47 protein-coding genes and 4 pseudogenes (1 of these 51 only partly in view) are annotated in these 56791 nt (G+C 63.4%); 18 read left to right on the top strand and 33 right to left on the bottom strand.

The features are described 5' to 3' along the window. Positions 1 to 10 precede the first annotated feature (10 nt). The 5 genes from ribBA (at position 11) to ACY8GK_RS04445 (ending at position 5316) form a co-directional block, all read left to right on the top strand. Positions 11 to 1117 (top strand): bifunctional 3,4-dihydroxy-2-butanone-4-phosphate synthase/GTP cyclohydrolase II, encoded by a 1107-nt coding sequence (gene ribBA / locus ACY8GK_RS04465; RefSeq protein ID WP_196174891.1) that lies wholly within the window; start codon positions 11 to 13, stop codon positions 1115 to 1117. Between the two features lie 275 nt (positions 1118 to 1392). After that, positions 1393 to 2418 carry an ABC transporter substrate-binding protein gene (locus ACY8GK_RS04460; protein WP_462402436.1) on the top strand — a complete coding sequence of 342 codons (1026 nt, stop codon included), beginning with the start codon at positions 1393 to 1395 and terminating at the stop codon, positions 2416 to 2418. Further along, positions 2415 to 3332, top strand: a complete 918-nt coding sequence (locus ACY8GK_RS04455) for an ABC transporter permease (protein ID WP_196174893.1) — start codon at positions 2415 to 2417, stop codon at positions 3330 to 3332. The genes ACY8GK_RS04460 and ACY8GK_RS04455 overlap by 4 nt, the downstream gene beginning before the upstream one ends. A 6-nt stretch (positions 3333 to 3338) precedes the next feature. After that, entirely contained in the window at positions 3339 to 4148 is an 810-nt protein-coding gene (locus ACY8GK_RS04450) for an ABC transporter permease (RefSeq protein ID WP_462402435.1), read from the top strand. 19 nt (positions 4149 to 4167) lie between these two features. Then, complete coding sequence (locus ACY8GK_RS04445) at positions 4168 to 5316, top strand: ABC transporter ATP-binding protein (RefSeq protein WP_196174895.1); 1149 nt, start codon at positions 4168 to 4170, stop codon at positions 5314 to 5316. A gap of 63 nt (positions 5317 to 5379) precedes the next feature. Here ACY8GK_RS04445 and ACY8GK_RS04440 read toward each other — a convergent pair whose 3' ends face one another. Beyond that, the gene (locus ACY8GK_RS04440) at positions 5380 to 5769 is read right to left on the bottom strand and encodes a hypothetical protein (RefSeq protein WP_196174896.1); all 390 of its coding nucleotides are present in this window, start codon (positions 5767 to 5769) and stop codon (positions 5380 to 5382) included. Between the two features lie 302 nt (positions 5770 to 6071). After that, a complete protein-coding gene (locus tag ACY8GK_RS04435) occupies positions 6072 to 7895 on the bottom strand; it encodes an NAD(P)/FAD-dependent oxidoreductase (protein ID WP_462402434.1) in 1824 nt (607 codons plus the stop codon). 244 nt (positions 7896 to 8139) lie between these two features. On the opposite strand from ACY8GK_RS04435, the gene ACY8GK_RS04430 reads away from it, so the two are divergent. Beyond that, on the top strand, positions 8140 to 10047 hold the full coding sequence (locus ACY8GK_RS04430) for a sigma-54-dependent Fis family transcriptional regulator (protein ID WP_462402433.1): 1908 nt from the start codon (positions 8140 to 8142) through the stop codon (positions 10045 to 10047). Positions 10048 to 10070: 23 nt separating this feature from the next. Here ACY8GK_RS04430 and ACY8GK_RS04425 read toward each other — a convergent pair whose 3' ends face one another. Both ACY8GK_RS04425 and ACY8GK_RS04420 read right to left on the bottom strand, forming a co-directional pair. Beyond that, the gene (locus ACY8GK_RS04425) at positions 10071 to 10769 is read right to left on the bottom strand and encodes a YoaK family protein (protein ID WP_196174899.1); all 699 of its coding nucleotides are present in this window, start codon (positions 10767 to 10769) and stop codon (positions 10071 to 10073) included. Positions 10770 to 10911: 142 nt separating this feature from the next. Continuing rightward, complete coding sequence (locus ACY8GK_RS04420; protein WP_462402432.1) at positions 10912 to 11823, bottom strand: LysR family transcriptional regulator; 912 nt, start codon at positions 11821 to 11823, stop codon at positions 10912 to 10914. A 94-nt stretch (positions 11824 to 11917) separates the two neighbouring features. Here ACY8GK_RS04420 and ACY8GK_RS04415 point away from each other — a divergent pair, with 94 nt between their 5' ends. Beyond that, positions 11918 to 13105 carry an MFS transporter gene (locus ACY8GK_RS04415; RefSeq protein ID WP_196174901.1) on the top strand — a complete coding sequence of 396 codons (1188 nt, stop codon included), beginning with the start codon at positions 11918 to 11920 and terminating at the stop codon, positions 13103 to 13105. A 75-nt stretch (positions 13106 to 13180) separates the two neighbouring features. On the opposite strand, the gene ACY8GK_RS04410 is transcribed toward ACY8GK_RS04415, so the two are convergent. From ACY8GK_RS04410 to ACY8GK_RS04390, 5 genes are read right to left on the bottom strand one after another with little or no spacing between them, the layout of a single operon-like run. Beyond that, positions 13181 to 14917, bottom strand: a complete 1737-nt coding sequence (locus ACY8GK_RS04410; RefSeq protein WP_196174902.1) for an ATP-binding protein — start codon at positions 14915 to 14917, stop codon at positions 13181 to 13183. Continuing rightward, positions 14917 to 16518 carry a 5-oxoprolinase subunit B/C family protein gene (locus tag ACY8GK_RS04405; RefSeq protein ID WP_462402431.1) on the bottom strand — a complete coding sequence of 534 codons (1602 nt, stop codon included), beginning with the start codon at positions 16516 to 16518 and terminating at the stop codon, positions 14917 to 14919. Before ACY8GK_RS04405 ends, ACY8GK_RS04410 begins: the two co-directional genes overlap by 1 nt. A gap of 9 nt (positions 16519 to 16527) precedes the next feature. Next, a complete protein-coding gene (locus ACY8GK_RS04400; RefSeq protein ID WP_196174904.1) occupies positions 16528 to 17325 on the bottom strand; it encodes a putative hydro-lyase in 798 nt (265 codons plus the stop codon). A 9-nt stretch (positions 17326 to 17334) separates the two neighbouring features. Further along, entirely contained in the window at positions 17335 to 18093 is a 759-nt protein-coding gene (locus ACY8GK_RS04395) for a LamB/YcsF family protein (RefSeq protein WP_462402430.1), read from the bottom strand. A 20-nt stretch (positions 18094 to 18113) separates the two neighbouring features. Beyond that, a complete protein-coding gene (locus ACY8GK_RS04390; RefSeq protein WP_196174906.1) occupies positions 18114 to 19388 on the bottom strand; it encodes an NRAMP family divalent metal transporter in 1275 nt (424 codons plus the stop codon). 209 nt (positions 19389 to 19597) lie between these two features. Here ACY8GK_RS04390 and ACY8GK_RS04385 point away from each other — a divergent pair, with 209 nt between their 5' ends. Continuing rightward, a complete protein-coding gene (locus ACY8GK_RS04385; protein ID WP_196174907.1) occupies positions 19598 to 20263 on the top strand; it encodes a GntR family transcriptional regulator in 666 nt (221 codons plus the stop codon). Between the two features lie 196 nt (positions 20264 to 20459). Here ACY8GK_RS04385 and ACY8GK_RS04380 read toward each other — a convergent pair whose 3' ends face one another. Further along, positions 20460 to 21395 carry an AEC family transporter gene (locus tag ACY8GK_RS04380; RefSeq protein WP_196174908.1) on the bottom strand — a complete coding sequence of 312 codons (936 nt, stop codon included), beginning with the start codon at positions 21393 to 21395 and terminating at the stop codon, positions 20460 to 20462. Positions 21396 to 21595: 200 nt separating this feature from the next. Beyond that, a complete protein-coding gene (locus ACY8GK_RS04375; RefSeq protein ID WP_462402429.1) occupies positions 21596 to 22582 on the bottom strand; it encodes an NAD(P)/FAD-dependent oxidoreductase in 987 nt (328 codons plus the stop codon). A gap of 369 nt (positions 22583 to 22951) precedes the next feature. Here ACY8GK_RS04375 and ACY8GK_RS04370 point away from each other — a divergent pair, with 369 nt between their 5' ends. Then, positions 22952 to 24715: an ABC transporter ATP-binding protein gene (locus ACY8GK_RS04370; RefSeq protein ID WP_462402428.1), complete on the top strand. Its 1764-nt coding sequence runs from the start codon at positions 22952 to 22954 to the stop codon at positions 24713 to 24715. A 73-nt stretch (positions 24716 to 24788) separates the two neighbouring features. Here ACY8GK_RS04370 and ACY8GK_RS04365 read toward each other — a convergent pair whose 3' ends face one another. Further along, positions 24789 to 25091 carry a hypothetical protein gene (locus tag ACY8GK_RS04365; protein ID WP_196174911.1) on the bottom strand — a complete coding sequence of 101 codons (303 nt, stop codon included), beginning with the start codon at positions 25089 to 25091 and terminating at the stop codon, positions 24789 to 24791. Between the two features lie 229 nt (positions 25092 to 25320). On the opposite strand from ACY8GK_RS04365, the gene ACY8GK_RS04360 reads away from it, so the two are divergent. Both ACY8GK_RS04360 and ACY8GK_RS04355 read left to right on the top strand, forming a co-directional pair. Continuing rightward, entirely contained in the window at positions 25321 to 27429 is a 2109-nt protein-coding gene (locus ACY8GK_RS04360; protein WP_462402427.1) for a TonB-dependent receptor, read from the top strand. A gap of 207 nt (positions 27430 to 27636) precedes the next feature. Continuing rightward, the gene (locus ACY8GK_RS04355; RefSeq protein ID WP_196174913.1) at positions 27637 to 28881 is read left to right on the top strand and encodes a DUF1835 domain-containing protein; all 1245 of its coding nucleotides are present in this window, start codon (positions 27637 to 27639) and stop codon (positions 28879 to 28881) included. Positions 28882 to 29016: 135 nt separating this feature from the next. Here ACY8GK_RS04355 and bla read toward each other — a convergent pair whose 3' ends face one another. The 3 genes from bla to ACY8GK_RS04340 all read right to left on the bottom strand — a co-directional run bounded on the left by bla (position 29017) and on the right by ACY8GK_RS04340 (position 31152). Next, positions 29017 to 29853: a class A beta-lactamase gene (bla, locus tag ACY8GK_RS04350; protein WP_462402980.1), complete on the bottom strand. Its 837-nt coding sequence runs from the start codon at positions 29851 to 29853 to the stop codon at positions 29017 to 29019. A gap of 230 nt (positions 29854 to 30083) precedes the next feature. After that, a complete protein-coding gene (locus tag ACY8GK_RS04345; protein ID WP_462402426.1) occupies positions 30084 to 30704 on the bottom strand; it encodes an FMN-dependent NADH-azoreductase in 621 nt (206 codons plus the stop codon). Further along, complete coding sequence (locus tag ACY8GK_RS04340) at positions 30697 to 31152, bottom strand: GNAT family N-acetyltransferase (protein WP_196174916.1); 456 nt, start codon at positions 31150 to 31152, stop codon at positions 30697 to 30699. Before ACY8GK_RS04340 ends, ACY8GK_RS04345 begins: the two co-directional genes overlap by 8 nt. 165 nt (positions 31153 to 31317) lie before the next feature. On the opposite strand from ACY8GK_RS04340, the gene pdxR reads away from it, so the two are divergent. After that, positions 31318 to 32724, top strand: coding sequence for a MocR-like pyridoxine biosynthesis transcription factor PdxR (gene pdxR / locus ACY8GK_RS04335; protein ID WP_196174917.1), 1407 nt, complete (start codon positions 31318 to 31320; stop codon positions 32722 to 32724). Between the two features lie 39 nt (positions 32725 to 32763). Here the strand turns inward: pdxR and ACY8GK_RS04330 are convergent, their stop codons facing one another. Together ACY8GK_RS04330 and ACY8GK_RS04325 are read right to left on the bottom strand one after the other, a co-directional pair. After that, the gene (locus ACY8GK_RS04330; protein ID WP_196174918.1) at positions 32764 to 33243 is read right to left on the bottom strand and encodes a carboxymuconolactone decarboxylase family protein; all 480 of its coding nucleotides are present in this window, start codon (positions 33241 to 33243) and stop codon (positions 32764 to 32766) included. Positions 33244 to 33445: 202 nt separating this feature from the next. Further along, positions 33446 to 34504: an aldo/keto reductase gene (locus tag ACY8GK_RS04325; protein ID WP_462402425.1), complete on the bottom strand. Its 1059-nt coding sequence runs from the start codon at positions 34502 to 34504 to the stop codon at positions 33446 to 33448. A gap of 275 nt (positions 34505 to 34779) precedes the next feature. Here ACY8GK_RS04325 and ACY8GK_RS04320 point away from each other — a divergent pair, with 275 nt between their 5' ends. From ACY8GK_RS04320 to ACY8GK_RS04310, 3 genes are all read left to right on the top strand, one after another. Further along, the gene (locus ACY8GK_RS04320; RefSeq protein ID WP_462402979.1) at positions 34780 to 36888 is read left to right on the top strand and encodes a TonB-dependent siderophore receptor; all 2109 of its coding nucleotides are present in this window, start codon (positions 34780 to 34782) and stop codon (positions 36886 to 36888) included. 546 nt (positions 36889 to 37434) lie between these two features. Then, the gene (locus ACY8GK_RS04315) at positions 37435 to 38433 is read left to right on the top strand and encodes a PfkB family carbohydrate kinase (RefSeq protein WP_462402424.1); all 999 of its coding nucleotides are present in this window, start codon (positions 37435 to 37437) and stop codon (positions 38431 to 38433) included. Beyond that, on the top strand, positions 38426 to 40789 hold the full coding sequence (locus tag ACY8GK_RS04310) for a glycosyl hydrolase family 65 protein (protein WP_462402423.1): 2364 nt from the start codon (positions 38426 to 38428) through the stop codon (positions 40787 to 40789). The genes ACY8GK_RS04315 and ACY8GK_RS04310 overlap by 8 nt, the downstream gene beginning before the upstream one ends. 26 nt (positions 40790 to 40815) lie before the next feature. On the opposite strand, the gene ACY8GK_RS04305 is transcribed toward ACY8GK_RS04310, so the two are convergent. Next, positions 40816 to 41343, bottom strand: a complete 528-nt coding sequence (locus ACY8GK_RS04305) for a glyoxalase superfamily protein (RefSeq protein WP_196174923.1) — start codon at positions 41341 to 41343, stop codon at positions 40816 to 40818. Positions 41344 to 41640: 297 nt separating this feature from the next. On the opposite strand from ACY8GK_RS04305, the gene ACY8GK_RS04300 reads away from it, so the two are divergent. Then, a complete protein-coding gene (locus ACY8GK_RS04300; protein WP_196174957.1) occupies positions 41641 to 41853 on the top strand; it encodes a hypothetical protein in 213 nt (70 codons plus the stop codon). A 162-nt stretch (positions 41854 to 42015) separates the two neighbouring features. Here ACY8GK_RS04300 and ACY8GK_RS04295 read toward each other — a convergent pair. The 4 genes and pseudogenes from ACY8GK_RS04295 to ACY8GK_RS04280 form a co-directional block, all read right to left on the bottom strand. Further along, positions 42016 to 42108 (bottom strand): annotated as a pseudogene (locus ACY8GK_RS04295) (con-10 family general stress protein); the annotation flags it as partial. Continuing rightward, positions 42109 to 42306, bottom strand: a pseudogene (locus ACY8GK_RS04290) (con-10 family general stress protein); the annotation flags it as partial. It lies immediately after the preceding pseudogene. Positions 42307 to 42315: 9 nt separating this feature from the next. Continuing rightward, positions 42316 to 42435, bottom strand: a pseudogene (locus tag ACY8GK_RS04285) (KGG domain-containing protein); the annotation flags it as partial. A 342-nt stretch (positions 42436 to 42777) separates the two neighbouring features. After that, positions 42778 to 44631 carry an ABC transporter ATP-binding protein gene (locus tag ACY8GK_RS04280; protein WP_196174925.1) on the bottom strand — a complete coding sequence of 618 codons (1854 nt, stop codon included), beginning with the start codon at positions 44629 to 44631 and terminating at the stop codon, positions 42778 to 42780. Between the two features lie 219 nt (positions 44632 to 44850). Here ACY8GK_RS04280 and ACY8GK_RS04275 point away from each other — a divergent pair, with 219 nt between their 5' ends. After that, on the top strand, positions 44851 to 45282 hold the full coding sequence (locus ACY8GK_RS04275) for a hypothetical protein (RefSeq protein WP_462402422.1): 432 nt from the start codon (positions 44851 to 44853) through the stop codon (positions 45280 to 45282). Positions 45283 to 45481: 199 nt separating this feature from the next. Here the strand turns inward: ACY8GK_RS04275 and ACY8GK_RS04270 are convergent, their stop codons facing one another. After that, positions 45482 to 47401, bottom strand: coding sequence for an acyltransferase family protein (locus ACY8GK_RS04270; protein WP_462402421.1), 1920 nt, complete (start codon positions 47399 to 47401; stop codon positions 45482 to 45484). 451 nt (positions 47402 to 47852) lie between these two features. Here ACY8GK_RS04270 and ACY8GK_RS04265 point away from each other — a divergent pair. Continuing rightward, positions 47853 to 48427 (top strand): annotated as a pseudogene (locus ACY8GK_RS04265) (transposase); the annotation flags it as partial. 291 nt (positions 48428 to 48718) lie between these two features. On the opposite strand, the gene ACY8GK_RS04260 reads toward ACY8GK_RS04265, so the two are convergent. The 10 genes from ACY8GK_RS04260 to ACY8GK_RS04215 all read right to left on the bottom strand — a co-directional run. Next, positions 48719 to 49297, bottom strand: a complete 579-nt coding sequence (locus ACY8GK_RS04260) for a TerD family protein (protein ID WP_196174929.1) — start codon at positions 49295 to 49297, stop codon at positions 48719 to 48721. 29 nt (positions 49298 to 49326) lie between these two features. Continuing rightward, entirely contained in the window at positions 49327 to 49902 is a 576-nt protein-coding gene (locus tag ACY8GK_RS04255; RefSeq protein WP_462402420.1) for a TerD family protein, read from the bottom strand. Between the two features lie 30 nt (positions 49903 to 49932). Then, positions 49933 to 50967 carry a TerC/Alx family metal homeostasis membrane protein gene (locus tag ACY8GK_RS04250; RefSeq protein ID WP_462402419.1) on the bottom strand — a complete coding sequence of 345 codons (1035 nt, stop codon included), beginning with the start codon at positions 50965 to 50967 and terminating at the stop codon, positions 49933 to 49935. Positions 50968 to 50978: 11 nt separating this feature from the next. Beyond that, entirely contained in the window at positions 50979 to 51428 is a 450-nt protein-coding gene (locus tag ACY8GK_RS04245) for a tellurite resistance TerB family protein (RefSeq protein ID WP_462402418.1), read from the bottom strand. A 40-nt stretch (positions 51429 to 51468) separates the two neighbouring features. After that, complete coding sequence (locus ACY8GK_RS04240; protein ID WP_462402417.1) at positions 51469 to 52641, bottom strand: TerD family protein; 1173 nt, start codon at positions 52639 to 52641, stop codon at positions 51469 to 51471. After that, positions 52638 to 53225 (bottom strand): TerD family protein, encoded by a 588-nt coding sequence (locus ACY8GK_RS04235; protein ID WP_462402416.1) that lies wholly within the window; start codon positions 53223 to 53225, stop codon positions 52638 to 52640. The genes ACY8GK_RS04240 and ACY8GK_RS04235 overlap by 4 nt, the downstream gene beginning before the upstream one ends. 174 nt (positions 53226 to 53399) lie before the next feature. Then, positions 53400 to 54341: an HpcH/HpaI aldolase/citrate lyase family protein gene (locus tag ACY8GK_RS04230; protein WP_462402415.1), complete on the bottom strand. Its 942-nt coding sequence runs from the start codon at positions 54339 to 54341 to the stop codon at positions 53400 to 53402. Then, positions 54341 to 55432 (bottom strand): cysteine protease StiP domain-containing protein, encoded by a 1092-nt coding sequence (locus ACY8GK_RS04225; RefSeq protein ID WP_462402414.1) that lies wholly within the window; start codon positions 55430 to 55432, stop codon positions 54341 to 54343. Before ACY8GK_RS04225 ends, ACY8GK_RS04230 begins: the two co-directional genes overlap by 1 nt. Next, positions 55425 to 56183: an HAD family hydrolase gene (locus ACY8GK_RS04220; protein ID WP_196174937.1), complete on the bottom strand. Its 759-nt coding sequence runs from the start codon at positions 56181 to 56183 to the stop codon at positions 55425 to 55427. Before ACY8GK_RS04220 ends, ACY8GK_RS04225 begins: the two co-directional genes overlap by 8 nt. Continuing rightward, positions 56173 to 56791, bottom strand: the 3' portion of a protein-coding gene (locus ACY8GK_RS04215) for a phosphoribosyltransferase domain-containing protein (protein WP_230375328.1). The gene runs 518 nt beyond the window's last position; 619 of the gene's 1137 nt are visible here — the last part of the coding sequence; its start codon lies off the right edge, out of view — the gene reads right to left on this strand; its stop codon occupies positions 56173 to 56175. Before ACY8GK_RS04215 ends, ACY8GK_RS04220 begins: the two co-directional genes overlap by 11 nt.

Genomic DNA, 56791 nt, shown 5'->3' with positions numbered 1-56791 from the left:
AGTATGTAGCATGGCTTTCCACAGCATCGAAGAAATTCTCGAAGACTATCGCCAAGGCAAGATGGTCCTGCTGGTGGATGACGAAGATCGGGAAAACGAGGGCGATCTGCTGATCGCCGCCGAATGCTGCGATGCCAGTGTCATCAACTTCATGGCTCGCCAAGCGCGCGGCCTGATCTGCCTGACCTTGACCGACGAGCATTGCCAGCGGCTCGGCCTGGAACAGATGGTGCCGAGCAACGGCAGTGCGTTCAGCACGGCCTTCACCGTCTCGATCGAAGCCGCCCATGGCGTGACCACGGGCATCTCCGCCGCCGACCGGGCGCGTACCGTCGCGGCGGCCATGGCCACGAACGCCGGGCCGCAAGACCTGGTCCAACCCGGCCACATCTTCCCCTTGCGTGCCCGTGAAGGCGGTGTACTGACCCGTGCCGGACATACCGAAGCAGGTTGCGACCTGGCCCGTCTGGCCGGCTTCACGCCTGCCTCGGTCATCGTCGAGGTGCTCAACGATGACGGCAGCATGGCGCGACGGCCGGATCTGGAAGTCTTCGCTTCGCGCCATGGCATCAAGATCGGCACCATCGCCGACCTGATCCACTACCGCCTGAGCACCGAGCACACCATCAAACGCATCGGCGAGCGTGAACTGCCCACCGTGCATGGCACTTTCCGCCTGGTCACCTACGAGGACCGGATCGAAGGCGGCGTGCACATGGCGATGGTCATGGGCGATATCCGCCGCGAACAGCCCACCCTGGTGCGCGTGCATGCCATCGATCCGCTGCGCGACCTGGTCGGCGCCGAATACGCCGGCCCGCCCAACTGGACCTTGTGGGCCGCGCTCGAACGCGTCGCCGCCGAAGGCGCGGGCGTGGTGGTGATACTGGCCAACCACGAATCCTCCCAGGCGCTGCTCGAGCGCGTACCGCAATTGACTCGACCGCCACGCCCCTACCAGCGTGGCCAGACCCGCATCTACTCGGAGGTCGGCACCGGCGCGCAGATTCTCCAGGACCTGGGCGTCGGCAAGCTGCGCCACCTTGGCCCGCCGCTCAAGTATGCAGGCTTGGCTGGCTATGAGCTGGAAGTTGTCCAGAGCATCCCGTTCGCCTGAACGGCAAGCCACAAGCGGCAGGCTGTTGGTGCAAACGTCGCGTTCGGCGCTCGAGGCTTGCCGCTTGCAGTTCCGAAAAGAGTGATGGCCGGTAGCCCCATACCACTTGCCAAAAACTTGGAATACCATAATATGATATTCCGTAGACCTTGACTTTCTCAGTCGTTCCAGCGCTCTGCGAGAACGGCCATGCAACACGTCGCAAGCTGCTCCCCGAACACATGGCGGGTGACAGAACATCCGCCTCGAATAACAAAAGCAACGAGGGTGTAACCATGCTGTTGAGCAAACGTGTAAGCGCAGTGCTGTCCGTCAGCCTGCTCACCTTGTGCTGTCAGGCCACGCTGGCCGCTGACAGTCTCAATTTCGTCAGCTGGGGTGGCACCACCCAGGACGCCCAGAAACAGGCATGGGCCGCACCCTTCTCCAAGAGCACCGGGATCAAGGTCGTGCAGGACGGGCCAACCGACTATGGCAAGCTCAAGGCCATGGTCGAAAGCGGCAACGTCCTGTGGGACGTGGTCGACGTGGAAGCCGACTTCGCCTTGCGGGCTGCCAGCGAAGGCCTGCTCGAGCCGCTGGACTTCAATACCGTCAAGCGCGATCGCATCGATCCGCGCTTCGTTTCCGACCACGGGGTCGGTTCGTTCTTCTTCTCCTTCGTGCTCGGCTACAACCAGGGCAAGCTCGGCGCCAGCAAGCCGGTGGACTGGTCGGCGCTGTTCGACACCAGGACCTATCCAGGCAAGCGCGCCCTGTACAAGTGGCCAAGCCCCGGCGTGCTCGAACTGGCCCTGCTGGCTGATGGCGTGCCGGCCGACAAGCTCTATCCGCTGGACCTGGACCGCGCCTTCAAGAAACTCGACACCATCAAGAAAGATATCGTCTGGTGGGGCGGGGGCGCTCAGTCACAGCAGTTGCTGGCCTCGGGCGAAGCTTCGCTGGGGCAGTTCTGGAACGGTCGGGTCTACGCCTTGCAACAGGATGGCGCGCCGGTCGGGGTAAGCTGGAAGCAGAACCTGGTCATGGCCGACTTCCTGGTCGTGCCCAAGGGCGCCAAGAACAAGGAGGCGGCCATGAAGTTCCTGGCCAACGCCAGCGGCGCCGAGGGCCAGGCCGAGTTCGCCAACCTCACGGCCTACGCGCCGGTCAACCTGGACAGCGTCGACAAGCTCGACTCCGACCTGGCGCCGAACCTGCCGACGGCCTACGCCGCTGACCAGGTCACCCTGGACTTTGCCTACTGGGCGAAGAACGGCCAGGCCATCGCGGCACGCTGGAACGAGTGGCTGGTCAAATGAAAGTCGCCATCAACGCCCTGCACAACGCGCAAGGTGCCGGCCCCGGCACCGGCGCACCGGAGGCGGCCGCGCGCCGCCCGTCCCTTGGCCAGCGCTGGCGCGGCAGCCGCAACCTGCTGCCGGCCCTGTTGTTCCTCGGACTGTTCTTCTTCGCCCCGCTGATCGGGCTGCTGCTGCGTGGCGTGCTGGAGCCAGTGCCGGGCCTTGGCAACTATGAGCAGCTGTTCGCCAACTCGGCCTATGCACGGGTGCTGTTCAACACCTTCTCGGTAGCCGGCGTGGTCACCCTGATCAGTGTGCTGCTGGGCTTTCCATTGGCCTGGGCGATCACCCTGGTGCCGCACGGCTGGGGTCGCTGGCTGCTGAACATCGTGCTGCTTTCGATGTGGACCAGCCTGCTGGCGCGCACCTACTCGTGGCTGGTGCTGCTGCAGGGTTCGGGGGTGATCAACAAGGCCCTGATGGCCCTTGGCATCATCGATGCCCCGCTAGAAATGGTGCACAACCTCACTGGGGTGGTGATCGGCATGAGCTACATCATGATCCCGTTCATCGTGCTGCCGTTGCAGGCGACCATGCATGCCATCGACCCGATGGTGCTGCAGGCCGGTTCGATCTGCGGGGCGAGCCCCTGGAGCAACTTCTGGAAGGTGTTCCTGCCACTGTGCCGCTCAGGGTTGTTCTCCGGCGCGCTGATGGTGTTCGTGATGTCGCTCGGCTACTACGTCACTCCGGCGCTGCTCGGCGGCGCGCAGAACATGATGTTGCCCGAATTCATCATCCAGCAGGTGCAGTCGTTCCTCAACTGGGGCCTGGCCAGCGCCGCCGCCGCGCTGCTGGTGGTGATCACCCTGGTGCTGTTCTACCTGTACCTGAAGCTGCAGCCGGAATCCCCGGTCGGCAATGCGAGGTAATCCGCCATGCTTCTGTCCCCCAATGCCATGGGGCGCCCACTGCGCACCGGCCTGTACCTGACCACTGGCGTCATCGCGGCTTTCCTGCTGCTTCCGGTGGTGTTCATCGTCCTGTTGTCGTTCGGCTCGTCCCAGTGGCTGGTGTTCCCGCCGCCAGGCTGGACCTTCAAGTGGTATGGCCAGTTCTTCTCCAACCCTGAATGGATGGACGCCGCGCTGGCCAGCCTCAAGGTCGCCGTGCTCACCACCATCGCCGCCGTGCTGCTGGGGCTGCCCACGGCGTTCGCCCTGGTGCGTGGGCGCTTTCCCGGCCGCGAGATACTCTACGGGCTGTTCACCATGCCGATGATCGTGCCGTTGGTGATCATCGCGGTGGCGGTCTATGCGCTGTTCCTCAAGCTCGGCCATACCGGCACGCTGTTCGCCTTCGTGGTCAGCCACGTGATCGTCGCACTGCCCTTCACCATCATCTCGATCATCAACTCGCTGAAGCTGTTCGACCAGTCGATCGAGGATGCCGCGGTGATCTGCGGCGCCTCGCGCCTGCAAGCGATCTTCAAGGTCACCTTCCCGGCGATTCGCCCGGGCATGATCGCCGGTGGCCTGTTCGCTTTCCTGGTCTCGTGGGACGAGGTGGTGCTGAGCGTGATGATGGCCAGTCCAGACCTGCAGACCCTGCCGGTGAAAATGTGGACGACCTTGCGCCAGGACCTCAGCCCGGTGATCGCCGTGGCCTCGACGCTGCTGATCGGCCTTTCCTTGCTTGTGATGTTCATTGCCGCCGCCTTGCGTCGGCGCACCGAAGCCAACGCCTGAGCGCGCGGAGACAACAACGATGAGTGCAGTCCTCAAAGACAACGCGCACGGCAAGACTCTGGTCAGCCTGCGCGGCCTGAACAAGCACTACGGCGACTTCACCGCCGTGGACAACCTCGATCTCGAGGTACGCGACGGCGAATTCCTGACCTTCCTCGGCTCCAGCGGTTCGGGCAAGTCCACCACCTTGTCGATGCTGGCCGGTTTCGAGACGCCAAGCAGTGGCCAGATCCTGGTGGACGGCCAGTCGCTGGTGAACGTGCCACCCCACAAGCGCGACATCGGCATGGTTTTCCAGCGCTATTCGCTATTCCCGCACCTGAACGTGCGCGACAACATCGCCTTCCCACTGGCCATCCGCAAGCTCAGTGCGGCTGAGACGACCAAGCGGGTCGACGCCATGCTCAAGCTGGTGCAGCTGGAGCAATTCGCCCATCGCAAGCCTGCGCAGATGTCCGGAGGCCAGCAGCAGCGCGTGGCGATCGCCCGGGCACTGGTCTACGAGCCTCGCATCCTGCTGATGGACGAACCGCTCGGGGCCTTGGACAAGAAATTGCGCGAAGACCTGCAGGACGAACTGCGCCACCTGCACCGGCGCCTGGGCATCACCATCGTCTACGTCACCCATGACCAGGAAGAAGCCATGCGCCTGTCCCAGCGCATCGCCATCTTCAGTCATGGCAGGATCGTCGGCCTGGGCAGTGGCTACGACCTCTACCAGAATCCGCCGAACGCCTTCGTCGCCTCGTTCCTCGGCAACTCCAACTTCCTGCGTATCGCCGCCCATGGCAACGGCTCAGGCAGCTTCGAGGGCCAGCCGCTGGCGCTGCGCCTGACGTCCGGGCTGGCCGCCGGCCAGGATGCGCTGATCATGGTCCGTCCGGAAAAAGCCCTGGCCCTGCCCCTCGAGCAGGCTGCCCGCGAGCCGTTGCCGGCCGGCTGGAACGAGGTCGGCGCCAAGGTCAGCGAAGTGCTGTTCCTCGGAGAAAGCCAGACCTGCCATGTGCTCACCGCCAACGGTACGCCGCTGACGGTCAAGGCCCTCTCGGCCGCTGGCATGTCGATGCAGCCGGGCGATCCGGTCAAGGTCCGCTGGGCGGTGGCCGATGCCTGTGTCTACACCGAATGGGCCGAGGGTGACCTGAGCAAGGCGGCCGGCGCGCACTGACTGGCGTGCCTGGCTACGCGGGACTGGCGTGACGCCCCTGGCGGCCAGTCCGGCCCTCGCCGCTCACGGTGCCTTCGGCAAGTGGCCCGGCTTCCTGGCCCATGCCTGGTTCTTGCTGTGCTTCCAGTCTCGATCGGCCGGGCTGTCAATGCTCAGGCGCCGCTGGAGGTCGCTGTAGGCACCTGCCTGGCACTGGCGGAAGCCATCGTCCCAACCGCTGGCATAACGCACGTCGCCCAGATAGGTCGTCACATCCTTGCGAAACTCTGCCAGTGCCCCGGCCGCCTGGCGCCCGCTGCCGCAGCCGTCCTGGTAGCCTCTGGCATAAAGCGGCGGGTAGCCCTCGGCCAGCATGCGCTGGGCAGTCGTCTGGCAACCGGCAAGCAGCCCCAGCGTCGAACAGACGATTGCCAATGCCCAAGCATTCTTCCGACGGGATCGAGGCTGATTCATGGTGCAGAGTTCCAGGACAGGTGCTTGCGTAAGGCCAGCATCTTGGAACCGCGGGCATCCAAGCCGCGTGAAACACAGGTGAAAAAGCCGTGGGGCGAGTGTCCCAGGGCTGCCCGGACCCAAGCCGCAGCCGTTATGGGCACGCGCTGCAGCGCGATGGGCAGCCGTCCGGGGCTGGCTGGCGAGCCTGGCGACCTCTTTGCGTCGTCGTTCAAGCGGGCCTGCCGCTGCCGACAGCACCGCCTGGTCGCCAGTCCCTGAATGCCTGCACCCCGCCCGGCCGATGCCGGGCGGTGCTGTGTTCAGCCGCTGTGATGGGTCTCGGCCAGACGGTAGACGGGCGTGGACAGCCCCTCGAAGCGTGCCTTGAGCTGCAGCGCCAGGTACAGCGAGTAATGCCGCGACTGATGCAGGTTGCCGCCGTGGAACCAGAGGTTCGGCTGCCGGGTCGGCTTCCACATGTTGCGCAGTTCGCCCTCGTAGGGGCCCGGGTCCTTGGTCGTGCCGGAGCCCAGCCCCCAGCAGCGCCCGACCTTGTCGGCGACCTTCTGGGAAATCAGCTTCGCCGCCCAGCCGTTCATCGAGCCGTAGCCGGTGGCATAGACGATCAGGTCGGCCGGCAGGCGACTGCCATCGTTGAGCACCACGGCGTCCGCCTCGATGCGCTCGACGCCGAGCCCCGGCGCGCTCCTGAGTCTGATCGTGCCGTTGGCGATCAGCTCCGAGGCACCGACATCGATGTAATAGCCTGAGCCCCGGCGCACGTACTTCATGAACAGGCCTGACTCGTCGTCACCGAAGTCGAGCATGAAACCGGCCTGCCCCAGGCGCTCGTAGAAGGCTTTGTCGCGCGCCTTGATGGCGTCGAACAGCGGCCGATGAAAGCTTGGCATGACTTTGTAGGGGATCGAGGCGAAGAGCATGTCCGCCTTGTCGGTGGTCAGGCCACGCTCGACGGCCTCCTCCGAATACAGCCCGCCGAAGACCAGCTCCATCAGGCTGTCCGAGCGCACGATATGGGTCGAGGAACGCTGCACCATGGTCACCTCGGCGCCGTTCTCGACCAGGTCCGCACAGATGTCATGCGCCGAGTTGTTGGCACCGATGACCACGGCGCGCTTGCCACGCCAGGCGTCACCGCCAGGATGGCCGCTGGAGTGATGCTGCTGACCCTTGAAGGTCTCGGCGCCTGGATACTGCGGTACGTTGGGCACGCCGGACATGCCGGTGGCCAGGATCAGCTGGGTCGGTTGCAGCATCAGGCGCTCGCCGTTGCGCTCGACCTCTACCGTCCAGCTGCCGGCCTGCTCGTCGAAACGCGCGCCGATGCATTCGGTACGCGCCCAGTAGTTGAGCTCCATGACCTTGGCATACATCTCCAGCCAGTCACCGATCTGGTCCTTGGGCGTGAAGACTGGCCAATGCTCGGGGAATGGCAGGTAGGGCATGTGGTCGTACCAGACCGGGTCGTGCAGGCACAGCGACTTGTAGCGGCCCCGCCACTGGTCGCCGGGACGCTCGGCCTTGTCGATGATCAGGGTCGGGACCCCCAGGCGCTTGAGGCGCGCGGCAAGGCCCAGGCCACCCTGCCCGCCGCCGACGATCAGGCAGTAAGGCTGGGTGGTGATACCCAGCGAGGCTTCTTCGTCACGCCGGCGTTCCAGCCAGTTGCGCTTGTCGGCATGGCCATGGCCGTGGTTGGCGCCCAACGGACGGCGGCGGCCGCTGGGTTCCTCGAAACCTTTGAGCTCGCGCATGGCGGTGAGCAGCGTCCAGCACAGGCCATCCTTGAGCCGCACGTAGCCTTTGCCACGTGCCACGTCGGTTTCCAGGCTGATCCAGCCTTCGAGCACACCGTCTTCCAGCGTCGCCTCACCTTCCACTCGCCATTGCTCGGGACGAGTCTGCTCGAGGCGGGTTTCGAGCATGTCACGGATGGCCGGCTTGCCTTCGAGGGTCACCAGGTTCCAGCTGAACAGCAGCAGGTCACGCCAGTAGCATTCTTGGGCGAAGAGTTCGAGCGTAGCGTCCAGGTCGCCTTGGGCAAGCTGCGCGGACAAGCGCTCGACCCAGGCCGTGAGCTGGGCCGTAGGGGTCTGCAGGGGTGTTTCGATCGCGACGTTCATGGGGCTTCTCCCAATTCTTGTTGTTGTGGCCCTGAGCCTTGAGCAAAGGCCGGGCCAGGTTTCCCCAAACCCCGTCGCAGAGCCATCGCGTTGCTCTACAGGATGCTTGCCGGGCGGCTGTCAGCGCTTCGATCTGTCACGCCGCTGGCCGCTTGGATGACAAAGTGTCACCCAGCACGAGACACACGGGCCCGGTCTTGATCTAGGCTAGCTGGAGTCACGATCGCAGTGGAGAACAACAACGATGACGCCTGCCTCGATCAGTACCCATGCGCGCCAGGTGCTGCAAGCCGTGCAAGGTGCGCATGCGCTGCACGGCCCGAGCGGCGATCCGGCCATCACCCGCTCCTGGCGCCGTTGCCTCGACCAGCATCACCTCGACCCGGCCAGCCGCCAGGCACCCGACGTGCTCGAACATCCACGCCTGCAGGACCATCGGGCACCTCTGGAACACATCATCAAGGTGGCCCGCTGGCAGATGAGCAGCCTGCACCAGCAGCTCGGTGGCGATGGCCAGGTGGTGCTGCTGACCGACGCCCATGGCGTGGTGATCGACAGCGTCCACAACCAGGCCGAACGCGCTACGTTCCGGCGTGCCGGGCTCTGGCTCGGCGCGATGTGGAGCGAGGAGCGCGAGGGCACCAATGGCGTCGGTACCTGCCTGGTCGAGCGCCAGCACGTGACCATTCGCCGGGAGGAGCACTTCCGTGGCCGGCACGCCGGCCTGAGTTGTTCGGCCAGCCCGATCTTCGATCCGCACGGGGAGCTGCTGGCGGTGCTCAACCTCTCTTCCAGCGGCGAAGACCACAGCCTGCACCGACGCTTCCAGGCCATGGCCCTGACCAACCTGTCGGCGAAGCTGATCGAGAACTGCTTCTTTCTCGGGCATGACACCCATCGTTACCTGCTGCGCTTGCACCCCGAGGCGCGCTTCGTCGGGCTGCTGGGCGAAGGCCTGCTGGCTTTCGACGAAGCCGCGCGCATCTGTTCGGTGAACCAGGCGGCGCTGGAGCTGCTGGGCCAGACACGCGCCCAACTGTTGGGCCAACGCTTGGCGATGCTGCTGGAAACCCCGTTGGAGCAGGTGCTTGGCCAGGCCAGCGCGCAGCCGGGCGTCTGCTGGCCGCTGCGATTGGTCGATGGGCGCCTGTTCTACGCGCAACTGCGCCTGCCCGCGCGTCCTGCGCCAAGTCCGGTGATGGCCGAACCAACGATCGTCGACCCGCATGCCTGCCTCGAGGATCCGCGCTTGCAGCGCAGCCTCAGCCAGGCAGCACGGGTATTGGAACGAGATGTCCCGGTGTTCCTGCATGGCGAGACCGGCACTGGCAAGGAAGTCTTCGCCGCCGCCTTGCACCGCGCCAGTTCGCGCGCCGGCCAGCCGTTCGTGGCGATCAACTGCGCGGCCATCCCCGAAACGCTGATCGAAAGCGAATTGTTCGGCTATCGAGGTGGCAGTTTTACCGGTGCACGCAAGGAAGGCATGGTCGGCAAGCTCGAGCAGGCCCATCGCGGCACGCTGTTGCTGGACGAAATCGGCGATATGCCGCTGGCCTTGCAGACGCGCCTGCTGCGCGTGCTCGAAGAGCGTCAGGTCGTGCCCCTGGGCGGCGCGGCGGCGCGTGCGCTGGATGTGCGGATCATCAGCGCCAGCCACCAGGACCTGCGCGAACGGGTCGCTGAAGGGCGTTTTCGCGACGACCTGTATTATCGGCTGTGCGGGTTCACCGTACAGCTTCCGCCGCTGCGCGCACGCTCGGACAAAGGCAGCCTGTTCGATCGGCTGTTATGCGAAGAGGCAGCCGGGTTGGACATCGTCCTGGAGCCAGGCGTGAAGGAGCGGCTGCTTGCCTACGCCTGGCCAGGCAATGTTCGTCAGTTGCGTACCTGCCTGCGCACCCTGACAGCGCTTGCCTGGGAAGGACGTGTCAGCCTGGAGGACGTGGCGCAAGTGCTACCCGGGCAGGACCCCATGACCAGCTCGGAAGAGGATCCTCTGGGCCGCTCCGAACGGCAGACCCTGCTTGAGTTGATCGAACAGGAGCGCTGGCATATCGGCCGCGTCGCTGCTCGGCTGGGTGTCAGTCGCAATACCTTGTATCGCAAGCTGCGCCAGCATGGCATCGCACGCCATGGGCTGGCCGAAGGCTGAGACGAGCCTTGTGCGCCAACCTGTCAGCGCAGCGTGTAGCCCAGTTGCCAGGCGCGCGGGATGAACGCGGTGGCGCTGGCCAGCAGCAGGCTGAGGGCCGCGCACACTGCCAGGGCGGCGAGGCCCAGGTGCAGTTGCAGGAGGACGCCGGCGCTGGCACCGGCCAGCATGCCTGTCCAGGGAATCAGCTGGACTCTCCAGCCGGCCCGACGGTCACCTAGCAGCCAGCGGCCTAGCCCCCGGCCAAATCGAGACAAGGCTCCGGTCACGTAGGTCAGCCCGATGGGCAAGCCGTTGACCTGCTCGACGACTGCATTGAGCATGCCCATGGCCAGCACGGCGCTCACCAGCGCTGGCGTGATCCACGGCACGGGCAGCGCCGCCATGGCGAGCAGGAGCGCTACCAGGACCAGCAGCACCGCCGCCTTGCGCCTGAAGCGCCGGGCCACCACCACGCCAAGCGCATTGCCCAGGACGAAGCTTGCGATGAGCAGCGACAGGCGCAACAAGGTGGTCAGGTCGCCTTGCCCGATCGCCACGGCGAGCCGGGTAGTGTTGCCGCTCATGAACGACACGAAGTCGCCGGCCGCTAGGAAACCGATGGCGTCGGTCATTCCAGCCAGCACGGACAAACCGGCGACCACGCCCAGACCGATGCGCCCGCGCAGGGCATGCAGCCTGACCCGCTTGGCTGTGTAGGGGGACGGAGGTGATGGCAGCATGGCAGTCCTGACGTGGCATTCTGGCCCAAAGGGGCAGGTCGCCCTGCTGGCAACCTGCCTTCACGAAGCTCGGCCCCCTATGGTAGAACATCTGGTGCCGCGCAGGGCATGACGCAAGCCCGACTAGCGCCACGCGCCTCGCTCAGGCCGGCCGCGCGCCTTGCAACCGATGATGCTCGAGCAGAAAGTCGACGAACACCCGCACCCGCGCCGGCATGGCCGGGCCGCCCACGAACACCGCATGGATCGGCTCGTGATCGCCAGGGTTAAAGTCCTCGAGCAGCGGCACCAGCCGGCCGCGGCGAATGTCGTCAGCCACCGTGAAGGTGCCGATGCGCGCGATGCCGGCACCGAGTCGGGCCAGCTGGGCGAGCGCCTCGCCGCTGCTGCATTCGATCGAGCCGGTGACTTTCACCGAGAATGCCTGCCCTTCGCGGCGAAACGGCCAGTCGGATACGGCCCGGCGGAAGTTGAAGCGCAGGCAGTTGTGCCGAGCCAGATCCTCGGGCACACGAGGCGTGCCGTGACGTTCCAGGTAGTCTGGCGCCGCGACGATCACCTGCGCGGTATCGCCCAGGCGCCGGGCAGTCAGCGGACTGTCCGGCAGGTGGCCGAAGCGCAGCGCGACATCTGCCTGGCCGGCGAGGACATCGACGATCTCGTCTCCCAACGCAAGGTCCACGAGCACCTGCGGATAGCGAGCGGTGAAGGCCGCCACCAGGGGCACTACCGTCAAGCGCCCGTGGCCGAGCGCGGCGCTGACTCGCAGGCGGCCCCTGGGCACGCCCTGGTCGGCAATGCCCTGCTCGACTTCGGCCATGTCGGCGAGGATGCGCCGCGCACCGCGCAGGTAGGCCTCGCCCTCGGCGGTCAGCGTCAGTGCCCGCGTGGTACGCAGCAACAGGCGCGCGCCCAGCCGCTGCTCGAGCCGGGCGACGATGCGGCTGACCGCCGAGGGGGTCAGGCCCAAGGCCCTGGCCGCGGCGGAGAGGCTGCCCTGTTGCATCACCTTGGCGAACACCTCCATTTCACCGACGCGCCCCCGTAACTCCATTCGTGCCTCCAACGCAAAAGTGTATGTCGTAAAGAACGGCTACCGCACATGCCAGGCGCATCGTAGCATCTGCGGCACAGATCAGGAGTTTTCCATGCGTATCAATCCACCCCTTGCAGCACTCGCCATCGGTGCCTTTGGCATTGGCGTCACCGAATTCGCCCCCATGGGCATGCTACCGGGCATTGCCGAGGATCTTGGCGTATCCATTCCGGCAGCGGGACTGCTGGTCAGCGCCTACGCCGTGGGCGTGCTGATCGGTGCCCCGCTGATGACCCTGGCCACGGTCAAGGTAGCGCGGCGCTACCTGCTGATCGGCCTGATGGCCATCTTCACCCTGGGCAACCTGATGTCGGCCTTGGCCACCGACTACCAGAGTCTGCTCATCGCCCGCGTGATCACCTCCCTCAACCATGGCGCGTTCTTCGGCGTAGGGGCCATCGTTGCCGCCAACGTCGTGCCCCCCGAGCGGCAGGCTGGCGCCGTGGCCACGATGTTCATGGGGCTGACGCTGGCGACCATTGGCGGGGTGCCGCTGGCCACCTGGTTCGGTGAATGGCTCGGCTGGCGCACCGCGTTTGCCGGTATTGCCGGCTTCGGCGTCCTGGCCATGGCCTCGCTCTGGTACGCCCTGCCCGACCTGCCGATGCCTCGCAACGATGGCGCGCTGGCGGAAATCCGTGTCCTGGGGCGCGCACCCGTGCTGGCTGCACTGGCCCTGACGGTCGTCGGCTCGGGAGCAATGTTCACCGTCTTCACCTATATCGCACCCATCCTGCATAGCCAGACTCACGCCTCCACTCCCTTCATCACCGCCATGCTGGTGCTGTTCGGTGTCGGCCTGACGCTAGGCAACATGTGGGGTGGCAAGGCCGCGGATCGTTCGGTCGATCGCACCTTGGTCGTCTCGCTGGTGACGCTGATCGCGGTATTGCTGGCTTTCTCGGTGCTGATGCGCTGGCCACTGCCGACCGCCCTGGCGATCCTGGTCTGGGGCGCGGCGAGCTTTGCCCTGGTACCGCCCTTGCAGATGCGCGTCATGGAAGCGGCCAAGGCCGCGCCGAACCTGGCCTCGGCGGTCAACATCGGGGCCTTCAACCTGGGCAATGCGATCGGCGCCGTGCTCGGTGGCGCAGTGATCGATGCCGGACTGGGCTATGCCGCGATACCCCTGGCAGGTGCCATGATGGCCGGGTTGGGACTGGTGATGGTCGTGTGCCTGGCCTGGCGCTCGCGCTCGGCGGTGCCTGAGCAGCAATGCAAGCCGGACCCAGTGGCCTAGCGGGACCACACCAGGCAAGCCGGGGCCGGCGCATCGTCGAGGCCCCGGCACCAAGCGCGCCGGGGCCGTGCAGACTCAGTCGCTGTCGATATGCCCGATCGGGGTACGCGCCTCGTAGTAGCGGCCAGGCTGTTCGAGCATGCGCAACCTCCCCGCGCAGGACGCCAGCAGCGGTGTCTCCATCTTCATCGCCTCCATCACCGCGATGACCTGGCCCGCTTCCACCGTGGCGCCCTCCTCGACCAGCCAGGCGTGCAGATTGCCGGCGATCGGTGTGCACACTGTCCGCGGATCGGCTACTGGCGCAGGCACGGCAGCGCCTTGCGGTGCCGCCGCAAAGTCCAGGGTCAGGCCCGAAAGCAGGGCCGTCGGCAACCCAAGCTGGTGGCGCTTGCCATCGATCTCGACGAAGGTGCGCACGACCCCAGGGTCGGCCAACGCTGCGCTGCGCGGGGCGATTTCGACCTGTTCGGCGAAGTCGGTCTCGATCCAGCGGGTATGGACCGCGAACCTGTCCTCGGCGGTGAAGTCGGCGTGCTCCATGACCGCGCGGTGGAACGGCAGCACGGTCGCCACGCCTTCGATGCGAAACTCCGCCAGGGCGCGGCGCGCGCGGCGGATGGCTTGTTCACGAGTGCTGCCCGTGACGATCAGCTTGGCGATCATCGAGTCGAAACTGGGCGAGACAGGCGAGCCTTCGTCGACGCCGGTGTCCAGGCGCACGCCTGGACCGCTCGGTGCCTGGAAGCGCTCGAGGGTGCCTGGCGTAGGCAGGAAACCGTTACCGGCATCCTCGGCGTTGATGCGAAATTCGAAGCTGTGGCCACGCGGCGTCGGGGTGCCTTGGAAAGACAAGGGCAGGCCCTGGGCGACCCGAAGCTGCTCGATCACCAGGTCGATCCCGCTGGTTTCCTCGGTGACCGGATGCTCCACCTGCAGACGGGTATTGACCTCCAGGAACGACAAGGTGCCATCGCGGCTGAGCAGGAACTCCACGGTACCCGCGCCGACGTAACCGGCCTCGGTACAGATGTCGCGGGCCGAATCATGGATGCGCTGGCGCAGGGCGTCATCGAGATACGGCGCTGGCGCCTCCTCGATGAGCTTCTGGTTGCGGCGCTGGAGCGAACAATCGCGGGTACCGACCACTACCACCCGACCGTGGCGATCGGCGATGACCTGCGCCTCGATGTGACGCGGGCGATCGAGGAAGCGTTCGACGAAACACTCCCCGCGACCGAACGCCGCCGTGGCTTCGCGCACCGCCGACTGGTACAGCTCGCTCACTTCGTCCATTCGCCAGGCGACTTTCAGGCCGCGGCCACCGCCGCCGAATGCCGCCTTGATGGCAATCGGCAGGCCATGTTGCTCGGCGAATGCCAGAACTTCGCTGGCGTCCTTCACCGGATCCTGGGTTCCGGCCACCAGTGGCGCACCTACCTTCAAGGCGATACGCCGAGCCTGCACCTTGTCGCCCAAGGCATCGATGGTCGCCGGATCAGGACCGATCCAGAGCAGGCCGGCATCGATCACCGCCCGAGCGAAATCAGCGCGCTCGGACAGGAAGCCATAGCCGGGGTGCACGGCATCGGCTCCCGATCGTCTGGCGACATCGAGCAGCTTGCCGATGTCCAGGTAGCTGTCGGCAGGCCGCTGGCCATCGAGGGCATAGGCTTCGTCGGCCTGGCGGACGTGCAGGGCCTCGACATCGGCGTCGGCGTAGACAGCGACAGAGGCCACGCCATGGTCTCGACAGGCACGGGCGATGCGTACGGCGATTTCGCCACGGTTGGCGATCAGGACCTTTTTCATCAGTTTCGATTCTCGTCGGCAGGGGCTGGATGCACGGGCTCGAAGGCACCCAGCGGATTGAAGCGAATGCAGGCGTTGACCGGGACCTGGCCGGCCAGGTCCAGGTGATGGGGCGCGACTACACCGATCACCGGATAACCGCCGGTCAACGGATGATCGGCCAGGAACAACACCGGTTGGCCACTGGGGGGTACCTGGATGGCGCCGGCCACCGTGCCCTCGCTGGGCAGCTCGTCGTGCCTGGCCCGTTCCAGCGGTCGCTCGCCGGCCAGGCGGATCCCGATACGGTTGGACTGGGCCGTCACCTGCCAGGTCTGTTGCGCCAGCAGCGCCTGGGCCTGCGCGGTGAACCAGTCAGTGCGCGGGCCTGGAATCACGTCCAGAGTCACGACCTGGCCGGCGCGGGGCATGGCGAAGGCCGGTTGCTCGCTGGTCGACACCGCGGCGCCGCCCACGCGGCAATGAAAGCCGAGCCGCTCACCGGCGCGCACAGGTGCCGGGCCGACCTGCGCCAACGTGTCGGTGGACAGGCTGCCCAGCACCGGCTCGCGAATGAAACCACCACGGATCGCCAGGTAGTTGCGCAGCCCCGCGGATGGTGCCTCGAGGCTGACCAGGTCGCCCTCCTCCAGGCTGAACGGCGCATGGCAGGCAGGATGTAGCACCTGGCCTGTGGCACTGCGCACCTGGACCACGGTTTCGGCGCCAGTGACCGCTGCCACCGTGCGCCCGTGACAGACGAAGCTCAAGCCGCCCATCAGCACCTCCAGGCAGGCATCGGTCGCGCGATTGCCCACCGCGCGGTTGGCAGCGCGCAGTGCGCCCCGGTCCATCGCGCCGGACGCCGAGACACCTTGGCCGGCGTGGCCAGGCCGGCCAAGATCCTGCAGCAGTGTCTGCAGGCCTGGGGCAATGATTTCCAGGCAGGCGCCGCCACCGGGCTCGGTCATTCGGCGTTCGGGCACGGCTACCGAGACAGCACCCGTTGGCCGTGGGCCGGCATCGACGAAGCGCACGCGATAACCTGGCTGCAAGAGCGCCGGCTCATCGCGCTGCAGGTCCCACAGGCGCGCGTCGGTCGCGCCGATGATCTGCCAGCCGCCAGGGCTGGCCTGCGGATAGATGCCGCTGAATTCGCCGGCCAGGGCCACGGCACCGGCCGGGATGCGCGTGCGCGGCGTGCTGCGCCGGGGCACGACGAAGCCGGCCCCGCCGCTGAGGTAGGCAAATCCCGGCGCGAAGCCGCAGAACGCGACATCATAGTCCGAAGCCGTGTGGCGACTGATGACTTCGTCGGTCTCGATGCCTAGCATGCGCGCCACTTCGGCAAGGTCTTGGCCGTCGTAATGCACCGCAATCTCGACCCGCTTGCCGGCCTGGCGCTGCCTGCCGCGCACGTCGCACGCCGCGATCCGTGCGGCCAGGGCTTCTCGACCAAGGGAAACGGGGCAGAAGTGCACGAGCAGCGTGCGTGCTGCCGGCACCATTTCCCGTACGCCAGGGATGGGCGAGCGCTGCAGGGCGTCGAACAGGTCCAGGGTCTGCTCCAGGTTCGCCAGCTCGACCAGCAGCGCATCCAGACCGACCGGAAAGAAACGCATGATCCACTCCTATACGTGGTAATGGCTGTCGGGCACGTCGGTAATGAACATATGGCCCGGGGCATGGGAAATCGCGAACGGTACGCCAGAGGCCATGACCGCGGCTTGCGGGGTGACACCGCAGGCCCAGAACACCGGAACCTCGCCCGGCCTGATGGTGACCGCCTCGCCGAAATCGGGCCGGGACAGGTCGGCGATACCGAGCAAGCCCGGCTCCGCGACATGCACCGGGGCGCCATGCACGCCTGGGTAGCGCGATGTGATTCGAGCCGCATCGGCCACCCGATCGGCCGCAATGGGCCGCATCGACACCACCATGTCGCCATGCAACCGCCCCGCCGGCCGGCAAGCGCGGTTGGTGCGATACATCGGGACGTTGCGGCCTTCGCTGATATGCCGCACATCGATGCCAGCGTCCAGCAGGTCGGCCTCGAAGGTGAAGCTGCAACCGATCAGGAAGCTCACCAGGTCCGGGTGTTCGTCCCATGCCGCGCGCACATCGCTGACCTCCTCGACCAGCTGGCCATCGCGCCAGATCCGGTACAGCGGCAAGTCGGTGCGCAGGTCGGCGTCAGCGGCGAGGTGGGTGGCCCACTCACCCGGCTCGGTCACGTCCAGTACCGGGCAGGCCTGCGGGTTGCGCTGGGCGAACAGCAGGAAATCGTAGGCCCAGTCACGCGGCAGGCAGATCATGTTGCACTGGGTCAGCCCAGGCGCATGACCCGCGGTCGGTGACACCAGTCCCTGGCGATGACGGGCACGCGCCGCGGCAGCGGCTTGACGGGCTTGCAGCAAGGTCTTGTCCATGCTCGTTCCTCAGGCGAAGCTGCGCAGGGTGGCGCCAGCCTCGAGCAGGCAGTGCCTGACCGTGCGGGCAATGTCGACCGCGTCCGGGCTGTCGCCATGCACGCAGATCGAATCCGCTTGCAGCTCGATGACCTGCCCGTCCTCGCTTTTGACCACGCCCTCGCGGACCAGGCGCAGCATGCGCCGGGCGATCAGTCGTGGATCGTGCAGCACGGCGCCGGGGCGATTACGCGAGACCAGGGTGCCCTGGGCGGTGTAGGCCCGATCGGCGAAAGCCTCGGCCACGCAGTGCAGGCCGGCCTCGCGTGCCCAGCCGATCAACGGGGAACTGGCCAGGCATACCAGCTTCAGCTGCGGATCGACCCGCAGCACGGCCTCGATGACCGCCGCTGCCTGGGCCTTGTCGCTGGCGATGGTGTTGTACAGCGCTCCATGTGGCTTGACGTAGCGAACCTCGGTGCCCGCTGTACGCGCCAGTGCTTGCAGCGCGCCTATCTGATAGACCACGTCGGCGCTCAGTTGCTCGGGCGCGACGGCCATGTTGCGACGACCGAAACCGACCAGATCGGGATAGGCCACATGGGCGCCGACGACGACACCGCGCGCGGCCGCCGCCTCGAGCGTGCGCAGGATGCCCAGGGGGTCACCGGCATGGAAACCACAGGCGACATTGGCGCTGGTGACGATCTCGAGCATCGCCGCGTCATCGCCCATGGACCAGGCGCCGAAGCTTTCACCCAGGTCGCTGTTCAGATCGATGGCATGCATTGAAGTGTTCTCCATGGCAGTCAGGCTGCATTGATGAAGGCGAAGATGGCGCCGGCCGACCTGTACGCCATGTACCAGGACAGCACGCAGGTGAGGATGCCGAGCACCAGCAGCCAGCGTGGATAGTGGTAGCCGTCCATCAGGTCCGAACGGCGCCAGCCGACATACATGAAGATGCTCAGACCCAACGGCAGAATAAGCCCGTTGAAGCCACCGGCGAAGACCAGCAGCGCCGCCGGCGGCTTGCCAGCCAGCACATACAGGAGCAGCGCCGTGAGGATGAAGCCGACCGTGGCCAGATGGCGGGCACGCTCGGTGATACGTCTGGAAAACACCGTGATGAAGGACATGGACGTGTAAGAGGCCCCGATCACGCTGCTGATCCCGGCTGCCCATAGCACCAGGCCGAACGCCATCAGGCCGGCCTGGCCGGCTGCCGCGCCAAAGGCCTGGGCGGCCGGATTGGCCGCCTGGCCGGACACGTCGATGACCACACCGCTGGCCACGACGCCAAGGATCGCCAGGAACAGCACGTAGCGCGCAATGCCCGTTACCAGGATCCCGGTCAGCGCTGCCCGGGACACCACCTCGATGTTCTCCACGCCCACCGTGCCACGATCGAGCAGGCGGTGCGCCCCGGCATAGGTGATGTAGCCGCCGACGGTGCCGCCGACGATCGTGGTAATCGAAGCGAAGTCGACGAAGTCAGGCCAGACCGCCTGACGCAGCGCCTCACCCAACGGCGGGTGAGAGGCGAAGGCGGCGAAGACGATCAGACCGATCTTAAGGGTACCGAGCACGATCATGATGCGGTCCATGGCGACACCAGCACGCTGCGAAGAAAAGATGCCGATCGCCACCAGTGCGCTCAATGCGCCGCCCCACTTCGGGTCCAGACCGGTCAGCGCGTTGAGGCCCAGGCCGGCCCCGGCGATGTTGCCCAGGCTGAACACCAGGCCGCCGAAGATCACCAGCACCGCCAGCACATAGCCGCTGCCTGGTATGGCCGTGTTCGCCAAATCCGAAGCACGCATGCGGGTCAGGGTCACGATACGCCAGACGTTCAGCTGCACGACGAAGTCGATCAGGATCGAAGCCAGGATGCCGAAGGCGAAGGCAGCGCCCAAGGTGGCGGTGAACGTGGCGGTCTGGGTCAGGAAGCCCGGACCGATAGCGGAGGTGGCCATCATGAAGATCGCCGCGATCAAGGATGAACGCCGGGCCCGGGTGAACTCGCAAGCAGTCTGTTTCACAGCATCGTTCCTGCAATGAGTGGTCTTGGCGTTCAGCAACATGTGTGCCACAAGGCAAGAATACTGGCTGAAACGAGGAACGATAGCGATTCAATTGTTCAACAATCTTTATTTGATGAATGAGACATTCGCACCGAATTGTTACCCTTTCACCCACCCGTGCTACTTGATGGAGCACACGGGCGATTGTTTCTTGCCACACCCGCTGCGCTCGGAGAACATGCCGGTGTCATTCTCAGCCTGGATCGCCAATGAACGACCCGTGCACCGCTCATCCCCGTTCCCTGAACGAGTCCATCACCCATGAACTGCGCCGGATGCTGGTCGAAGGCGAACTGGCGCCCGGCCAGAGGCTGTCCGAAGCGGCCTTGGCCGAGAGCCTGCAAATCTCGCGCAACACCCTGCGCGAGGCGTTCCGAGTGCTCACCCGGGAAGGCTTGCTCAAGCACGAACCCAATCGTGGGGTGACCGTGGCCGAACCCGACATGGCCTCGATCATCGATATCTACCGGGTGCGTCGCTTCATAGAATGCAAGGCCATCGCCCAGGGCTTTCCCCTGCATCCGGGCACGTTGAAGATGCGCGAGGCCGTCGAGGCTGGGATGCGCGCAAGGGAAGCGACGGACTGGGTCGGCGTCGGGACCGCGAACATGCGCTTTCACAAAGCCATCGTCGAACTTGCCGACAGTCCGCGTCTGCTGGCGTTCTACGGGCAGATCGCGGCGGAGCTGCGGCTGGCCTTCGGCGTGCTCGGCGATCCGCAGTTCCTGCACCTGCCCTACCTGGACATGAACGCGGCCATTCTGCGCTGTGTCGAGGAGGGCCGCGCCGAAGAAGCCATGCGCATGCTCGAGGACTATCTGGTGCAATCGGAGCGGATCGTTCTGGCGGCCTATGAGCGGCGGACCCGGCGCTGAGGCTTTGTACGAAAAGTCGCCGAGCGGCGATCAGGCAAGGCGAAAACAGGCGAGGAACGGCCGGGGTCGCGCTCGACTTTACTGGGTGTAAATGCGCATTCCGAGCCTGTTTTCAACGTGGCCTGATCGTCGCGCAGGCACTTTCGGACAAGGCCTAAGGCTCCCCTGCACCGCCCGGCCAGCCGCTACAGCTCGCTCAGGCGGACATGCCGAAGTAGTACAGCAGCCCGCCCAGCGTGACCAGCGAGCCCAGGGTCGAGACCAGAATGACCCTGGAGGCCACCCCGGCTTCGCGCTTGTAGTATTCAGCCAGCATGAAGGGGCCGGTGCCGGTCGGCAGGGCGCTGAGCAGCACTGCCGAGGTCGCCCACAGCGGCTGCAAGGCGAAGACCTTGAACGCGAGGACCCAGGTGATCAGCGGCTGACCGATGAGCTTCATCGCCACCAGTGGCCATGCGCTGCTCTGTCCGGCGGGTGCCTTGTGAGCGAGGAACAGCCCCAGCGATACCAGCGCGCAGGGGGTGGTCGCCGCCGCCAGCATATCGAGAAAGTGGACGACCGCAAGCGAAAGGCCAAGCCCGCTGGCCCCCCAGGCAGCGCCGGCCAGTGGCGCTATGACCAGCGGGTTCTTCGCCAGCGCGCGCAGCACCACGGCGATCGCCCGGCCGACGTGCCGCTCCTGCTGCTGGCCGATTTCGATGCAGATCACGGCAATGGCGAACAGCACGCAGACCACGATGAGGCTGGACACCAGCGCCGGCTGGAGGCCGGGCTGGCCGTAGAGCAATACACACAGTGGAATGCCGATGTAGCCGGTATTGGCGTAGCCGGCGCTGAGCCCATCGAGGCTGGCGGCGACCAGGCCGTGGCCAGCGAGCATTCGCCAGATGACGATGCAGCAGAACACCGCCAGTGCCCCGAGCCCGAACGACAGGATGAAACCCGGTTGCCAGATCTCCTGCCAGGTGGCCGTGGCGGTAACCTTGAACAGCAGCGCCGGCAGGCACAGCCAGACCACCATCAAGTTGATCTCCGAGGCGGCCCTGGGGCCGAGCTTGCCGGTTTTCCTGCAGAGGAAACCCACCAGGATGAGCGCGAAGATCGGAACGACGACGACAAGGATGGTATGCATGAACGAGATTTTCCGGGCCTTGGACGCGCCAGCTTAAAAGCCACCGCCGATGCAGTCCAATGACTTGCGCCTGTCGTTCGGCGAACCGCCGGCCGCATGGTTCCCGGCCTGCTCCAGGACCACGATAGCGCGCCGTGTATCAGATACTGCGCATCTTGCGGCTGACAGGGCCGTGCGGCCGGTGCGCGCTCACCGTGTAGCTATGGCGAGAACTCGTCCCGCGCACGCTCCCACAGGCGCATTTCCAGGCTGCCATGCACCGCCGTCGCACAGACGGCGGCCTGTCCGACGGCAACGCTTATCTGCTTGAGCGAATCGACCACGTCGCCAACGGCATACAGGCCGGCCACCGTGGTGCGCTGGTGGGCATCGACCTGCAAGGCACCCTGCTCATTCGTCCTGGCACCCAGCCGGACTGCGAGCTCGGAACAGGTCCGCGAGCCGAGGCAGGGGTAGACGATATCGAAGCCGTGGCTCTGGCCCTTGCGTGTGGTCAGCCGCACCTGGTCGTCCTCGACTCGGATATCCACGACCTGGTCATGGACGAGCGCGATGCCGGCATCACGAGCCGCACAGGCGGCCTCGTCGCTGGCCACCTCGTCGGTGGCCGCCACTACGGTGACCCGATCGGTGAAGTTGCGCAGGAACATCGCGTGGCCGATGGCGCAATGGACCTCCCCATAGATGGCCACGTTGTCACCATCGACTTCGTACCCGTCGCAGATGGCGCACAGGCGGACGATGGCCCGGGCGATCGCGTCGTAGGGCTGGTCCATTTGCGGCAAGGTATCGACGATGCCCGTCGCCAGGACGACACGACGCGCGCTTAGCGCGCGCCCATTGAGGGTTGCCAGAAAACCGCTGCCCTGTTTGCGCAATGACTCCACGCGTCCGGCTTCGACGGTGGCACCGTAACCGACCGCCTGGTCGCGTAGTCGGGCGAGCAGCTCGGCGCCAGAGATCCCAGGCGGGAAACCCGGATAATTATGCGAAACCGGGATCAGACTGGCGCGGCTGCGCCCTCCGTCGGCGACCAGCACGCGGCGGTGGAAGCGGCTCAAGTAGACGGCGGTCGTCAATCCGCCGGGGCCGGCGCCGACCACCAGGCAATCGATGTCCGCATGCTGCGCCTCGGCCGAGGCGGCGTCCGGAAGCGCAAAGGGTTTGCTGTACGGTTGCTGGCCCATGGCTGAGCACCTTCCCAAGTTGGTCATCAAGCAGTGACCTAGGCGCCCCGACAAAGGTTGGCCGAGTCGACGGATGGCCATCGATAGCCTTGGCAGGCCGGCGCTGCCCTTCATCGGCTTGTGCCGCAGCGCTACTGAACGGCGGCGGCCTCGCCCCTTTCGAAGTCCATGCAGGGCGCGCACGCGGCATCTGCGGATCCTTGCCCGTGTTCGCCGAGCGCCTCGAAGTTCTGGCACTTCAGGCGCATGTCGTTCAAGTCGTGCCCATATCTCGATGGGCTCTGGAGGCACCATGGCGCAGCAGCACCTGTCCGAGCGCTTTTCGACAGCTTGCCTGGACATTTCTTCTGGCATGGCAGGGTTTCGACCATGACTGCCAGAACGCAAGCTACCCTGCCGCTACCGAACACGTCGACGGCCTTCCTGTGGCGTTACGTGCGCCGGCGTCCCTGGCATTTCGGGACCTTGTTCATGCTCATCATTGGCGCCACCAGTTGCGCCGTCGCCGTGCAGTACGGCATGAAGCTGCTGGTTGACGCCATGGCCGAAGGAGCGCAAGGAGCGGGACGTGTCTGGCAGCCCTTCGGCCTGTTCATTGCGCTGATCGTGGTCGAGAACCTGTTCTGGCGCTGTGGCGGCTACCTGGGCTGCCGGACGGTGGTAGCCAGCTGCGCGGATCTGCGCATCGACCTGTTCAACCACCTCACCGGCCATCCGATGCGCTTCTTCACTCAGCACTTCGCCGGTTCCCTGGCCAATCGGATTTCCTCGGCAGGCGCCGCGGCCGGCTCGATCTATGGCGGCCTGGCGTGGAAGATCATACCGCCTTGCGTCGACTTCATCGGCGCGGTGGTGGTGTTGCTGACTGTCGACGTGGCGATGGGCCTGGCCCTGATCGTCAGCGTGCTGGTGGTGGCTTCGCTGATCACGGTCATGGGTATCCGTGGCCGTAGCCGGCACATCGCTTTCGCTGCACAGTCGGCCCGTGTGGGCGGCGAGATCGTCGACCAGGTCTCCAACGTCTGGACCATCAAGGCGTTCTCGGCGCGGGAGCGGGAGCGCCGGCGCCTGGAGCAGGCGATCGGCAGGGAAGCCAAGGCCCAGCGGCGCAGCTGGCTGTATCTGGAAAAGGCCCGGATGCTGCATGACATCTGTCTCTCGGTACTGGCTGGCGGAATGCTTGGCTGGGCCATCCTGCACTGGCGCAACGGCCTGATCACGCCGGGCGACGTGGTGATGGTCAGCGCCCTCACCTTCCGCATCCTTCACGGCTCGCGCGACTTGGCGCTGGCGCTGGTCGACACCTCCCAGCAGATGGGCGTGATCGCCGAAACCTTGCAGATCATCGTCCAGCCCCATGGCCTGAGCGACAGTCCGCTGGAGCTGGCGCAAAGTCGGGGAAGCATACGTCTGATCGACGTCAGCTATAGCCATGCCAACGGACACAAGGTGTTCAAGCACCTGTTCCTGGACATACCGGCCGGGCAGAAGGTCGGCATCGTCGGCCGCTCCGGTGCCGGCAAGTCGACCTTGCTGAGCCTGGCCCAGCGGCTGGACGATGTGCATGGCGGCGTGGTACTGATCGACGGTCGCGATATCCGCACCGTCAACCAGGACAGCCTGCGCCGGCAGATTGCCGTGGTGCCGCAGGAACCGGCGTTGTTCAACCGCAGCATCCTGGAAAACATTGGCTATGGCCAGCCTGCCGCGAGCCGTGAGCAGATCATTCAAGCGGCGCGCCATGCCCACTGCGAGGAATTCATCCGCGCACTGCCAGAGGGCTTCGATACCCGGGTTGGCGAACGCGGCCTGATGCTGTCCGGTGGCCAGCGCCAACGCCTGGGACTGGCTCGGGCCTTCTTGAAGGACGCACCGATCCTGATCCTCGACGAAGCCACCTCCGCGCTCGATTCCGAATCCGAGGCCAAGATCCAGCTGGCCCTGGAGCAACTGATGCAAGGACGCACCGTGCTGGCCGTGGCGCACCGGCTTTCGACCTTGGCACGGTTCGACCGGATCGTCGTGCTGCAGGACGGCCAGATCGTCGAGGATGGCCCGCCCGATACGCTGCGCCAAGGCGGCGGGCCGTTCCAGCAACTATGGATGGCGCAGGGCATGGGCGAGACGATATGAAGCGCTGCGGCCGCCCGGTGATGCTGCGCATGGCCTGGCGTCCAATCGCCAGGTCAATGCCTGACTGGCCTGCCTAACCGGCGCAACCGGCAAGCCTGCGTGAAACCGGCAGGCCTCCGGCGGCCAGGTGACGCGCACGGCCGACGCCCCAGGCCAGGGCCCTGTTCATCGACTCGCCAGGGCGCGAATCGAACGCCTCCTCGTACAGGTGTGCGCCCGTGTGTGCGTAGATGCCGATGAACAGCTGGGTGCTGCCGATGCGTGACAGCCGGACCTGGACATCGATCTTGGTGCCGTCCTCGAGGGTTTCGGCGTGTACGCGGTGATGCAGCGTGGGGTCTGTCCACCGCCAAAAGGTAGGACCGCGAAGTTTCATGCCACTCTCCTACGTCTTTTTTTCAATCCAGGAGTGAGTGCCACCATGCGCCTGCCGTCAAAGGAACGCGAGCCCCCGCGCCAGGTGCCCGGGGCGATCCGGACCGGCGGCCTGGAATGTTGTACGGTCGCTCCTTCTTTGTACTGCCTTGGCTACCGCGCCGCTTGTAGAAGGACTGCCGCTGGCGTATAAAATGTTATGTTATAACAACTTAAAGGAAGAGGATTTCATGTACGAATTTGCACAGCGCGGCAGGCGCTGGGTGCTAACAGGGGCAGCCGTGGCCAGCAGCGTCCTGTCCGGTACAGCGTTTTCGACCTCCGAAGCCGAGCGAACGCATGCCACCGAACTGGACGCCATGGAAGTCGTTGGCCAGCAAAGCGCTGCAGAACCGATCAGGCCGCTGGCGCGCGGTAGGCTCAGCAACGCACCGCAAAGCCTGCCAGCGGCTGTGTCCACGCTTACGGACGAAGACATCCGTACGCTCAATGTGGACCGGGATATTTCCAACATATATCGCCGTGTTCCTGGCGTGGTGGCCAACAATATCGACCAGGGCGACACGGGCAACGGTTTTCGCATGCGCGGCTTCGCGACCAATGGCACCCACGGCGCGGACGTGGCGGTCTATGTCGATGGCGTGCCGCAGAACATTCCATCGAGTCAGGGTGGGGCAGGTCACGGCCCGGTGTTCCTGGAGTGGCTCACCCCGCAGATGATCAAGCGTGTCGACGTCATCAAGGGACCGGTATCGGCACTGTACGGCGACCAGAACCGCGCAGGCTCGGTGAACATCGAGACGCTCGATGGCGGCGACGTGGCCTCGAGCATAGGCCTGGACATCGCCAGTTTCGATGGTCGTCGCGCCAACCTGGTGCTCGGTGGCGCACAGGAGGGGTTCGAATCGCTGTTCGTGGCCGACATCTACAAGACCAACGGCTATCGCAAAGCGGCCCAAACCGACCGTGACAACTACTTCTGGAAACTGACCAAGGTCGTTGACGATGCCAAGTACTCTGCCCGCTTCAGCCATTACCAGTCGGACTTCAAGAACGACGGTTACCTCAACCTGCCTGGGCTCAGGGCTGGCCAGATCAGCCGCCGCGATACCGACAACCTTTATGGTTTCGGCAATGCCAACCGTAACACCTATGTCTTCAATCGCGCGCCGGCGGACGGCGAGGCTGGCCTGTACTACACCGCCTACTACGAGGACTTCAGGCGGGTCCGCGGCATCGCCAATGGCAGCAATACCCACAACTACGGAAAGGATGAGCGTGACATCTATGGTGGCCGCCTGGCCTACAATTTCGTCCACGAAGACACTGCCGCGCTGATGATTGGCACCGAGGCACGCCGCGACAAGGGCGATGCCTATCGCCAGCAGTACCGCAACTTCCAGCCGACACCGAACTTCTACTATGACTTCGACATGGACCTGATCACCTATGGCGTCTTCGCCCAAGGCCAGTACAAACCGTTCGACGCGCTGAAGGTGCTCGGTGGCATCCGTTACGACCGTTTCGACTACGACATCGACAACCTCAAGTTCCGCGATGCCGATACCGGCTACCACAGTTCGGTCACCACACCGAAATTCGGCCTGGTGTGGACGCCGATCGAGCAGCTCGAACTGTTCGCCAACGTTGCCCAGGGCTTTCGCTCGCCAGCGGCAGAGTACATCAGTTCCGGAAGTGCCAGCGCACTGCCTCCAAGCCGATCCGGCGGCCAGGTCAACGGCAGCGTTCGCCCAAGCAAGGTCAAGTCCTACGATGTCGGTTTCACCGCACGACCGAGCGATCGGCTCACCACCACTACCGAGTTCTATTACATCGAGAACGACAGCGAGACGGTGCAGACTTCGCCAGGCGTATACGAGCAGGTCGGCGATACCACTCGCCGAGGCGCGGAGACCAGCTTCAACTACCAAGCCACGTCCACCGTCAGCGCGTATGCGAGCTACGCAAGGATCATCGATGCGGTGATCAACAATCCGGCGCCAGGTACCGGTGCCAGGCTGGTCGTGCCCGAGCATACCTACAAGGCGGGCGTGCAGTATCGCGACGCATTGCTGGGCGGCCAGCTGACGCTCAACGCCGATGCCTACCACCTGGCGGGTATCCCCTACTACATCGGCACCGAGAAAAAGCAAATGCCGCCCTATACCCGTTACGACCTGCGGGCCACCTACGACTACAGCGACTATCAATTCAGCCTGTACGGTACCTTCCAGCCCCATCGCTACGGCAGCGAAGTGGCGTACGGTACCAGTACCGGGCTGGTGATCGTGCCACAACCGTCCACCACTCTGGGCGCGTCGGTCAGGTACTTCTTCTGAGCATCGAGGCGCCTGCCCGCATGGGCAGGCCCTGGGCTCGGCTACCCCGCGGGCCAACCATTGCAACAGCGCCTGACAGCCGTTAGAGTCGCCGTTGGGCGTGAGCTGCGCCTGCGGTCCGCGCAAAGGGGTTGCCCAAGCCACATCCATCGACATTTCCATTCCAACTCCGGCTTGTCGGCGGACCGAGCCTCCCAAGGAGTTGGCATGATCGCCAAGCACGATTCCCGATACCACGGCCTGCCCGACCTGCCCATCCTGCGCAAGCGTGCCAAACGCCTGCTCAGCGAACTCAGGCAGGGTGAAGCCGACGCCACCCGCGAACAGCTGCGAAAACTCGGCCTGGCCGGCCCCGACTACCGCCTGGCAGACGTCCAGTGGCTGGTGGCACGCGAGTCCGGCTTTGCCAGTTGGCCCAGGCTCAAGGCCCATGTCGATGCCGTCGCGTTCGCGGCGCGTCATCCCGGCTTCGCTGCCGATGACGCGGCAAGCGTGCAGCATTGGCGCTGTGGCAACGACATCGAGCACAACCTGCGCACCGCCGGCTTCAGCGGCTCGTTCCACATGTTCGACGATCCGATGGTCATCGGGCCCGTACCGGCATTGCCCGACGAGCGATACTGGCAGGTACGGGCCGACTATCTGCGACAGGCCTTCGATCTCGACATCCAGGACATCGAACGGCGCCAGACCGCGCAGCGATCAGCATTGGCGCGACTGGGCGGTGACAGCGAGGTGGTGCTCTGGTGCGAGGCGGATGCCTATGACCAGCTGTTTCTGGTGCGCTTTCTGGCGAGCCTCCCCAGCCTGCCCCGTCGGCTCGAGCTGATCGAGATCAGCGCAGTCCCCGGTGTCGAACGTTTCATCGGCATTGGCCAGCTGGCTCCAGACCTGCTGGCCTGGCTTTGGCCGCAACGACGTCCATTGGGCGAGCCAGCCGTGGCCCTGGCGCGCAAGGCATGGGCTGCCTACACCGCGCCGCAACCCAGCGCCTGGGCTTGCCTGGCAGCCCAGCCGCACACGGCGCTGCCCCTGTTGCGCAATGCCCTGGCGCGACAACTGCAGGAATTGCCGGGAGCGCGCGACGGCTTGAGCCTTACCGAGCGTCTGCTCCTGAATGTCCTGGCCAGCCACGGCGAACTGCCCGCCGGACGCGTGTTCGCGCAGCTGAACATGCATGACGAACCCCTGCCCTACCTGGGTGACCTGATGTTCGATGTCCTGCTGCGACCGCTGGTCGATGCGGTCCACCCGCTGCTGCTGGAGGGTCGCGGCGACAGCTGGTTGCAACGGCCCTTGCGGCTGACGGCACTTGCCGAAAAGATCCTCGCAGGACAGGCGCACTGGCTCGATCACAGCCCAAGGCAGCGCTGGGTCGGTGGAGTACTTGTCCGGGCCGATGCGAAGCCTTGGGTCGTCAGCGAGCAAGGCGATGTCTGGCAGCGCGGGTGATCGGCAGGATGAACACCTGCCTCACGGTCGAGCCTGGCAGTCGTGCGCAAGCTTCGCTGGACTGCCCGACAGGCATGTGCGCCTGGCATGCCCAAGTGTTCCATCACCCGGTGTGTCTGGGTCGAGGTCGAACGACTAGGCCATCCACGTCTCGACCACCACGCGGGTCGCCGCGGCGATCAGTTCGCTGTTCGCCGGCGCGGCCTTTTCCCGACCACGGCTATATACCGCCAGGATCCACGGCGCCCGCCCTGGCGGCCAGACGATGCCGACATCGTTGGCCACGCCGTAGTCGCCAGACCCGGTCTTGTCCCCCACGGTCCAGCCCTCGGGCAGCCCGGCGCGAATCCGGGTAGCGCCCGTGGTATTGCCCTTGAGCCAGGCCTGCAGCTGCTGCTGGGCCGCGATCGGCAGGCCATCGGTCAACAGCAGGCGCTCGAGGGTAGCGCCCATGGCCAGCGGCGAAGAAGTATCGCGAGGGTCCCCGGGTAGCGCGCTGTTGAGCTCCGGCTCGTAGCGATCGAGGCGCAAGACCGGGTCGCCCAGCCTGCGGGCGAAAGCGGTCAGGCCGGCCGGGCCACCGACCTGCTCGAGCAGCAGGTTGCCTGCGGTATTGTCGCTGTACTGCACTGCGGCCGCGCACAGTTCGGCGACGGTCATGCCTGCGCCGACGTGCTTTTGCGTGACGGGCGAATACACCACCAGTTTGTCGCGCCCATAGACGAGCCTGCGTTGCAGCAAGCCCGGGTCGCCCTGGGCCTGGTGCAGGATGGCCCCGGCGAGGACCACCTTGAAGGTGCTGCACAAGGCGAAGCGCTCTTCGGCACGATAAGCCAGGCGCTTGCCGGTCCCCGTGTCCAGCGCCCACAGGCCCAGCGTACGGTCCGCGGACCGCTCGAGCCGTTGCAGCCGCTGCTCCAGCGGGTCGGCTGCCCAGCTCGGCAGAGCCAGGAGCGAGGTGCATCCAAGGATGCCTTGAAGCAGCTGCCGGCGGCGTATGGTTGGTTTCACGTGTGCGCTCCCCATGACGAATTTCGAACGGCGGAGATTAGACAGGCTGACGTCTCGGACCAAGCCGGCAGCTGGCCGGGACTGTTACCTTTTTTGACAAATGTTCGAGCCGCATCCGGTGGCCCATCGTCCCTGCCGCGAAAGCCAGCTGATGTCCATGTCCGGCCCGGAGCCAGGCCGCAAGGCAACCGTCAGGTCGAAACAACTCCGGCGAACAGCGGTTCGAGCAGCAGGCGTCGACGCGCCGCCTCGACTTCGGCCAGCGCCGTCTGCTCTGGGGCCACCAGGCCTTGCAGGTAGACGAACTGCACGTCGAACAAGCCGATGGTCGCCAGTACATGGCGCAGGTAGGGCGTGAGGAAATCCGGCTGGCGAGCCCGGGGGCCGCGATGGAAGCCACCCGAACTGACGAGCACATGCACCGGACGGTCCGCCAGCAGTCCGACCTTACCGTCGGGCGTGGCCGCGAAGGTACGGCCAATCCGCACCACCAGATCGATCCAGAGCTTGAGAGCGGCCGGTAGCGTGAAGTTGTGCATGGGCGTTGCAATCACCAGTGCATCGCTGCGCTCGAGCTCGCCGATCAGACGTTGCGACAACTCCAATACCGGATCGCTGTCGGGAAGCCTTTGGGTGAGCGCATCGGCGTAGAGCCTGTCCAGCGGTCTCAGGGCATCGCCTTGCAGGTCCCGCCTCGTCAGGATCAGGCCAGGCTTGCGACGCTGCAGGGCGTCGAGCAGCTCTTCAGCCAGGCGATAGCCAAGCGATGACGCTGGCCGCGGACTGGCATTGATCAGCAGGACCTCACGCATGGCACGTCCCCTCCGGCAGCGGCTGGACGAAATGCATACCCTTGGCGAGCAGGCCCTCACGGAAGTAGAACCGTTGCGCGAGCGGCATGTGCAAGCCGGTATCGAGCACCAGGTGCTGCGCTGCGCTGCGTATCGCTTCGCGGCGGACCTGGTCGAGCAACTGCGCTCCAATCCCGGCGTGGCGCTGCGACTGGGCAACCACCAGGTCATCGACATAGACGAACCGCCCATGAAGCAGGTTCTCCAGCATGCGAAAGCCGACCAGGCCGACCAGTTCGGTGTCGAGCCAGGCCCCGAGCAACCGGTAGTGCTGTTGGGACTGGCGTTGCACCTGGGTGGCGAATGCGCAGGCGTCCACCAGCAAGGGACGTAACAGGCGCATCAGTTCGAAAGCGCCGAGCAGGTCGGCGTGCTTTATCAGGTAGCAAAAGCGTGGCTGGAGCTTCATGGTCGGTGCCCTTGGCGGAATGAGCCCGCACCATAGGACGTCGCAGCTTTTCGACACAGGGCCAGGAACGCTCGGAATGCATGGGTCATGGGCGTGGGCGTCGCGCAGGCGCGATCGCCTGTGTACGTGAGCTACCATCTGGCGGCTACCTGGAGGAAAGTCGTCATGCTCGCCCGCAGCACACCGGATCGTAACGCCACCCTGCCGGTCTACCGGCAACTCTACCAACGCTACCGCGACGCCATCATCGCCGGCCAGCTCAAGCCAGGCGATCGCGTGCCCTCGGTGCGAGCGCTGGCCGCCGAGCTGAACCTGGCACGCGGCACGGTGGAGACGGCCTACCAGCTATTGATCGGCGAAGGCTATCTGCAAGCCCGTGGTTCGGCCGGCACCGTAGTATGCCCGCACTTGTCGAAGGCCGCGGTCATGCCGCCAGCGGCCACGGCACCGCTGCCCTGTTACACGGCGACGCATACCGGGGCTGCGCCGATGCCCTTGCAGATGGGGCTGCCGGCGCTCGATGCATTCCCGCGCAAGACCTGGACACGCCTGGCCAGTCGCGTGGTCCAGCAAAGCGGCCTGGAGGGCATGGTCTATCCGGACCCACAAGGGGATGAACCGCTACGGGTGGCCGTGGCTCGTTACCTTGGCATATCGCGCGGCATCGCCTGCGCCCCCGAACAGGTGTTCATCTGCGCCGGCTATCGTGCCTGCCTGGAACTGATCGCGCGCAGCGTGCTGAACGGTGGCGACCAGGGATGGTTCGAAGACCCGGGCTACTTCCTGGCTCGACGGTTCTTCGAACAGAGCGCCCTGGAGCTGGTGCCGGTGCCAGTGGATGCGCACGGACTGCGCGTGGAAGTCGGGACCTACCGTGCACCCCAGGCACGCTTTGCCGTCGTCACGCCTTCGCACCAGAGCCCGCTGGGCGTGTCCATGTCGCTGCCTCGCAGGCAGGCCTTGCTGGCCTGGGCCTACGACCAGCGCAGCTGGATCATCGAAGACGACTACGACAGCGAGTACCGCTACGTGGGCCGACCGTTGCCGGCCTTGAAGAGCCTCGATACTCATGGGCGCGTGCTCTATACCGGAACCTTCAGCAAGGTGCTGGTCCCTGGCCTGCGCCTGGCCTACCTGGTGGCGCCACCGGAGCAGGTCGCACGCTTCGCCCGCACGGCCGATGTCCTGCACAACCATTGCCCGCACCTGTTGCAGCGCACTACCGCGACCTTCATCGAGGAAGGGCATTTTGCCCGTCACCTGAAGAAGATGCGCAGTCTGTACGCCTGTCGCCGTGCCCTGCTCAGCGATGCCATTGCCGCTCGCCTGGGGGACAGGCTGAGCCTCGAACTGCGCGCCGGCGGCATGCATGTGCTGGCGAGCCTGGCGGCAGGCTTGCAGGACAACCTGCTTGCCAGCCGTGCGCGCCAGGCTGGCCTGGCTCCACAGGCGCTTTCCAGCTGGTACCAGCAGGCGCCGGCGCGGCAGGGGCTGTTGATGGGCTTCACCAATGTGAAGGATGCGGAGTCAGCGGCGGAACTTGCCACGCGCATCGCCGCGCTGCTGGATTGAGGCGGCGCCAGGCAACGAGCGCGTCGGCGCAGGTTGCGCTCAGTGCAGGTCGGCCCGGTCCAGCCCATAGAGCTTGTCCGCCGAGCCAGGCACGGCCTGGAACGCCACGCTCAGACGGTTCCAGGCGTTGATCGAGATGACCAGAAACGAAAGATCGGCCAGCTCGGTGTCCGACAGCGACTCGCGCATGCGCTGGTAGAGGTCGTCCGATACGCCGTGGGGCTCGAGGCGGGTCAAGGCCTCGGTCCACTCCAGCGCGGCGCGTTCACGGGCCGAGAACAGCGTCGATTCGCGCCAGACCGTGACATGGTGCAGGCGCAGTTCACGCTCGCCATGGATCTTCGCCTCCTTGACATGCATGTCGACGCAAAAGGCGCAGCCGTTGAGCTGCGAGGCACGCAGCGTGACCAGATGGCCGACTTCGGCGAGAAACGGTTTCTTCTTCAGCAGCTGGGCCAGCTCCATGTATTTGCCAGCGGCATCGGGGGAGAGTTTGAAGTAGTCGAGACGTTGGGACATGCCTGGGCTCCTGTGCCAGTCGATTGGATCGCTGCGGTATGCGAGCGACAGGCGAACGGTAACGCTGGCCCGACCTGCGTCGCAGGGCCAGGAAAGGCATTTTCGACTAGGCCATCAGGCTGGCAGGCGGCACGACCCAGGCGCCGAGCCCCGTTCGCCGCCCGAGCGCGACCGGGTCGGGGCCAGCGCCTCGGGCGATCGGCTACTTGCCGTGGTGCTCCATGGTCTGGCGATACAGCTCGATGAAAGGCGCTTCGGCCGGATCGATGCGATCCATGCCCGCCGCGATCCGGTGCCAGTAGGGATACAGCGGCGCCAGGCGGGTCGCCTGCTCGATCTGCCGGAGGTCCTCATCGAGCAGCTGCAGCTCGACGGCCTTGAGGTTGTCCTGCAACTGCTGCTCGGAACGTCCGGCGGTGATCACGCTGGTGATGCCCGGACGGTCCTTGAGCCAGGCCAGGCAGACCCGCGACGGCGAACAGCCGTGACGCTCTCCGACCTGAATCAGGGTTTCGATGATGTCGTAGGCGCGCTCGCGGTCATGCACGTAGGGCTCCGGCCAGTCGTTGCCCTGGCGGGTCCCGCGCGGGGTCTGCTGGCCGCGGCGGACCTTGCCGGTCAGCAAGCCCTCGCCCAGCGGGCCCCAGACCAGCGTGGCGAAGCCTTGGTCCAAGGCCATGGGCAGCAGTTCGTACTCGGCCTCGCGGGATTCGGGCGTGTAGTAGATCTGCTGGGAAACCGGCTGCTGCCAGCCGTTCAGACGCGCGCTGCCGAGCGTCTTCATCATTTGCCAGGCACTGTAGTTGGACGTGCCGATGTAGCGGATCTTGCCACTCTGGACCAGGTGATCCAGCGCTGCCAGCGTCTCTTCCACCGGTGTCATGCCATCCCAGTTATGGATCTGGTAGAGGTCGATGTGGTCGGTGCCCAGGCGCTTGAGGCTGGCCTCGCAGGCGCGGATCAGGTGGTAGCGCGACGCGCCGCTGTCGTTGGGATTCTCGCCCATCGGGCTGCGCGCCTTCGACGCCAGGATGATCGACTCGCGGCGCTTGCCAAGGGCCTTGCCGACTATTTCTTCGGCCAGGCCGTGGGAGTAGAGATCGGCCGTATCGACCAGGTTCACGCCGGCCTCGAAGGCCATGTCGAACATGCGGGTCGCCTGGGCGACGTTCACGCTGTCGGTTTTCTCGAACGAACCACGGCCGCCAAAGGGCACGCTGCCGATGACGAGTTCTGAAACGAATAGACCGGTATTGCCCAATGCACGGTATTCATGGCGGACCTCCTGATGCCTTGGTAACGAGCCGAACGGTCAGCTGAATGACCTGCGCTGTTCATTCACCGACGACACCCTGAGCTGAAACGTTCAAGTTGAGTTTCAGGAAGTTGATGGGCTTCTTTGTAACAAGAAATTCCGGCAAAATAAATGCTAACAATTATCATAAGCATTAATTCGGATAGGAATCGTACATGTCATGCCCCTCACCGCTGCCTCGCTTCAGTTCGTCACGCGATCTTCTGGCCCTGGCCGTCTGCATGACGACCTTCGCCCCCACATGGGCCAATGAACGCAGCGAGAACCGAGACGGGCCTGCCGTTGCAACCATAGAGTTGAGCGCCACCGAAATCGCCAGCGAAGGGTTGGGCAGCACCACGGAAGGCTCGCAGTCTTACACCACCGGCGCCATGTCGACCGCTACCAAATTGCCGATGAGCCTACGCGAGACGCCCCAGGCCGTTACCGTCATCACCCGCCAGCGGATGGATGACCAGGCCATGACGAGCATCAATGATGTGGTCAAGGCAACTCCTGGTCTGTTCCTGGATTTGTCCAGCGGGCCCGGCCGCCAGACTTATTCGGCGCGCGGCTTCGATATCGACAACCTCATGTATGACGGCATTCCCAGCGGCTACCAAGGCTGGACGGTGGGCGCCCAGCCGAACCTGGCGATGTTCGATCGGGTCGAGATCGTGCGAGGCGCCACCGGGCTGATCACCGGCTCGGGAAACCCTTCGGCAGCCGTCAACCTGGTGCGCAAGCGTCCGCTGGCCGAGCAGCAGGTCACCCTGACCGGCGCGGCAGGCGGCTGGGATGACTATCGTGGCGAGCTTGACGCCTCGAGCCCGCTCAACGACAACGCCTCCTGGCGCGGTCGCGTGGTCGCTTCCTACCGTGATGCCGACAGTTTCGTCGACCATGCCGCCGAGGACCATGGCCTGTTGTACGCCATCACCGAAGCAGATCTGGACGATGACACCACCTTGACCCTCGGACTCTCGCACCAGAAGGACAAGACCAATTATTTCTGGGGTGCCTCGCTGATCGGCCTCGATGGGCACCATCTCGACCTGCCGCGTTCGTACAACCCCGGGACGACATGGGAAAACAAGGACCAGGAGATCAATACCGTCTTCGCCGAGCTTCGTCATCATCTGGCCAATGGCTGGAAGCTTCAGCTCAACGCCAATTATGCCGAACAGAACGCGCTGTTCTCCGGCTCATACCAGTCGCGCTGGGTCGATCGCACCTTGGCCCGGACCGTCTATCAGGCCGCCTACGATGAAAACCAGGCGGGCATCGACGGCTTCGCCAGTGGGCCGTTCCAGGCATTCGGCCGCACCCATGAGCTGGTCGTGGGCGCCAGCGAGCGCCGCTTCGACATGACCACCCATGCCTATAGCCCCTACGACCAAAACTGGCCGATCGAGGCCGGCAAGCCGGAATTCGTGCATAGCGGCGATAGCCGTGCAGTCACTACCCAGCAAGGCGTATACGCCACCACCCGCCTGAGCCTGGCCGACCCGCTCAAGCTGATCCTTGGGGGACGCCTGGACTGGTACGACTACGACAATCGCGACGGCACCGGCGATTACAAGGTGACGCGCAACGTCACCCGTTACGCCGGCCTCGTCTATGACCTGGATGACCGTCATTCGGTCTACGTCAGCTACAGCGATATCTCCAACCCGCAAAGCGAGCTCGATACCAGCGGCGCCCCGGTCCGGCCGATCGTCGGCAAGAACCATGAGGTGGGCATCAAGGGCGAATACTTCGGCGGCGCGCTCAATGCGAGCCTGGCGGTGTTTCGCGTTGACCAGGAAAACCGCGCGGTCCAGGTCTTCCTGCCGGACTGCCCGCAAGCCAGTTGCTACGAAGCGTCCGGCAAGATTCGCAGCCAAGGCATCGACCTCGAACTGCAAGGCGCATTGACCCCGAACTGGCAGGTCGGCGCCGGTTATACCTATGCGCGCGTGCATACCCTCGAGGATGATGCCAACCCGCGGAACGTCAACCAGCGCTTCGACACCGACCTGCCGGAGCACTTGTTCAAGCTGTCCACCGTCTACCGCTTCCAAGGCCCGCTGGAGAAACTGCGAGTGGGTGGCAATCTCTCCTGGCAGAGCCGTCTGTACAATGATGTGGCGCTCCCCGATGGCAGCAGCTACCGGCTCGAACAAGGCGCCTACGCGGTAGCCGACCTGATGGCCGGCTACCGGGTCAATCGCAACCTGGATCTGCAGTTGAACGCCAACAACATCTTCGATCGCAAGTACTACGCGTCCATTTCCAGTTCGGTCGACTATGGCGGTGACACCTATGGCGCGCCGCGCAACCTGATGTTGACCGCCAGGTACAGTTTTTGAAAGGCAACGGCGCATGGACGCGCCTTGCGCAATGATCGCGCTTCAGTTTCCGGCCAAGCGTTTCCTGTAGCGCGCGATGTCCTCCGGCGTCACGTCATCGCGATAGCACACAGGTGAGTGGCCGCCGGGCTTGCTGTAGGCACTTCGCCTCCCACAAGCGCTGCCGTTTCTGGTCGTGTTGAAGGGGCAGGCGCACGGTCCAGGGTAGGAAGCGATGGACTCGGCAATGATACGTCTGGCTATTTCATCGTCGGATAGGCCGCTGGGTCCGGCTTGAACCGCGCAAACGCCGAACAGCAGGCTGAACGCAAGCGCATTTCCCCTACGCATCTGACTTCTCCCTGTAGTCGGGCTGCTGGCTATTCGCTAGCAAACAGCCAAGTTGTAGCCTACGGGTAATCAGATTGCCACCTGGTTTTGGAGGGCTGCAGCAACCTTGCCGGCAAACAAGGGTAGGAAGATCGTGAATGCGAGCTCGAGGCTGCAAAGCCAAAGGGAGCGCCCGGCCTGCGCTGTCCGTCGCGCGCATAGAACCATCGACGTTGCATGCCTGTCTGGATTGAGACACCCATGCTGGAGTCGTGCTTCATGGTCGCCACCCTGTTATCCCTCGGTAGCATCAACGCCGATTTCCAGGTGAGGGTCGATGATCCGCCGGGAACGGTCGAAACTTCGCTGGCGCATGATTTGTGTCGGCTCGGCGGCGGCAAGGCTGCAAACCGAGCCTTTCTGGGCAGGTTGTACGGTCTCGACTGTCATCTGCTCGGCAGGGTTGGCGCGGATGACCTGGCCGAGCAGGCGCTGGCGCCGCTGCGCCAAGTGGGAGTGAATCTCAAGGGTGTTTCCCGCTCGACCAGCGCTGGCACGGCGGTGTCGATGATCATGGTGCCACCGCAAGGCAAGAAGCACATCGTCCTGGCAAGCAATGCCAACGACGACTGGGATGAAGCCGCGATCGCCGATGTACTCGAACGCATCGCCCAGGCTTCGCGTCCCTCCTGGCTGACCGTCGACTGCGAGATTCCAGCCGCGGTAGCCAGCCGCGCACTCGCACAAGCCAGGCGTGCCGGCATGCCGGTGCTGCTCGACCCATCCTTCGCCCAGCGGGTCGACCTTGGCTGGCTCGATGGCCTCGCCGCCATCACGCCCAACTGCGAGGAAACCTCGGGCCTGCTAGGTACACATGTCGAGACCCTCGAGCAGGCTGCGCGGGCGGTCCGGGAACTATCCCGTCGTGGGGTGCACATCGCCTGCGTGAAACTCGCCGATGGCGGTGCCGTGCTGGCGCACGAGGACGGTGTCTACCACGTTCCTGGCGCTGGCATGACGGTGGTCGACAGCACGGGCGCGGGCGACGCCTTCAGTGGCGTGCTGGCCGTTTGTCTGGTGCAAGGTTTCACGCCGCTGGAGGCAGCCTGTCGCGCCGTCGCGGCATCCGACCTGAGCGTCGGCGGCTATGGTTCACAACCGGCCTATCCATCCCCGGCGCAAATCGAAGGGCACGCGCCCGCCATCTGCCAACAGGTGAGGAAGTTGCATGGCTGAAGTCACCTTCGATCACTATGACGGCGAGGACGAGCGACGCCGTGAAGCACTCCTGTCTCTGGGCAATGGGGTGCTCTCGTGGCGCGCAAGCGCTCCGGAAGCGTTGTTTTCAGCGGATCGCACCGCGCATTATGCGGGACTCTATCGCGCAGGCTGGTATGACGATGCGCTGCGGCAGGTGAATGGCCGGCCGACCCGTATCGAATCGCTGGTGAATCTGCCCGACCCCTTTGGCCTGAGTTTCTCCGTCGATGGCCAGCATTGGTTTGGCGGCCAGGCGCAGGGCTACCAGCAAACAGTCGACCTGCACTCATCGGTGCTGCGCAGAACCTTGCGTCTGCAAATCGGCGATTGCTGCTGCGTGCTCGAAGAAGAACGCTTCGTCAGCCTCGACGACCCCACCCTGGCGGTCCTGCGCTGGGAGTTGAGCGGCGAGGACCTGCCCGATCGGCTCCATGTGCGCGCAATTCTCGACAGTACCATCGGCAATGACCTGATCGAGCGGGAACAGGCCTATGAGGGCAAGCGTCTCGACATACGGGAATGGGTGCATGATCGCAGCGGATTTGCCGGCGTACTGGCGCGTCTTCCCGAATCGGGAGACGAAGTGGCAGTGCTCTGCCAGTTGGTCACGCAACCTGCCATTGGCTGGACGACCTGGATGAAGGCTGGAATGACGATCCAGGACGCTACCTGGCTGACGGACGGCGCGTCCCTGGTGGTGGAAAAGCGCGTGCGCGTCTTGCTCGGTGAGCAGATCCCGCGTCCACTGGCTTCGGCCGCCGCATGCATGCCGGAGGCGGCCTTCGCCGCGTTGCGCCGCGCCCACGAGCAGTGCTGGCGCACGCTCTGGGAGGCCGCTGACATCACCGTGCATGACCCGTCGCTGGCCAGCCCGCTTCGCCTGGGCATGTGGCATGTGCTGCAGAGCAGCCCCATCGCCCAGGGGCAGTATGACCAGGGCTTTCCATCACGGGGCTGGCAAGAGGGTTACTTCGGACAGATCTTCTGGGACGAAATGTTCGTCCTGCCCTTCCTGGCCAGCCGTTTCGCCAGGCTCAGCGAGCAACTGCTCGCTTACCGTCACCGCCATCTCGAGACTGCCAGGCGCAGCGCCCGCGCCGCCGGATATCGAGGCGCCATGTTTCCTTGGCGCAGCGCGCGCAGCGGTACGGAGCAGACGCCGCCGCTGCGGCTCAACCCGCTCTCCGGGCGCTGGATGGAAGATCCCACCTATTTGCAGCGGCATGTCGGCAGCGCCGTTGCCTACGATGCCTGGCAGCACTACCAGATCACCGGAGACGCGGCCTGGCTGGGCGGGGTGGGTGCCGAACTGATGATTGAGGTCGCACGTTTCTGGGCCAGCATCGCGGTCTTCGACCCGTCGACCGGCCGCTACATGATCCGTGGCGTGATCGGGCCGGATGAATATCACAATGGCTACCCAGGCCATGCCCAGCCGGGCCTGGACAACAATGCCTACACCAATGTGATGGCAGCCTGGGTACTGTTCCAGGCCCGCGACCTGCTCGATCAACTGCCGGACCATTCGAGGATCGGCCTGGTGCAGCGCCTGGCGCTTGGCGAGGAGGAACCCGGAGGCTGGACAGCGATCGCCGAGCGCATGTACCTGCCCTTCGTGCAAGACGGCATCCTGAACCAGTTCGATGGATACGAGCGGTTGCTCGCCTCCCCGGCCGGCTGGCACCCCGATCGCTCGCCACGGCTGGACTGGCTGCTGGAGGCGCGACATGACTGCACTGATCGCTACCAGTTGTCCAAGCAAGCCGATGTGCTGACGCTGTTGCATCTGTTCCCGCCGATCGAACTGCGACGACTCTGCGAACGAATGGGCTATGGATTCGACGACGCGGCCATGCGTAGGACCGCGGCGTTTCACCTGGCGCGGATCACCCATGAGTCGAGCCTGTCCAAGCTGGTTTGCGCTGGCGCGCTGGCCCATCTGGACCCGGAGGCATCCTGGAGGTACTTCTGTGACTGCATTCGTACCGACCTGGATGCACCGGCCGACAGCGGCACGCGGGAGGGGGTCCATCTGGCCGCGATGGGTGGCGCGATCGACGTGTTGCAAAGACATTACCTGGGTTTGTACCCCAGCGCCGACGGCTTGTACCTGCGCCCTGCCGTGCCGCCCGCCCTCGACGGGGTCGCCATGAAGGTCTGCATCCATGGCCGCAGCCTCACGGTCGAGCTTCGAGCGCGCCAGTTGCATCTCCAACTGGCGGCCGACGCGTTGCCAATGGACATCGTCCACCATGGTCAGCGTCTGACGCTCCGGCCAGGCATCGGGCAGGTCATCGAGTGTAGGCCCACCCCTGCCGGCAGCTTGGCGTGAGCTCCGAGCCGGCAGAATGCTGGTCGTCAGTCCTGGTACTGGCAGAAGCGAAGCCGATTCCCGAACGGATCGTACACTTCGAGCACCTTGCCCCAACCCTGCTCGACGATCTCGGGCCGGCCATAACCGTAGTGCTTGGCTCGTAGCTCATCGCGCAGCACCTGGACATGGCGCATCGGGACGAAGATCGTCGTTCCCGGGCTGGCATCGCCATGGTGTTCGGACAGATGCAGCTGCAGGCCGCCACGGTTGATCCCCAGATACAGCGGCAGGCCTGCTTCGAATCGATGTTCGAACTCGACCTCGAAACCCAGGAAGTCGAGATAGAACTCGCGTGCCTTGGCTTCGTCGAACATCCGCAAAATCGGTATGGCCTTGGCAAAGCTCATGGCAGGCTCGGGCGGCAGCAGGGCGCAGGCGGTATTCCAGTCCTTGTAGCCCAGTTGGTGCGCTATCAATTCGAGCGCGGTGCCATGGGAAACAGCTTGTCCGCGCGCCTCCAGCGAGACGCGCAGGTGCTTGGCCATGCGCTTGGCCTGGTCGATCGTCGGCATCATCACTCCTGAGTCGAAGCGTCCGGCGCTCGCATTACCCAACCTCGACATTCAAGAGAACTGTGTCTGGGTTCGCAGAACGATGCTTTCACCGTCCTCCTCGAGGCGCGAGCGGCAGGCAGCATCAGCCTGGCGCCATCCTACACGGCAGTGGCCAGTGTCGAAAGCGCGAGGCGCATCCTTCACTCGGGAAACACCTGGACGGCCACCGCCGGTCAACGCGAAGGCACTTCTGGCAGCTCGACGTTTCTCACTGTTCAGGTGCGGACACCCCGCGCTTCACAACGGAGAGCTTTCATGGAAATCAATCCCAACGCACCCGGCAATATCTCGCAGAAAGGCGTTTCGAGCGGTACCGACAACGAAACCGGATTCGATCCGAATTCGCAGGAAGATCTGCACCCGTCCGTCGATCGCCGGCATCCCGCCGACAACGAAGCAGAGCCGAACACCCATGAAGATGAGGTAGAAGACGAGGAAGGGCCGAATCCGGGGGATGGCGCCATCTGAATCAAGACTGAGCGGACCTCGTCGTGGCGCGGGGTCCTTGGTCTCAACGGACTGTCTGATCTACTCCAGGCCGAGTCAGGAAACCACATGCGGCCTTGGTCCGCGAAGCACAAAGAAAAGGCCAGTGCAGGCAGGTGCACTGGCCTTTCTCCTTACAGCTGCTTAACGGTTGTCATCGCTCTGACGGCCACCGCCGTGGCTATGCTGTCCGCCTACCCGACCGGCTTCGGACGCTTTCTCACGGTCGTTGGCGAAGTTTCCGCCCGAGGCCTGCCCGCCTTTGTGACCAGCCTCCGAGGCACGCTCAGGATCGTTCTTGAAGTTGCCTCCAGATGCCTGCCCTCCCTTGTGCCCGGCTTCGGACGCACGCTCAGGGTCATTCTTGAAATTGCCACCGGACATCTGTCCGCCCTTGTGTCCGGCCTCGGAGGCGCGTTGCGGATCGTTGGCGAAGTTGCCACCCGAAGCCTGACCGCCCTTCTGGCCCGCCATGGACGCCTTTTCCCGGTCGTTGGCGAAGTTGCCCGGATTGTTCTGCGCATTACCGCCTTGATTGTTGGTCTGATCTTGATTGTTAGCCATGATCTGTAACCTCTTCTCAAATGACACAGGACATTCTGTGTCCTAGTGAGAATCCAGGCACGGCCGGTTTGCTCAGACGTTATCGACAAGTCCCGACGAGTTGCTTGAAAGATTCCCAGGCCAACTCCTGGCGCGCCAGCATTCGCCGGCCCTTTGCGTTGTGCGCCAATACTCGCCATCAGACAGAACCAGTGCATGCCTTGTCTTCTGGATGACCAGCGCTCCTTTCGTCAACGAGATCGGAACAGGCAAGCACCAACATGCGGACAGGAATACAGGGGTGGTGTAAATTCTGCTGTCACGGCAACGAAGGCCAACCTTGGTTGGCCCTCCCTTGGGTGCTTATTCGATGGTCTCGACCACGCCTTGATCTTCGCCCAGGAAGCCGCCGCTCTGGTGCTGCCACAGACGCGCATAAGTACCGTTGCGCGCCAGCAGTTCGGCATGCGTGCCCTGCTCGATGATGCGCCCGGCATCCATGACGATCAGGCGATCCATGGCCGCAATGGTCGACAACCGATGGGCAATGGCGATGACAGTCTTGCCCTCCATCATTTCATCGAGGCTTTCCTGGATCGCTACCTCGACTTCCGAATCCAATGCGCTGGTGGCCTCGTCGAGTAGCAGGATCGGGGCATTCTTGAGCATCACCCGGGCGATGGCGATGCGTTGGCGCTGGCCGCCCGAAAGCTTGATGCCGCGTTCGCCGACCAAGGTGTCGTAGCCACTGTTGCCCTGCTTGTCGCTCAGCTGGCTGATGAATCCGTCAGCCTGGGCCATGGCCGCGGCGCTACGGATTTGCGCCTCGGTGGCGTCGGGACGGCCATAGGCGATGTTGTCGCGAATGGAACGGTGCAACAGTGAAGTGTCCTGTGTGACCATGCCGATGGCGCTGCGCAGGCTATCCTGCGTGACCATGGCGATGTTCTGCCCGTCGATGCGGATCTCACCGCTGTCCACATCGTAGAACCGCAGCAGCAGATTGATCAGCGTGGACTTGCCAGCACCCGAGCGGCCCACCAGGCCGATCTTCTCGCCCGGCCGAATGCTCAGGCTCAGGTCGTCGAGCACCTGGCGTTCACCGTTGTAGTTGAAGCTCACCTTGTCGAAGGTCACTTCGCCACCCGAAGTTTCCAGCACGCCGGCATTCGGCGCATCCTGCACCTTCGGACCACGGGTCAACGTGGCCATGCCGTCCTGCACGGTGCCGATGTTCTCGAACAGCGAGGTCATCTGCCACATGATCCAGTGGGACATGCCGTTGATACGCAGCGCCATGGCCGTGATGGCCGCCACCGCGCCGGTGCCGACCTGCCCCTGGTGCCACAGCCACAGCGCATAGCCACCGGCGCCCAGGATCAGCCCGACCACCAGGGCCTGGTTGACGATTTCGAACTGACTGACCAGGCGCATCTGGCGAAAGCCGGTCTGCTTGAAATCTTCCATCGCCGCGCGGGCGAAATGTGCCTCGCGCTTGGAGTGCGAGAACAGCTTGACCGTGGTGATGTTGGTATAGGCGTCCGAAACGCGCCCGGTCATCGACGAGCGGGCATGGGCCTGTTCCTGCCCGACCTTGCCCAGGCGCGGCACGAAATACAGCATGGCCAGGCCGAACAACACCAGCCAGGCAATGAACGGCAGCATGAGTTTCAGGGCGAAACCGCCAGCCAGGGCGATGATCGCGATGAAATACACGCCGATGCCTGGCACGATTTCAATGATGGTGAACAGCACCTCGCGCACCGCCAGCGCCGTCTGCATCACCTTGGTGGTGACCCGGCCGGAAAACTCGTCGGAAAAGAACGACAAGCTCTGGCGCAGCATCAGGCGATGGAAGTCCCAGCGCAGCCGCAGCGGCAGATTGATAGCCAGTACCTGGTGCTGCACCATGGTGCGCAGCGCTACCAGCCCGACGCTAGCCAGCAGCACGATACCGATGCCCCACAGTACCCGGCTCTCCTGCAAGGCCGCATCTCCACCGGCCTGCCAGGTGGATAGCAGGTCGACGACCTGGCCGAGGAAGGAAAACAGCCACGCTTCATAGAGCGAAACGCCGGCGCTGAGCAACGCGAAGGCCAGGATATAGCCACGGGCGCCCCGTGTGCAGGCCCACATGAACCGTGCCAGGCCCTCCGGAGGTGGCGGTACTTCGTCGGGCGGGAAAGGGTCGAGTCGCTGTTCGAATGCACGAAGCATGAGGGTCTCCAAAGTGATCAGGCAAGGAATTCTGCCACCGATGCTGCTTTGAGGGGTCCTGAAGGTCGCAGGTTCGCGAAAGGACGCCGGCAATCCTGAGAGAGCAAGTCCTGATCCCTTGCCTGCCGGTACGATGGCGCACAGCGACGAGGGGGCATACCCACGCGACAGCCTGTACCATGAACCAACGACGGCCAGCCCTGCCTTGGCGAGATCTCGATGACCGAATACCGTGGATTGACCGTCGAAGACACACGCGAAGCCGCCACCGATGAAGCCATCTCGCAACTGGAGGCGCGCCTCGGCGCCTCGCGCGAATGGGTTCTGGGCCTGGATGAGTCCCACAGATACTCTGGTTTCGGCATGGCTCTGGTAACCGCACCGCCGATAGGACACAGGGGCATCAAGGTGGCCTCCCGATCAACCTGTGGCAACCCCGCCCGCAGTGACGAAAGGTTTGAACAAACCCCGTTCACTTGTGGCGAGGCTTCGGCGATGCGTGTCAGCTATAGGCGCTTCAACATAGGCTTTGTACGAAAAGTTGCCGAGCGGCAATCAGGCAAAACGAAAACAGGCGAGGAACGGCCGGGGTCGCGCTCGACTTTGCTGGTTGTAAATGAGCATTCCGAGCCTGTTTTCAACGTGGCCTGATCGTCACGCAGGCACTTTTCGTACAAAGCCTAGTGTGGTGTTCCAGAAGTACCGCTGAATGTCATTTACCCAGCGCTCGTGCTGCGCGAGCGACTGAGGCAAGGATATCCTCGGTCGACCATTTGAAGGCCAGGACAGGATCTCGATCACACGGCTTTCGCGGGTTCAGAGATCGTTCCTATAAACCAAAGACGTTGCGTTACTCCAAGAATATCTCAGACTGTATTTTATCGACCAGGTAGACCGAACCCTGCTTCGAAAGATGCCCGAAGTCGACGGCAGGCAGGTTGGCGATGTCATTACCGATTCTGGTCAAACAACCCGAAGGCTCACACAAGACTTCCAGGGCGGACACATAGGAGGCACCCGTCGAAGGAACGTGCAATTTGAGATAATCATCCCATGGAGCGATATCACCATTCAGACCATACGACATATATTCAGGGGGCACCTTTTTATATCGCTTCCAGTAACTAATGACCTTGGAACTCAGGTTCCCATTCCAATGAGGAACCGGACCGACCACTACCACTTCGGTGAGTGGTGAGACTGCTTTGATTCTTTGCACCGTGGATCCAAGCATGGCCAAGGCCTGGGCCTTGTCATGAGGTGCGTTGCTACCAAAGACCAGCCAGGTAATGACCACGACATCAGGTCTATGCTCAGCTACCGCTTCAAGCCTATCAACATTTGCCTGCGAAACGGATTTTCCCTCATCCGTTCGACCCGGCACGTTGAAAAAAGGAGGGCCGTTGCCATCAGTCATTTGAGAGATGCCGTAATCATCATGGGCGGCGTTACGCGCGCTCAATAGACCTTGATAAAGAGCGGCCGCGTATGAGTCACCCCAGATGAAGATCATCTTGCGCCTGTGCTCGATGCAGTGCGCCAGACTGACTTCCTTGATCACTGAGTGACAGGTACCATAACGAATTGCCTTCTTGAAATCGAAGTGCTCATAGACATTGGTGATTTCCGACAAGGATTTGATTTCCCCTGCCATTCTGGAAACAGCCCCGTTGCTCTGTACCACCACGCAGCCAGACACAAACACAAAAAGGAAGGCAAATACCGCAACTGGCAGTTTCAGCCTCGATGAAAAATGGCTTCTGCCTGCCGCGGCGCGGCGCTGGACGGCGACGTTCTCCACCATGACATACGACACGAATCCACAGACGAACGACAGGACGATACCGAATGCAACGGCCTGCGCGTTCTGGGACAAGCCGTTGCCATACAGGTAAACACAGATGGGCCAATGCCACAGGTACGTCGAATACGAAGTCTTCCCCAACCACGAAACAACGGCATTTTCGGAGAGTATCGAACCGGTGCAACCTGCGGAGATGACCAAGCAGGTACCGATGACAGGCACCAATGTCCACAGCCCCGGCCAAGCCATGTTACTGTCCAGGAAGAGAAAGGAGCAAAGGATCGACAACAGTCCCAACAGCGCTGCCGAGGCCTTGGCCGCACCCCGCATCTTGCTCGGATAAAGAAAGACCAGGCCACCCGCCATCATTTCCCACGCTCTGGTCGGCAGCATATAATATGCAAACCCCTCCAGGGCATAGGAAGCCCATACGGCAAAGACAAAGGAAAGCGCCGCCAGCAACGCTATCGAGCCTTTTCCACATCTTGCCCCAAACAGCTTCACAACCCCCATTATCAGCAAGGGGTAGATCATGTAAAACTGCCACTCAACCGACAGCGACCAAGTGTGCAGCAGCCATTTCAAATGGGAAGAAGAATCGAAATACCCTGACTCACCATGGAAAATAAAATTCGAAAAAAAGAAAAGCGCGCCCACCACATGCTTACCGAGCTGCTTGTAATCAATCGGCAATAGACTGAAGTAACCCCAGACCAGCAACACCGCGCACAAGGCGACTAAAGCCGGAACCAACCGCCTCACACGACTGACATAGAAGTCTCGTAAAAAAAAGGAACCAGAAACGACTTTCGGAAAAATCGCGCTCGTCATCAAATAGCCAGAGATGACAAAGAACACATCCACACCGGCAAACCCTGCAGGCAGGAGGGATGATTTGAAATGAAACAAAACCACAGCGATGACGGCTACCGCACGCAGCCCGTTGATATCGTCCCTAAACCTCATCCCCGATCCTCTGTACCGTGCCCTAGCGTTTTTAGAATTAGCCGGCGACTGTATCACAGAGTTGCTGGCGATTCGCCACTGAGTGCGTTAATTTTTCTCCCATTACAACATGCCCGTCACACCTAACTTTTCGACGATCCATGCTTCTTGGCCATAGCGCGCATGCTCTTGCTCGCACTGCTCCGCCCAGCCATACACACCTTCGCCGGTTCTGTCGCTCGAGCATCAGCCCGCGCGAGCAGATCGCAGAGCACCTTGGCGGCGCAGGTAGCTGCGGGGCTTCGGGCAACAGCGAGAGTATCTGGACCAGAGTGGCAGCGCGCTGAACGGCGCCGTGCCGCAGCCGCTAGGTAACCTCCAGGCTCTGTATGAAATCCTTGAAATTCCTCGACGCCCCGAGCAGTCTCCCGGTTTTCGTAGCGCTTCTCCCTTTCGGCAAAGGGCTCTTGTCATGCCCGAACACTACGAACTTTCCCATGCGGACTGGAAAGTGATTGCGGACCTCTTCACTTCATTTCGCCGCACCGGACGCCCCCGAACCGATGACCGTCTGCAGCTCAACAGCGCCTCTTGGTTGCTATGTTCGGTAACAACCTGACGGGATATGCCCAAGCGAGTCGGTCCTTGGTACACGCTCCATCAACGCTTCCGGGACTGAAGAAACACGGCACCTTCAAACAGCGGCTCAAGCGACCGCACCTCAAGCTCAACGCACAAGACCTGAGCGACCTGAACACTTGGTGCGAGGATGAAAATTCACTTGGGTGAGGGCCCGAGGTGTGCCATTGCATTTCATTTTTCTGGCGGACAAACCCGCGATTTCTAATACGTCAGTTCTTGCTGGGCAGCGTCTAGATTTCCAGCTTACGAGGCCGACGTCCTAAGCGATGTCGCAGTCTTAGCGGGCAAAGCCTACGATGCGGACTCGCTTCGCCAGTACTGAGACCGGCATCGAACGCAACAGGTGATTATCGTCGCCCCATGAAACTCTTGGCTAAGCCTGGATTGTCGCGCCCGTTCGACAAATGCAGACTCTTTTAAAATGGGCGATTCACAGGCTCAAACTCCCTCTATTGAACCCATGATCGATTTTCATGACGTTTGCCCATCACCCTACGCATTATTCAAGGAAAGTTTGTAGCCGAATCGCTAACGTGAGCGAATGCTCAGCACGTAGGCGATAGCTCCCCTCACCAGCTTCAGGCAGCCTGTGTTGCGCTTGGTCATCATGCGTACAAGAAGGCGGCAGTATTGCGAGATAGAGATGCCGCATGGAGCCGCTGGGCACGGCAGCGCCCGGCGGCTTTCATGGAAGTTCTAACCGATGCTTACACCGTGTGCTTCCGCCAGCGGCTTCAGGCCACCAGCAAAACCTTGACCGATTGCCTTGAACTTGAATTCTTCGCCATGACGATACAGCTCGCCGAAGATCATGGCCGTTTCAGTCGAGGCATCTTCGCTTAGATCATAGCGCGCCAGTTCCCTGCCATCTGCCTTGTTTTGCACACGGATATAGGCGTTGCTCACTTGGCCAAAATTCTGCCCGCGGATTTCGGCGTCGTGAATGGTCACAGCGAAAACCAGTTTCTTGACCTCCATGCTCAAGCATGTCAGCTTGATGTTCACCTGTTCGTCATCGCCCTCGCCTTGACCGGAGCGATTGTCTCCCAAGTGCTCGACAGCGCCGTCGGAAGACTTCGTATTGTTGTAGAAGATGAAGTCGGCATCGCTTAGGACCTTGCCGTTTTCACCGGTGACAAAGACCGAGGCATCGAGGTCGAATTCGATGCCGTCGGTGATGCGTGGATCCCACCCCAGCCCTACGATTACCTCGGCGAGGCCGGGGGCTTCTTTCGAAAGCGAGACGTTACCGCCTTTGGAGAGGCTGACTGCCATGATTCAATCCTTAACCCGTTGCGGAGAAATTAGAAGTTCAAGCCGTAGCCTTCAGCCAGAGCCTTGAGGCCACCGGTATACCCTTGGCCAATTGCACGGAACTTCCATTCACCGTTGTTGAGATACAGCTCAGCGAAAATCATGGCCGTTTCCGTCGAGGCATCCTCCGCGAGGTCGTAGCGAACGACTTCATTGCCATTGGTTTCGTTGACGATGCGGATGTAGGCGCCGCTGACCTGGCCGAAGTTCTGGCGACGAAGGTCCGCATCGTGAATGGTGACCGTGAAGGCCACTTTCTCGACATCAGTCGGTACGCGCTCCAGGTCGACCTTGATGATCTCGTCGTCACCATCGCCAACGCCGGTGCGGTTGTCCCCGGTATGTTCGACCGAACCATCGATGCTCTTGAGCTGGTTGTAGAAAATGAAGTCCGACTCGCTGCGAACCTTGCCAGCACCGTTCAAAAGGAAGGCGCTCGCATCCAGATCGAACTCGGTGCCATCCGTCGCCCGTGGGTCCCAGCCCAGACCGACGATGATCTTGGACAGGGATGGATCGGTTTTGGTCAGCGACAGGTTACCGCCTTTTTGCAGGGACAATGCCATTGCTTAACTCCTTGTTGACGTTTCGATTGATCAATTGGCTTCTGCCTGAGCGTCTCGCTTGGCTGGGAAGAGGACGCTGGCGAGGACACCGAGCGCCAGCACGGCCAATACGATCAACAAGCTGGTATTGGGATCGATGGTGTGGCCATGTTGAATCAGGTGATCCGTGGCGTTGAGTCCGAGTTTGAGCGCGATGAAGAACAGCAATGCGATGACGGCTTTTTCCAGATGCACCAGGTAGCGCTTCATGGCCTCGAGCACGAAATACAAGGTGCGCAGGCCCAGGATTGCGAACAGCATCGCCGAGTAGACGATCAGCGGTTCCCGGCTCACGGCAATGACAGCCGGTACCGAGTCGAAGGCGAACAGCACGTCGGACACCTCGACAACGGCCAGGCACAGGAAAAGCGGTGTTGCGAACAGGCCACCCTTGCCGGCAAGGCTGATTCCCTTGTGCTCGGGTTTTCGCAGCTCGACTTCCAGCGTCTGCCGCCGAACGAAGAACTGGTTGCCATACAGCTTTGGCCATACCGGAAAGAGTTTCTTGGCGAAACGGTAGGCCATGTGTTTGGAATAGTCTTCTTCCGTCTCTTCGCCATCGCCACTGCGCAGCATCATGACCGCCGTCCAGGCCACGATGATCGCGAATGCAATCTCGACCCAAGGACCGAGCGCCAGCAGCCCCGTACCGATCGCGACGAAGATGGCACGGAATACGATGGCGCCGATGATCCCCCAATAGAGGATCCTGTGACGCAGGCCTTCGGGCACCTTGAACCAGGCGAAGATCGCCATGAACACGAACAGGTTGTCGACGCTCAGCACCTTTTCAAGTGCGTAGCCGGTAACGAACAGGCTGGCGACCTGGGCCCCGTGCTGGACATAGAGAAAGCCTGCAAAGCCAAGGGAGATGGCGACCCAGAACACCGACCAGATCGAGGCCTTCGCCAGTGATACCGGCTTGTCGCCGCGGTGGGTAAGCATGTCCAGCAGCAAGGCGCCTAGGGCGATGCCGGCGAAGACAGCCATGGTCAGCGGGGGAAAGCCCAGAGAGTTAACTTCCATGGTTCCACACCTCAGAGATCGAAATCAGCCGATGGGAGACCAAGCTCCAGGCAGATCAGGCGACAAGTCGCCTTTTCCTGTTGGTCGAAATCGCCATCGCAAGCGCCGATCGCACATGTGACGCGTACGAGAAGGCGAGCCGCACCCTCGTCGTGCTTGATGCGACTGATCACCTTGAGCGCTTCTGCCTGGCCGATCTGGGGATCGAATTCAAACTTGGAAACAGCCTCGTTGAAAACGGCCAAGACGTCCTTGATGCTGAAGACTTTCAGTTCAGGCGATGTTTTCATGAACGCCGCCATTTTCTGCGTTTCTTCCGGACCCGCACCGTTACTTGCCATCGCCACCAGGGCACTGGCATTGGAAATAGCTTCCATGAACTTGCGATTCTTGTGTTTCGAAACTTCCGTGCTCAATACTTCGCGCGCTTTCGAAGCATTGGTCTTAAGCCATGCCAACATTATTGAATACCTCGAACGGGGCCTCGCCCCTGCGTATTGATTATTTGGAGCCGACGCTCCAGCGCATACCCCAACCGTAGTCCCTGTCCATGGGCTCTTGAGAGCGATGGAAGTCCACCTTGCGAGTGACCTTTACGGCCCCATGGTCATTCTCAAGAAGCGCGATGGCGCAACAGCCCAAGTTGCCGCCCTCCTCGTTCAGACGAACTTCGATGTCCGGTTGCTCCGGCACGAAGATGGTCACGACACCATCGGTGGCCCGCCAGTTGGGCACACCTTTGTAAATGAACGCATACACCAGAATGCGTTTGATCGAGTCCCAGCGCGCCCCATTGATGTGAATCCATTCGCCACCGGACATCGACCCGGTTCGATCGTCTCCCATCAACTGCACGTAGGGTTTCGCATGGAAGGAGCCGAATGCATTGCCCAGTGCCTGGACGACGCCCTTTTCGCCGTTCTGAAGTTCGTACAGACAGCCGACGTCCAGGTCGATGGCCTTGGTAAATCCGAAGAAGCTGGACTTGCCCTGGTTCCAGTCGAGGTTGACCCGGATTTCGCCGAAACCCTGGTCGGATTTCTCGAGGCTGATCGAAGATCGGCTCTTGTCCAGGGTCACCTTGCTCAAGCTGACCGGCGACCTGCGAGGCGGTGTCGATGTTACGGCAGGCATCGCTTGGGTCGACGATGCATTTGTCGCTGGCGTCGGAGCAGCAATCTCGACCCCGAAGTGCATCGCCAGAGGCGCGAGACCGCCAGCGAACCCTTGCCCGACACAACGGACCTTCCATGCTCCCTGGCGCCGATAGAACTCGCCTAGAATCAGCGCCGTCTCCTGCATCCCGGCGGTGGCGATTCGAGCCTCCAGCTCCCCGGCCACCGTCACTGTGAGCGTCGACACGCGCTCGAAGCTCGCCCTGTTCTCATGGATGGTCGCGCTGAGTGCTATCTTCTCGATCGCCGCATCGAGCCGATCGAGATCGATGGCGAAGGCAGCACGTCCGCTGGCCGACTCGGCCATTTCCAGCGAACCGCCCAGGATCTGCGGCTGTCCGTAGAAACACATGTCGTGGTCGCCGCGAACTTTACCCGTGCCGGCAAGCGCAAATGCCGAGACATCGATCTCTACGCCAGGGATGGGTGAATAGCCAACCTCCACCCGCAGGAGAGTGGTTTCCAGCGAGGCATTGCCACCAGGAACGAGCGCCTTCATGGCTTGATGGCCCGGACCGCGAGGCTCACCAGGTCGTCTGCGGTGCGACCGTTGGTATGTTTGCCGATTGCCTGGAACTCCCAGCCAGTCGCCCCACGGCTCAGCTTGGCCATCACGACGCCCGTGTGGTCGCCTTGCTCCGACAAGTTGAAACGAGCAAGCTCCTGTCCATTCGCTGTGTTGAGGATCCGGCAATAAGCGTTTTGAATCTTCTCGAAGGTCTGCCCGGTAAAGCTGTTCGTCGTGAATACAAGATGCTGGACAGACGACGGCACCTTGGTCAGGCTCACGAAAATCGATTCGTCGTCACCCTCGCCCTCGCCGGTGCGGTTGTCTCCCGAGTGTTCGATGGAGCCATCACGCGACCTGAGCTGGCGAAACCAGACGAGATCGACCGGTTGCAAGGCGGCATCGAACATGATGCAGGAGGCATCGAGGTCGACGCTGCCCCCGCCACCGAACAGCCTGCCTAGCAAACCGGTCTTCTCAGGGTCCCAGCCAAGCCCCAAGGTAACCGCGCTCAGGCTTGTACCAGCGGTTTTCTCCAAGGAAATGGACTGGTTCTTGGAAAGGGTAAGTGCCACGTTTACGCTCCTTGTCGCTGCATTGCTTCTGGTTGTGTTCCGCCGCTCTCATCGAACTGCGTGCGTGTCAGCTTCGCCGGCATACCTTCGAGACTCGCGGGTTTCTTGGCCTGGCACTGCGGTCGGATCGCTCAGGGCAACTGGCCGCTTTCAACTTGTTCATCGCCCTCTGGCTCATCGACCAGCCTCGACCAGGCGCACGGGATCCACACGGTCAACCTCCAAGGGCCTGGTCCCGTGCCATTTGGCGCGTTCGAGAATATTCAGCGCCCACTGGCGATGAGTCGCCGGCTCGATCATTGCGTTCCCATGCTTGAAAACCGCCGGAGCCGATGCGTTGAGTATTCGGTTGCCGCAGTCGAGGTCCTCTATCGAAACCCGGAAGGCCTCATGGATTTGCGCGACCTGCGACGGATGGATCGCAGTCTTGCCCACCAATCCGTGGGCTACATCCGTCCTGAGTTCTTTGTCGAGCAGTTGGGGGGTCGCCAGTTGCTCGAAAACCGGAGCAGTCAGGGCAAAGCCTTGAACCCCCAGGACGCCGACCAGCATCGCAATGACATACCCCATCGGTGTCTCATAGAGCGTGGCGCCCGGATCGCGCCGCAAGCCCAGGCAGCCCAGCAGATCGTTGCCACCGATCCTCAACGCAAGGATGCGATCACCGAACTCGGATCGCATAGCGGCGCCGAGCTCGACCATCGCGCTCGGGTTATAGACGTCTTGGGTTTCGAGGGTCGGCATCACCAACAAGTCGGGATTGGAAACGGCGCGCGCCCACCCGGCCAGCGTGGCCAGCGACAGCTTCGGCACAACGAACCCGCATGCAGCGCCGATCTCAGGCCAGTCATTGAGCATCGCCGCCATTTCCGCATCACGGGGGCGAATGAAAACCAGCGGGGCCTGGCGTCGTTGCTGCTGCCCGACGCCGGCAAGCACCGAGCGCAAGGTTCGCAGCCCTTGGTCGACATCAGCGCAGGCAACCGCATCTTCCAGGCAAATGACCAGAGAGCGAAGACCTGGCACTTTTGCGCCACGTATGACGTCAGTGATGTCGACACGAGTCGCTGGCAGGTAGAGGGTGGCGCCGAGCGCCCACGGCGAGATCCGCTCCATCAACCGGCTTCCTTGATGATCGTGACCGCTCGATACGGTCCCAGCTCGGCATCGGCTTCCATGACCTCGACACCTGCGCGACCGGCAAGATGGACGAGCAACTGGACATCGGCGTCATCGAGACTGCGAACGAGGACCTGGTCGGGTACCCGGCGCAGCACCGCGCGGGTCGCCTCGGCTATGCCTGGCTTGATACGGTTCGGATTCGACAGGCCGAATCGATCAGCCAACCCGGCTATGGTATCCGCGGCGCACCGTTGCAGCCCTGTCGCCTCGACATCGCTCCAAGGGCATGCCGGGCTGGCTCGAACAGCGGCTCGGGCTGACTCGATTCGTTCGACGAAGCGACGCGTAACGTCATGCGGTTGCAAATGTTCGAGAACGACGCAGCCATGCAGGCCGCCGTCGCGAGGCCAGATGGAGCGGGATACGAGGCCGGACACGGTCGCCCCCAGGATGCCGCAAGGGATGATCCAGTCTTCGGCGGATGCGGCCATCCAGGCTCGCCCGCATGGATCGGCAAGTACGACGAGCCGTGGCGGCTGCTGGAATCGGCCGTCGCCGGCCAGGCTGCGCTGGATCTCGCCTGCAATGGCGCCCTTGCCCGTCCAACCATCGACGAACACGATATTCTCGGCTCCGTGGGCTTCGATGACCGCCTCGAGGGCGACCTGGTCGATGCCGCGATCCCGGATGATGCTGATGCCATAGTGGTAGGCGTGTCTGCCTAGATCGACCAGTGCACGACGCAGCAGAACCCCCAGCGGCAGGCCAGCACGAACGAACGATACCAGCGCGATGGCAGACGCCTGGTATCGCTCGGTCAGTGCCAAGGCCAGGGCCTGCACATCCGTAGCCATTCGCGAGCCGTTCTGCCTCATCGCGCATTCGAACAGGCCCATGTGCGTTGCAGAGGGCGCTTCTTCCCGGCTGATCATTTCCGAGTAATGTCTCTGGCGAGTCTGGATCAGTCGCTCCTTCTCCTGGACATCGGTCGGCTCGATGTTCACCGGGCGCAGCAGGAAGTGGACGTCATCGGCAAGATAGCTGCCACTGCCCAGGGTCAGGGTCGAAAGTGCTGGATCAAGCATCGGGATGCGCCTCCAACGCTACGGCAAGCTGGCTGCCAGCGGGGGTCGACCAGAAATCGCAAAGGGTCATGAAGCCAAGATCGGTCATGCTGTCACCAAAGCCCATCACCGGCCTGATACCGTTCCTTTCGCGGTCGTGTCGAAGAAAACGTTCGACGGCGACGCGCTTGGACAGACCCGCCGGCAACAAGGCCAGGTTGTTGCCGTTGCTGTGGGCGTACATACCGTCGAGCAGGCCAGACCCACGTAGCTGGCCGAGCACCATCAGCAGGTCGGCGTCTTGGCAATCATTGTGTTTGACCACCACATAGAGATGCTGGCCCGCTTCCCCCACTGTCCAGCCCCGGAGCGAAACGCCATGGGCTTGGCCGATATGCAGTGCCGCTTCGCAGAGCGAAGGCAGTCGCTCCTGGAACCCCACGAGCGCACGGCACATGGCGTCATGCCAACCGGCATCCATCGAGCGATCCGGGTTCAAGATCACTCCTCCGTGGCAGCAGATAGCCGGGCCGGAGAAACCCAGCTTCACGCGATTGAACGCCTCGGTACTACGCGCCGTGACTGGCACCACGTCCGTGGTCGCGAGCAGCCATTCCAGAATCGCTTTCTGCACCTCGCTCTGGTACCCACTCACATCCCCATGCACATCGTAGGAGGCTGGATGGCGTGGGCTGTCCAAGGACATTTTCCGAGCGGTCTGGAAGAGCGTGTCATCCAGGTCCATCAACACCAGTGGGCGATCACTTGCCATCGACGATGACCTCCGCCTTCAAGGCGTCGACCAATGCCCTGGGCACTGCCTGGGCTTCCGTCTCGCTGCAGATCAATACACGGTCATATTGGCCGGGGACGAGGTTGTAGAGGAAATTGACGATGCCCAACCCGTAGTTGTCAGGGAAACTCAAGGCGTGCTCGATGCAATGGCCGATGGCGACAGGCGAGCGGGTCGTCGAACTGAAGTGAACCATTGCCCCTTCGCGCTCGAGACGCTCGGCCAGCAGAAACGGTTTCCACAGGAATTCACCCGTACCCAGGACGATCACACGCTCTCCCGGCCTGACCGTGACGTCTTTCCCGAGTACGTCAGCGACCCCTCGCGTACCCAACCGTCCCCAGTCGTTTGCCGGGTCCACTGTCCATTCGCCAACCGCAACAGTACCGGTGCCAGGCATAGGGGGAAGCGGTGCCTGCGGATCTTCGGTGAAGGTATATGTACCGCTGAGCAGAGATACCTGTTCGGCTCGCCCATCGAGGCTGTTCGCCACCGCACCACCCGACCAGTCCGTCAGAACGCAGGTGACAACGCGCTCGATACGACCAAGGCCCGCCCCAGCCAGAGCTCGATGCAAATTGAGCAAG

This window comes from Pseudomonas sp. Marseille-QA0332, from assembly GCF_054950175.1.
This window is presented reverse-complemented; position numbering and strand designations above follow the sequence as displayed.

Coding starts and splice junctions, on each gene's coding strand:
- ribBA (WP_196174891.1), top strand. CDS start 11: ATGGCTTTCCACAGCATCGAAGAAATTCTCGAAGACTATCGCCAAGGC.
- ACY8GK_RS04460 (WP_462402436.1), top strand. CDS start 1,393: ATGCTGTTGAGCAAACGTGTAAGCGCAGTGCTGTCCGTCAGCCTGCTC.
- ACY8GK_RS04455 (WP_196174893.1), top strand. CDS start 2,415: ATGAAAGTCGCCATCAACGCCCTGCACAACGCGCAAGGTGCCGGCCCC.
- ACY8GK_RS04450 (WP_462402435.1), top strand. CDS start 3,339: ATGCTTCTGTCCCCCAATGCCATGGGGCGCCCACTGCGCACCGGCCTG.
- ACY8GK_RS04445 (WP_196174895.1), top strand. CDS start 4,168: ATGAGTGCAGTCCTCAAAGACAACGCGCACGGCAAGACTCTGGTCAGC.
- ACY8GK_RS04440 (WP_196174896.1), bottom strand. CDS start 5,769: ATGAATCAGCCTCGATCCCGTCGGAAGAATGCTTGGGCATTGGCAATC.
- ACY8GK_RS04435 (WP_462402434.1), bottom strand. CDS start 7,895: ATGAACGTCGCGATCGAAACACCCCTGCAGACCCCTACGGCCCAGCTC.
- ACY8GK_RS04430 (WP_462402433.1), top strand. CDS start 8,140: ATGACGCCTGCCTCGATCAGTACCCATGCGCGCCAGGTGCTGCAAGCC.
- ACY8GK_RS04425 (WP_196174899.1), bottom strand. CDS start 10,769: ATGCTGCCATCACCTCCGTCCCCCTACACAGCCAAGCGGGTCAGGCTG.
- ACY8GK_RS04420 (WP_462402432.1), bottom strand. CDS start 11,823: ATGGAGTTACGGGGGCGCGTCGGTGAAATGGAGGTGTTCGCCAAGGTG.
- ACY8GK_RS04415 (WP_196174901.1), top strand. CDS start 11,918: ATGCGTATCAATCCACCCCTTGCAGCACTCGCCATCGGTGCCTTTGGC.
- ACY8GK_RS04410 (WP_196174902.1), bottom strand. CDS start 14,917: ATGAAAAAGGTCCTGATCGCCAACCGTGGCGAAATCGCCGTACGCATC.
- ACY8GK_RS04405 (WP_462402431.1), bottom strand. CDS start 16,518: ATGCGTTTCTTTCCGGTCGGTCTGGATGCGCTGCTGGTCGAGCTGGCG.
- ACY8GK_RS04400 (WP_196174904.1), bottom strand. CDS start 17,325: ATGGACAAGACCTTGCTGCAAGCCCGTCAAGCCGCTGCCGCGGCGCGT.
- ACY8GK_RS04395 (WP_462402430.1), bottom strand. CDS start 18,093: ATGCATGCCATCGATCTGAACAGCGACCTGGGTGAAAGCTTCGGCGCC.
- ACY8GK_RS04390 (WP_196174906.1), bottom strand. CDS start 19,388: ATGTTGCTGAACGCCAAGACCACTCATTGCAGGAACGATGCTGTGAAA.
- ACY8GK_RS04385 (WP_196174907.1), top strand. CDS start 19,598: ATGAACGACCCGTGCACCGCTCATCCCCGTTCCCTGAACGAGTCCATC.
- ACY8GK_RS04380 (WP_196174908.1), bottom strand. CDS start 21,395: ATGCATACCATCCTTGTCGTCGTCGTTCCGATCTTCGCGCTCATCCTG.
- ACY8GK_RS04375 (WP_462402429.1), bottom strand. CDS start 22,582: ATGGGCCAGCAACCGTACAGCAAACCCTTTGCGCTTCCGGACGCCGCC.
- ACY8GK_RS04370 (WP_462402428.1), top strand. CDS start 22,952: ATGACTGCCAGAACGCAAGCTACCCTGCCGCTACCGAACACGTCGACG.
- ACY8GK_RS04365 (WP_196174911.1), bottom strand. CDS start 25,091: ATGAAACTTCGCGGTCCTACCTTTTGGCGGTGGACAGACCCCACGCTG.
- ACY8GK_RS04360 (WP_462402427.1), top strand. CDS start 25,321: ATGTACGAATTTGCACAGCGCGGCAGGCGCTGGGTGCTAACAGGGGCA.
- ACY8GK_RS04355 (WP_196174913.1), top strand. CDS start 27,637: ATGATCGCCAAGCACGATTCCCGATACCACGGCCTGCCCGACCTGCCC.
- ACY8GK_RS04345 (WP_462402426.1), bottom strand. CDS start 30,704: ATGCGTGAGGTCCTGCTGATCAATGCCAGTCCGCGGCCAGCGTCATCG.
- ACY8GK_RS04340 (WP_196174916.1), bottom strand. CDS start 31,152: ATGAAGCTCCAGCCACGCTTTTGCTACCTGATAAAGCACGCCGACCTG.
- pdxR (WP_196174917.1), top strand. CDS start 31,318: ATGCTCGCCCGCAGCACACCGGATCGTAACGCCACCCTGCCGGTCTAC.
- ACY8GK_RS04330 (WP_196174918.1), bottom strand. CDS start 33,243: ATGTCCCAACGTCTCGACTACTTCAAACTCTCCCCCGATGCCGCTGGC.
- ACY8GK_RS04320 (WP_462402979.1), top strand. CDS start 34,780: ATGACGACCTTCGCCCCCACATGGGCCAATGAACGCAGCGAGAACCGA.
- ACY8GK_RS04315 (WP_462402424.1), top strand. CDS start 37,435: ATGCCTGTCTGGATTGAGACACCCATGCTGGAGTCGTGCTTCATGGTC.
- ACY8GK_RS04310 (WP_462402423.1), top strand. CDS start 38,426: ATGGCTGAAGTCACCTTCGATCACTATGACGGCGAGGACGAGCGACGC.
- ACY8GK_RS04305 (WP_196174923.1), bottom strand. CDS start 41,343: ATGCCGACGATCGACCAGGCCAAGCGCATGGCCAAGCACCTGCGCGTC.
- ACY8GK_RS04300 (WP_196174957.1), top strand. CDS start 41,641: ATGGAAATCAATCCCAACGCACCCGGCAATATCTCGCAGAAAGGCGTT.
- ACY8GK_RS04280 (WP_196174925.1), bottom strand. CDS start 44,631: ATGCTTCGTGCATTCGAACAGCGACTCGACCCTTTCCCGCCCGACGAA.
- ACY8GK_RS04275 (WP_462402422.1), top strand. CDS start 44,851: ATGACCGAATACCGTGGATTGACCGTCGAAGACACACGCGAAGCCGCC.
- ACY8GK_RS04270 (WP_462402421.1), bottom strand. CDS start 47,401: ATGAGGTTTAGGGACGATATCAACGGGCTGCGTGCGGTAGCCGTCATC.
- ACY8GK_RS04260 (WP_196174929.1), bottom strand. CDS start 49,297: ATGGCAGTCAGCCTCTCCAAAGGCGGTAACGTCTCGCTTTCGAAAGAA.
- ACY8GK_RS04255 (WP_462402420.1), bottom strand. CDS start 49,902: ATGGCATTGTCCCTGCAAAAAGGCGGTAACCTGTCGCTGACCAAAACC.
- ACY8GK_RS04250 (WP_462402419.1), bottom strand. CDS start 50,967: ATGGAAGTTAACTCTCTGGGCTTTCCCCCGCTGACCATGGCTGTCTTC.
- ACY8GK_RS04245 (WP_462402418.1), bottom strand. CDS start 51,428: ATGTTGGCATGGCTTAAGACCAATGCTTCGAAAGCGCGCGAAGTATTG.
- ACY8GK_RS04240 (WP_462402417.1), bottom strand. CDS start 52,641: ATGAAGGCGCTCGTTCCTGGTGGCAATGCCTCGCTGGAAACCACTCTC.
- ACY8GK_RS04230 (WP_462402415.1), bottom strand. CDS start 54,341: ATGGAGCGGATCTCGCCGTGGGCGCTCGGCGCCACCCTCTACCTGCCA.
- ACY8GK_RS04225 (WP_462402414.1), bottom strand. CDS start 55,432: ATGCTTGATCCAGCACTTTCGACCCTGACCCTGGGCAGTGGCAGCTAT.
- ACY8GK_RS04220 (WP_196174937.1), bottom strand. CDS start 56,183: ATGGCAAGTGATCGCCCACTGGTGTTGATGGACCTGGATGACACGCTC.